General features: G+C 55.2%; 59 protein-coding genes, 4 tRNA genes and 1 pseudogene (1 of these 64 running past the window's edge). 49 read left to right on the top strand and 15 right to left on the bottom strand.

Annotated elements, in window-relative coordinates:
- The 3 genes from IP76_RS14695 to prfB all read left to right on the top strand — a co-directional run.
- Positions 1-229, top strand: the final stretch of a protein-coding gene (locus IP76_RS14695; RefSeq protein WP_245281475.1) for an N-acetylmuramoyl-L-alanine amidase. The gene continues 929 nt to the left of window position 1, outside the view; the window shows 229 of its 1,158 coding nt (coding positions 930-1,158); the start codon falls outside the window, past its left edge; its stop codon occupies positions 227-229.
- Between the two features lie 256 nt (positions 230-485).
- Complete coding sequence (locus IP76_RS14690; protein ID WP_054158985.1) at positions 486-2,939, top strand: penicillin-binding protein 1A; 2,454 nt, start codon at positions 486-488, stop codon at positions 2,937-2,939.
- Between the two features lie 106 nt (positions 2,940-3,045).
- Positions 3,046-4,174, top strand: a protein-coding gene (prfB, locus tag IP76_RS14685) for a peptide chain release factor 2 (RefSeq protein WP_197278353.1) whose coding sequence is annotated in 2 segments (ribosomal slippage) — positions 3,046-3,114 and positions 3,116-4,174 — 1,128 coding nt in all. Because the reading frame shifts where the segments join, the coding sequence is not laid out codon by codon here.
- 113 nt (positions 4,175-4,287) lie between these two features.
- Here prfB and IP76_RS14680 read toward each other — a convergent pair.
- Positions 4,288-4,764, bottom strand: a complete 477-nt coding sequence (locus IP76_RS14680) for a hypothetical protein (RefSeq protein WP_054158983.1) — start codon at positions 4,762-4,764, stop codon at positions 4,288-4,290.
- Between the two features lie 22 nt (positions 4,765-4,786).
- A complete protein-coding gene (locus IP76_RS14675; RefSeq protein ID WP_054158982.1) occupies positions 4,787-5,560 on the bottom strand; it encodes an NAD kinase in 774 nt (257 codons plus the stop codon).
- Positions 5,561-5,753: 193 nt separating this feature from the next.
- Between IP76_RS14675 and IP76_RS14670 the strand changes: the two genes are divergently transcribed.
- The 5 genes from IP76_RS14670 to IP76_RS14645 all read left to right on the top strand — a co-directional run bounded on the left by IP76_RS14670 (position 5,754) and on the right by IP76_RS14645 (position 7,872).
- A tRNA-Thr gene (locus IP76_RS14670) sits at positions 5,754-5,829 on the top strand.
- A 679-nt stretch (positions 5,830-6,508) separates the two neighbouring features.
- Entirely contained in the window at positions 6,509-6,823 is a 315-nt protein-coding gene (locus tag IP76_RS14660; protein ID WP_054158980.1) for a hypothetical protein, read from the top strand.
- Positions 6,820-7,026 carry a hypothetical protein gene (locus IP76_RS14655; RefSeq protein WP_054158979.1) on the top strand — a complete coding sequence of 69 codons (207 nt, stop codon included), beginning with the start codon at positions 6,820-6,822 and terminating at the stop codon, positions 7,024-7,026. Before IP76_RS14660 ends, IP76_RS14655 begins: the two co-directional genes overlap by 4 nt.
- A 166-nt stretch (positions 7,027-7,192) precedes the next feature.
- Positions 7,193-7,507 (top strand): hypothetical protein, encoded by a 315-nt coding sequence (locus IP76_RS14650; protein ID WP_156318590.1) that lies wholly within the window; start codon positions 7,193-7,195, stop codon positions 7,505-7,507.
- Positions 7,504-7,872, top strand: a complete 369-nt coding sequence (locus tag IP76_RS14645) for a hypothetical protein (protein ID WP_054158977.1) — start codon at positions 7,504-7,506, stop codon at positions 7,870-7,872. Before IP76_RS14650 ends, IP76_RS14645 begins: the two co-directional genes overlap by 4 nt.
- Here the strand turns inward: IP76_RS14645 and IP76_RS14640 are convergent.
- Entirely contained in the window at positions 7,860-8,402 is a 543-nt protein-coding gene (locus IP76_RS14640; protein ID WP_054158976.1) for a hypothetical protein, read from the bottom strand. The genes IP76_RS14645 and IP76_RS14640 overlap by 13 nt on opposite strands.
- Before the next feature lie 162 nt (positions 8,403-8,564).
- Here IP76_RS14640 and IP76_RS14635 point away from each other — a divergent pair, with 162 nt between their 5' ends.
- The 10 genes from IP76_RS14635 (at position 8,565) to IP76_RS22845 (ending at position 23,081) form a co-directional block, all read left to right on the top strand.
- Positions 8,565-9,161, top strand: coding sequence for a hypothetical protein (locus IP76_RS14635; RefSeq protein ID WP_054158975.1), 597 nt, complete (start codon positions 8,565-8,567; stop codon positions 9,159-9,161).
- A gap of 436 nt (positions 9,162-9,597) precedes the next feature.
- A complete protein-coding gene (locus tag IP76_RS14625; protein ID WP_054158973.1) occupies positions 9,598-9,942 on the top strand; it encodes a hypothetical protein in 345 nt (114 codons plus the stop codon).
- A 776-nt stretch (positions 9,943-10,718) separates the two neighbouring features.
- Complete coding sequence (locus IP76_RS14615; protein ID WP_054158971.1) at positions 10,719-13,448, top strand: DNA methyltransferase; 2,730 nt, start codon at positions 10,719-10,721, stop codon at positions 13,446-13,448.
- A complete protein-coding gene (locus IP76_RS14610; RefSeq protein ID WP_054158970.1) occupies positions 13,445-14,023 on the top strand; it encodes a hypothetical protein in 579 nt (192 codons plus the stop codon). The genes IP76_RS14615 and IP76_RS14610 overlap by 4 nt, the downstream gene beginning before the upstream one ends.
- The gene (locus IP76_RS14605; RefSeq protein WP_054158969.1) at positions 14,020-14,889 is read left to right on the top strand and encodes a hypothetical protein; all 870 of its coding nucleotides are present in this window, start codon (positions 14,020-14,022) and stop codon (positions 14,887-14,889) included. The genes IP76_RS14610 and IP76_RS14605 overlap by 4 nt, the downstream gene beginning before the upstream one ends.
- Complete coding sequence (locus IP76_RS14600; RefSeq protein WP_054158968.1) at positions 14,879-16,930, top strand: DEAD/DEAH box helicase; 2,052 nt, start codon at positions 14,879-14,881, stop codon at positions 16,928-16,930. Before IP76_RS14605 ends, IP76_RS14600 begins: the two co-directional genes overlap by 11 nt.
- Entirely contained in the window at positions 16,923-18,140 is a 1,218-nt protein-coding gene (locus IP76_RS14595; protein ID WP_054158967.1) for a GIY-YIG nuclease family protein, read from the top strand. Before IP76_RS14600 ends, IP76_RS14595 begins: the two co-directional genes overlap by 8 nt.
- Positions 18,141-18,210: 70 nt before the next feature.
- Positions 18,211-19,566: a hypothetical protein gene (locus tag IP76_RS14590; protein WP_156318589.1), complete on the top strand. Its 1,356-nt coding sequence runs from the start codon at positions 18,211-18,213 to the stop codon at positions 19,564-19,566.
- Positions 19,567-20,090: 524 nt separating this feature from the next.
- Positions 20,091-22,634 (top strand): TIR domain-containing protein, encoded by a 2,544-nt coding sequence (locus IP76_RS14585; protein ID WP_054158965.1) that lies wholly within the window; start codon positions 20,091-20,093, stop codon positions 22,632-22,634.
- Positions 22,635-22,901: 267 nt separating this feature from the next.
- Positions 22,902-23,081, top strand: coding sequence for a transposase (locus tag IP76_RS22845; RefSeq protein WP_082352550.1), 180 nt, complete (start codon positions 22,902-22,904; stop codon positions 23,079-23,081).
- 76 nt (positions 23,082-23,157) lie between these two features.
- On the opposite strand, the gene IP76_RS14580 is transcribed toward IP76_RS22845, so the two are convergent.
- Positions 23,158-23,607: a hypothetical protein gene (locus IP76_RS14580; RefSeq protein WP_054158964.1), complete on the bottom strand. Its 450-nt coding sequence runs from the start codon at positions 23,605-23,607 to the stop codon at positions 23,158-23,160.
- An 86-nt stretch (positions 23,608-23,693) separates the two neighbouring features.
- Entirely contained in the window at positions 23,694-24,692 is a 999-nt protein-coding gene (locus tag IP76_RS14575; RefSeq protein WP_054158963.1) for a hypothetical protein, read from the bottom strand.
- 141 nt (positions 24,693-24,833) lie between these two features.
- Here IP76_RS14575 and IP76_RS14570 point away from each other — a divergent pair, with 141 nt between their 5' ends.
- Entirely contained in the window at positions 24,834-26,003 is a 1,170-nt protein-coding gene (locus tag IP76_RS14570; RefSeq protein ID WP_054158962.1) for a Shedu immune nuclease family protein, read from the top strand.
- Positions 26,004-26,040: 37 nt separating this feature from the next.
- Here IP76_RS14570 and IP76_RS14565 read toward each other — a convergent pair whose 3' ends face one another.
- The 4 genes and pseudogenes from IP76_RS14565 to IP76_RS23505 form a co-directional block, all read right to left on the bottom strand.
- Positions 26,041-26,562, bottom strand: coding sequence for a hypothetical protein (locus tag IP76_RS14565; RefSeq protein ID WP_054158961.1), 522 nt, complete (start codon positions 26,560-26,562; stop codon positions 26,041-26,043).
- Positions 26,563-26,593: 31 nt separating this feature from the next.
- Positions 26,594-27,070 (bottom strand): hypothetical protein, encoded by a 477-nt coding sequence (locus tag IP76_RS14560; protein ID WP_054158960.1) that lies wholly within the window; start codon positions 27,068-27,070, stop codon positions 26,594-26,596.
- A gap of 2 nt (positions 27,071-27,072) precedes the next feature.
- On the bottom strand, positions 27,073-27,549 hold the full coding sequence (locus IP76_RS23510; protein ID WP_245281474.1) for a GIY-YIG nuclease family protein: 477 nt from the start codon (positions 27,547-27,549) through the stop codon (positions 27,073-27,075).
- Between the two features lie 368 nt (positions 27,550-27,917).
- Positions 27,918-28,088, bottom strand: a pseudogene (locus IP76_RS23505) (ATP-dependent DNA ligase); the annotation flags it as partial.
- A gap of 363 nt (positions 28,089-28,451) precedes the next feature.
- Here IP76_RS23505 and IP76_RS14550 point away from each other — a divergent pair.
- From IP76_RS14550 to IP76_RS23640, 3 genes are all read left to right on the top strand, one after another.
- Positions 28,452-29,726 (top strand): hypothetical protein, encoded by a 1,275-nt coding sequence (locus IP76_RS14550; protein ID WP_156318588.1) that lies wholly within the window; start codon positions 28,452-28,454, stop codon positions 29,724-29,726.
- Between the two features lie 79 nt (positions 29,727-29,805).
- Positions 29,806-30,234, top strand: a complete 429-nt coding sequence (locus IP76_RS14545; protein WP_054158957.1) for a hypothetical protein — start codon at positions 29,806-29,808, stop codon at positions 30,232-30,234.
- Between the two features lie 125 nt (positions 30,235-30,359).
- A complete protein-coding gene (locus IP76_RS23640) occupies positions 30,360-30,482 on the top strand; it encodes a hypothetical protein (protein WP_306765488.1) in 123 nt (40 codons plus the stop codon).
- Positions 30,483-30,637: 155 nt separating this feature from the next.
- Here IP76_RS23640 and IP76_RS14540 read toward each other — a convergent pair whose 3' ends face one another.
- Positions 30,638-30,913 carry a hypothetical protein gene (locus tag IP76_RS14540; protein WP_156318587.1) on the bottom strand — a complete coding sequence of 92 codons (276 nt, stop codon included), beginning with the start codon at positions 30,911-30,913 and terminating at the stop codon, positions 30,638-30,640.
- 1,082 nt (positions 30,914-31,995) lie between these two features.
- Here IP76_RS14540 and IP76_RS14535 point away from each other — a divergent pair.
- The 9 genes from IP76_RS14535 to IP76_RS14495 all read left to right on the top strand — a co-directional run bounded on the left by IP76_RS14535 (position 31,996) and on the right by IP76_RS14495 (position 41,346).
- Positions 31,996-32,382: a hypothetical protein gene (locus IP76_RS14535; RefSeq protein WP_054158955.1), complete on the top strand. Its 387-nt coding sequence runs from the start codon at positions 31,996-31,998 to the stop codon at positions 32,380-32,382.
- A gap of 117 nt (positions 32,383-32,499) precedes the next feature.
- Positions 32,500-33,018, top strand: coding sequence for a hypothetical protein (locus IP76_RS14530; protein ID WP_156318586.1), 519 nt, complete (start codon positions 32,500-32,502; stop codon positions 33,016-33,018).
- Entirely contained in the window at positions 33,015-33,218 is a 204-nt protein-coding gene (locus IP76_RS14525) for a hypothetical protein (RefSeq protein WP_054158953.1), read from the top strand. The genes IP76_RS14530 and IP76_RS14525 overlap by 4 nt, the downstream gene beginning before the upstream one ends.
- A gap of 374 nt (positions 33,219-33,592) precedes the next feature.
- Positions 33,593-35,476 carry a DEAD/DEAH box helicase gene (locus IP76_RS14515; RefSeq protein WP_054158951.1) on the top strand — a complete coding sequence of 628 codons (1,884 nt, stop codon included), beginning with the start codon at positions 33,593-33,595 and terminating at the stop codon, positions 35,474-35,476.
- Between the two features lie 213 nt (positions 35,477-35,689).
- Positions 35,690-35,980, top strand: coding sequence for a hypothetical protein (locus tag IP76_RS14510; RefSeq protein ID WP_054158950.1), 291 nt, complete (start codon positions 35,690-35,692; stop codon positions 35,978-35,980).
- A gap of 138 nt (positions 35,981-36,118) precedes the next feature.
- Positions 36,119-36,277 (top strand): hypothetical protein, encoded by a 159-nt coding sequence (locus tag IP76_RS23130; RefSeq protein WP_156318585.1) that lies wholly within the window; start codon positions 36,119-36,121, stop codon positions 36,275-36,277.
- Positions 36,278-36,587: 310 nt separating this feature from the next.
- Entirely contained in the window at positions 36,588-40,079 is a 3,492-nt protein-coding gene (locus IP76_RS14505; protein WP_054159103.1) for an AAA domain-containing protein, read from the top strand.
- A 90-nt stretch (positions 40,080-40,169) separates the two neighbouring features.
- On the top strand, positions 40,170-40,721 hold the full coding sequence (locus IP76_RS14500; RefSeq protein ID WP_054158949.1) for an AlpA family transcriptional regulator: 552 nt from the start codon (positions 40,170-40,172) through the stop codon (positions 40,719-40,721).
- A gap of 139 nt (positions 40,722-40,860) precedes the next feature.
- Positions 40,861-41,346, top strand: coding sequence for a hypothetical protein (locus tag IP76_RS14495; protein ID WP_054158948.1), 486 nt, complete (start codon positions 40,861-40,863; stop codon positions 41,344-41,346).
- Positions 41,347-41,629: 283 nt separating this feature from the next.
- Here the strand turns inward: IP76_RS14495 and IP76_RS14490 are convergent, their stop codons facing one another.
- Complete coding sequence (locus IP76_RS14490; RefSeq protein ID WP_054158947.1) at positions 41,630-42,061, bottom strand: hypothetical protein; 432 nt, start codon at positions 42,059-42,061, stop codon at positions 41,630-41,632.
- Between the two features lie 202 nt (positions 42,062-42,263).
- Here IP76_RS14490 and IP76_RS14485 point away from each other — a divergent pair, with 202 nt between their 5' ends.
- The 12 genes from IP76_RS14485 (at position 42,264) to IP76_RS14430 (ending at position 50,018) form a co-directional block, all read left to right on the top strand.
- Positions 42,264-42,560, top strand: a complete 297-nt coding sequence (locus IP76_RS14485) for a hypothetical protein (protein ID WP_054158946.1) — start codon at positions 42,264-42,266, stop codon at positions 42,558-42,560.
- 149 nt (positions 42,561-42,709) lie between these two features.
- Entirely contained in the window at positions 42,710-42,937 is a 228-nt protein-coding gene (locus IP76_RS14480; protein ID WP_054158945.1) for a hypothetical protein, read from the top strand.
- 299 nt (positions 42,938-43,236) lie between these two features.
- Positions 43,237-44,868 (top strand): hypothetical protein, encoded by a 1,632-nt coding sequence (locus IP76_RS14475; protein ID WP_156318584.1) that lies wholly within the window; start codon positions 43,237-43,239, stop codon positions 44,866-44,868.
- A complete protein-coding gene (locus IP76_RS14470) occupies positions 44,865-45,821 on the top strand; it encodes a hypothetical protein (RefSeq protein WP_054158943.1) in 957 nt (318 codons plus the stop codon). The genes IP76_RS14475 and IP76_RS14470 overlap by 4 nt, the downstream gene beginning before the upstream one ends.
- A gap of 189 nt (positions 45,822-46,010) precedes the next feature.
- Positions 46,011-46,553, top strand: a complete 543-nt coding sequence (locus IP76_RS14465) for a hypothetical protein (RefSeq protein WP_054158942.1) — start codon at positions 46,011-46,013, stop codon at positions 46,551-46,553.
- On the top strand, positions 46,550-46,972 hold the full coding sequence (locus IP76_RS14460; RefSeq protein ID WP_054158941.1) for a hypothetical protein: 423 nt from the start codon (positions 46,550-46,552) through the stop codon (positions 46,970-46,972). Before IP76_RS14465 ends, IP76_RS14460 begins: the two co-directional genes overlap by 4 nt.
- On the top strand, positions 46,969-47,352 hold the full coding sequence (locus IP76_RS14455; protein WP_054158940.1) for a hypothetical protein: 384 nt from the start codon (positions 46,969-46,971) through the stop codon (positions 47,350-47,352). Before IP76_RS14460 ends, IP76_RS14455 begins: the two co-directional genes overlap by 4 nt.
- Entirely contained in the window at positions 47,345-48,172 is an 828-nt protein-coding gene (locus tag IP76_RS14450; protein ID WP_054158939.1) for a hypothetical protein, read from the top strand. The genes IP76_RS14455 and IP76_RS14450 overlap by 8 nt, the downstream gene beginning before the upstream one ends.
- Positions 48,162-48,638: a hypothetical protein gene (locus tag IP76_RS14445; protein WP_054158938.1), complete on the top strand. Its 477-nt coding sequence runs from the start codon at positions 48,162-48,164 to the stop codon at positions 48,636-48,638. Before IP76_RS14450 ends, IP76_RS14445 begins: the two co-directional genes overlap by 11 nt.
- A gap of 5 nt (positions 48,639-48,643) precedes the next feature.
- On the top strand, positions 48,644-48,997 hold the full coding sequence (locus tag IP76_RS14440; protein WP_197278352.1) for a hypothetical protein: 354 nt from the start codon (positions 48,644-48,646) through the stop codon (positions 48,995-48,997).
- On the top strand, positions 48,994-49,614 hold the full coding sequence (locus IP76_RS14435; RefSeq protein ID WP_054158936.1) for a hypothetical protein: 621 nt from the start codon (positions 48,994-48,996) through the stop codon (positions 49,612-49,614). The genes IP76_RS14440 and IP76_RS14435 overlap by 4 nt, the downstream gene beginning before the upstream one ends.
- Positions 49,611-50,018 carry a hypothetical protein gene (locus tag IP76_RS14430; RefSeq protein WP_054158935.1) on the top strand — a complete coding sequence of 136 codons (408 nt, stop codon included), beginning with the start codon at positions 49,611-49,613 and terminating at the stop codon, positions 50,016-50,018. The genes IP76_RS14435 and IP76_RS14430 overlap by 4 nt, the downstream gene beginning before the upstream one ends.
- Here IP76_RS14430 and IP76_RS14425 read toward each other — a convergent pair.
- Positions 50,011-50,340, bottom strand: coding sequence for a hypothetical protein (locus IP76_RS14425; protein ID WP_156318583.1), 330 nt, complete (start codon positions 50,338-50,340; stop codon positions 50,011-50,013). The two genes, IP76_RS14430 and IP76_RS14425, sit on opposite strands and share 8 nt — an antisense overlap.
- Positions 50,341-50,734: 394 nt before the next feature.
- Positions 50,735-52,195, bottom strand: a complete 1,461-nt coding sequence (locus IP76_RS14420) for a tyrosine-type recombinase/integrase (RefSeq protein ID WP_054158933.1) — start codon at positions 52,193-52,195, stop codon at positions 50,735-50,737.
- A gap of 216 nt (positions 52,196-52,411) precedes the next feature.
- On the opposite strand from IP76_RS14420, the gene IP76_RS23125 reads away from it, so the two are divergent.
- Positions 52,412-52,482, top strand: a tRNA-OTHER gene (locus IP76_RS23125).
- A gap of 424 nt (positions 52,483-52,906) precedes the next feature.
- On the opposite strand, the gene IP76_RS14415 is transcribed toward IP76_RS23125, so the two are convergent.
- Positions 52,907-53,101: a hypothetical protein gene (locus IP76_RS14415; RefSeq protein WP_054158932.1), complete on the bottom strand. Its 195-nt coding sequence runs from the start codon at positions 53,099-53,101 to the stop codon at positions 52,907-52,909.
- A gap of 232 nt (positions 53,102-53,333) precedes the next feature.
- Here IP76_RS14415 and IP76_RS23500 point away from each other — a divergent pair, with 232 nt between their 5' ends.
- Positions 53,334-53,612: a hypothetical protein gene (locus IP76_RS23500; RefSeq protein ID WP_245281473.1), complete on the top strand. Its 279-nt coding sequence runs from the start codon at positions 53,334-53,336 to the stop codon at positions 53,610-53,612.
- Between the two features lie 12 nt (positions 53,613-53,624).
- The gene (locus IP76_RS23495; RefSeq protein WP_245281472.1) at positions 53,625-53,822 is read left to right on the top strand and encodes a hypothetical protein; all 198 of its coding nucleotides are present in this window, start codon (positions 53,625-53,627) and stop codon (positions 53,820-53,822) included.
- 356 nt (positions 53,823-54,178) lie between these two features.
- Here the strand turns inward: IP76_RS23495 and rlmB are convergent, their stop codons facing one another.
- Positions 54,179-55,060, bottom strand: coding sequence for a 23S rRNA (guanosine(2251)-2'-O)-methyltransferase RlmB (gene rlmB / locus IP76_RS14405; RefSeq protein ID WP_054158931.1), 882 nt, complete (start codon positions 55,058-55,060; stop codon positions 54,179-54,181).
- 218 nt (positions 55,061-55,278) lie between these two features.
- Between rlmB and IP76_RS14400 the strand changes: the two genes are divergently transcribed.
- The 3 genes from IP76_RS14400 to IP76_RS14390 all read left to right on the top strand — a co-directional run bounded on the left by IP76_RS14400 (position 55,279) and on the right by IP76_RS14390 (position 56,103).
- Positions 55,279-55,363: transfer RNA gene (locus IP76_RS14400), tRNA-Tyr, on the top strand.
- Positions 55,364-55,384: 21 nt separating this feature from the next.
- Positions 55,385-55,458, top strand: a tRNA-Gly gene (locus IP76_RS14395).
- A gap of 231 nt (positions 55,459-55,689) precedes the next feature.
- Positions 55,690-56,103 (top strand): hypothetical protein, encoded by a 414-nt coding sequence (locus IP76_RS14390; protein ID WP_054158930.1) that lies wholly within the window; start codon positions 55,690-55,692, stop codon positions 56,101-56,103.
- Positions 56,104-56,285: the final 182 nt, after the last annotated feature.

Below are 56,285 nucleotides of genomic sequence, written 5' to 3'. Positions count from 1 at the left end.
CCAGTCCTTCGAGGGGCAGATCTCGCTCATCAACAATCCCCACCGCCATGCGGGTTTCCGCGTGCTGCAGGCCCCGGATGTGCCGTCCATTCTGCTCGAGCTTGGATTCCTCTCCAATAAGGAGGACGAGAAACTGCTGCTCGATGACAAGTGGCGGGACAAGGTCGCCGACCTCCTCGTCGAGGCCATCCGGCGCTATCGGGCGCCACTGATGGTCAACGGCGGTTGATCCACATGTCCAGCCAGCTGTGGACTGCGGCGCGCCTTCCGGTGCTTCGCTTTGCCGCTTGGCCGGAACGCCCTATTTTCCTCACATTGTGACCGCACCCCGTTTCCTCGAACCCTGATGGCGGCCAGCGGTGAATCGCAAGCTCGTCCGGCGCTTTGACCGTCTTGTCATCCATGGCGCGACGTGCAAAACGCCACGGGATGTGCAAAGCTGATGGCGGCGCGCTGTACCTGAAGTCGGACCCGGTAGCGGAAACATGATCAGACTGATTGGATATCTCTTCGGATTGGCATCCGTTCTGGCACTGTGCGTGGCGGCAGCCGTTGCCGTCTATCTGCACGGCGTCAGCCGCGACTTGCCGGACTTCGAGGTGTTGGCGAGTTACGAACCGCCAGTGACCACGCGTATCCATGCCGGCAACGGCGCGCTGATGGCGGAATATGCCCGCGAACGCCGCCTGTTCCTTCCAATTCAGGCCATCCCCGACCGGGTGAAGGCTGCCTTCCTTTCGGCTGAAGACAAGAATTTCTACAACCACCCCGGCGTCGACATTACCGGCCTTGGTCGCGCTATTCTGGTCAACCTGCAGAATTTCGGCTCCGGCCGCCGCCCGGTCGGTGCGTCGACGATCACCCAGCAGGTGGCGAAGAACTTTCTTCTGAGCGCCGACCAGACCATGGACCGCAAGGTCAAGGAAGCCATTCTCTCCTTCCGTATCGAGCAGGCCTATTCGAAGGACAAGATCCTTGAGCTCTATCTGAATGAGATTTTCTTCGGACTGAATTCCTATGGTATCGCCAGTGCGGCGCTGACTTATTTTGACAAGTCGGTCACCGAACTGACGATCGCCGAAACGGCCTATCTCGCCTCCCTACCCAAGGGGCCGGCCAATTATCATCCGTTCCGCCGCGAGGCAGCAGCGCTTGAGCGCCGCAACTGGGTTATCGACCGAATGGTGGAAAACGGTTTCGTCGCGCGCGACGAAGGGGAAGAGGCCAAGAAGCAGCCACTCGGCGTCAATCTTCGCCGCACCGGTTCCTATCTTTTTGCGTCCGATTACTTCTCCGAGGAAGTCCGTCGTCAGCTGATCGAGCGCTACGGCGACGAGGCTCTCTACGAGGGTGGCCTGTCCGTGCGCACCTCGCTTGATCCTGACATGCAGAAGGCCGCCCGGTCTGCACTGCAGTCCGCGCTGCTGACCTACGACCAGCGCCGCGGTTTCCGCGGCCCGGTGAAGAAGATCCCGATGGATGGCGATTGGGGTGTTCCGCTTGCCGACGTTCCGGCTCTGTCCGATGTGCCGGAATGGAAGGTCGCGGTCGTGCTCGACGCTTCCTCCGATGGCGTTGATATTGGCTTGCAGCCTGCCAAGGAAGCCGGGGGCAGGGTGCTTGGAGACCGGGAGCGGGCGCGTATCGCGCCAAAGGACATGGAATGGGCCTATCGCTCTGCCGATCCGGATCGCAAGTCCGCCAAGTCGCCTGAAGGCGTTCTGTCTGCTGGTGATGTCGTCTATGTGCAGCAAGTGGAAGAGGGCAGCAACCGCTATCGCCTACGCCAGCTCCCCCGTGTTCAGGGCGGCATTGTTGCGATGGACCCACATACGGGGCGCGTTCTGGCCGTAGCCGGCGGCTTCTCCTATGCCCAGTCGGAGTTCAACCGTGCGACGCAGGCGATGCGCCAGCCGGGCTCTTCGTTCAAGCCGTTCGTCTATGCCGCAGCACTCGATACCGGCTATACGCCGGCCTCCGTCATCCTCGATGCGCCGGTCGAGTTCGTCGCCGGTGGCGAGGTCTGGCGTCCGCAGAACTATGGTGGCGGCTCGGCCGGTCCCCAGACGCTGCGCATGGGGATCGAAAAGTCGCGAAACCTCATGACGGTGCGCCTTGCCAACGACATGGGCATGAACCTCGTTGCCGAATATGCCGAGCGCTTCGGTGTCTATGACAAGATGAACCCGGTGCTATCGATGTCGCTGGGCTCCGGCGAAACGACGGTGCTGCGCATGGTCTCGGCCTATGCCGTCTTTGCCAATGGTGGCAAGCAGATCAAGCCGACCCTCATCGACCGTATCCAGGACCGCCACGGCAAGACCATCTTCCGCCATGAAGACCAGATCTGCCAGACCTGCAATGCCGATCGTTTTGCCGGACAGGAAGAGCCTGTTGTCGTTGACAACCGTGACCAGGTTCTCGACCCGATGACCGCCTACCAGATTACCTCGATGATGGAAGGTGTCATCACGCGTGGAACGGCAGCCGGCAAGATCAAGCTCGACCGCCCGGTCGCAGGCAAGACCGGTACCTCGAATGACGAGAAGGACGCGTGGTTCGTCGGCTATACGCCGGATCTGGTTGCCGGCGTCTATATCGGCTTCGATACACCGGCCCCGCTTGGCCGTGGCTCGACCGGTGGTTCGCTGGCCGCCCCGATCTTCAACGATTTCATGCAGAAGGCGACGGCCAACACGCCTCCTGGGAAGTTCTTCGTACCGGAAGGCATGAGCTTCATCGCCGTCAACCGTACGACGGGCATGTTCGCGCTCGAAGGCGAACCGGATACGATCATCGAAGCCTTCAAGCCCGGCACCGGTCCGGCCGATACGCTCTCGGTCATCGGCATGGACGGCTATGCGCCGCCGGAAGAAATCCTGCGCGAATCGCCCCAGGCGAACCAGGCCGTGACCTCGGGATCCGGCGGCCTCTTCTGATCCTTCGAGACCTCTCGCGATGACCCGGCCCTTTACATCAGGGCCGGGCGCAACTATGCGAGGGCCAGATTTTTTCACCAGCTGCCACGAGGTTGAGACCGGACGCATGCGCAACGAAATCGAGAACGTAGTCGACGAAATCAAGCAGGCCATAAGCCTGCTGAGGAGGCATCTTTGACTGGGATCAGGCGATAAGACGACTGGACTGGTTGAACAACAAGGCAGAGGATCCCAACCTCTGGAATGATGCCCAGGAAGCCCAGAAGCTGATGCGCGAGCGCCAGCAGCTGGATGATAGCATTGCAGGCGTCAAGCGTCTCGAACAGGCGATGAAGGACAACATCGAGCTGATCGAGATGGGCGAGGAAGAGGGCGACGAATCGGTCATCAAGGATGCCGAGGACCAGCTCAAGGCACTCAAGACCGAAGCTGCACGGCGTCAGGTCGAGGCCATGCTGTCTGGCGAAGCCGATGGCAATGACACCTATGTCGAAGTCCATTCCGGCGCCGGCGGCACGGAGAGCCAGGACTGGGCGAACATGCTTCTGCGCATGTATACCCGCTGGGCCGAGCGCTCGGGCTTCAAGGTGGAAGTGCTGGAAGTGCACGATGGCGAAGAAGCCGGCATCAAGTCTGCGACCATTCTGGTCAAGGGCCACAATGCTTATGGTTGGATGAAAACGGAATCGGGCGTTCACCGCTTGGTCCGCATATCGCCCTACGATTCGAATGCGCGCCGCCACACGTCCTTTTCGTCGATCTGGGTTTACCCAGTGGTCGACGACTCGATCCAGATCGAGATCAACGAAAGCGACTGCCGCATCGACACCTATCGTTCGTCCGGTGCGGGTGGTCAGCACGTCAACACCACAGACTCGGCCGTGCGTATCACGCATATTCCAACCGGTATCGCAGTTGCCTGCCAGCAGGAACGCTCGCAGCACAAGAACCGCGCCAAGGCTTGGGATATGTTGCGCGCCCGCCTTTACGAAGTCGAGCTGAAGAAGCGTGAAGAGGCAGCCAATGCCGAAGCCGCCTCCAAGACGGATATCGGTTGGGGCCATCAGATCCGCTCTTACGTTCTGCAGCCGTACCAGCTGGTGAAGGACCTGCGCACCGGTGTTGAAAGCACCGATCCGGACAGCGTTTTGAACGGCGAACTGAACGAGTTCATGGAGGCCGCCCTTGCTCACCGGATCAGCGGCAAGGCATCGGAAGTCGCAGACATCGACTGAAGGGCAGAGAAACTGGGTTATGGATGAAGAGAAGGCGGGGTGCCGAGGCGCCCCGCCTTTTTTTCTTTTGTTTCGATCGGCTATCAGCGAAAGCTGTCAGAAGAGCAGGTGGGTCAATTGCTCGCCCGCTCGACCCTGATGTCTCCGAGATCGTCGATCAGCACTGTCCATTCCTCGACGCGCTCGCTCTGCGGATCGGTCCTCAGATAGACGGTGGCAAAAAAGCCGGGCGTTCCCGCGACGCCAGTCATGCTTTCGGGCTGGATGCCGGTGACATAAGGCCGGATCGCGGTGAATTCTTCCAGTTCCACGCTCTCGACGAGTTTCGGGCCGGCCTCACCCGCGCTGACCATCTGCAAAAAGACCCGCGCCGTGCGATCTGGCTGGCGAATGGCGACCAGCTTGTAGTAACCGCTGCCCGTCGCTGTCGTGCCAACGCCGGCAAGCGGTAAGCCTTCGGGGCCTGCCTGCCAGAAGCCGCCGCTGACCACGAAGGTGGCTGTCACCGGCAATTGGTCGATATCCTCGGCTATGGACACCGGGGCGGACATCAACAGCACAAGGGCGGCAGCGGAAAGGACGCGTCGCATCGAAAACCTCAAACTTGAAACCTCAGCCGGAAAACTGTTCGGCGATGATCCGATCGGACCAGGAGCGTCCCGGATCCGACAGAATGCGGGCGGTCGTCTCCTCGGATTGGGCAATTTCGACCCGCAGCACAGACTTGACCTCGTTATGATCCGCGACCGCGTTCACCGGTCGTTTCTCCGGCTCCAGCACTTCGAGCACAACGGTCACCTTATCGGGCAGGAGGGCGCCACGCCAACGCCGGGGCCTGAATGCGCTGACAGGCGTCAATGCCAGCAGCGGCGCCTCAAGCGGCAGGATCGGGCCATGGGCCGAAAGGTTGTAGGCCGTCGAACCGACTGGAGTTGCCACCATAAGCCCGTCGCAGATCAGTTCTTCCAGCCGCACGCGCCCGTCGATCAGCACCCGGATCTTGGCTGCCTGATAGGACTGCCGCAAGAGAGAGACTTCGTTGATGGCGAGGGCGAAGGAGATCGACCCGTCAGCATTGGTTGTCGTCATCTTCAGCGGGTGGAATTCGTTTTCCACTGCTGCACCGATTCGCTCATGCAACTGTTCGACGGAAAAATCATTCATCAGAAAACCAACTGATCCACGATTCATGCCGTAAATCAGCTTGCCGCTGTTCATCGTGTCATGCAGGACCTGCAGCATGAAGCCGTCTCCGCCCAGCGCGACGATCACATCGGCATCGGTCGGGGTCGTGTCACCATAGAGGCGAATCAGGGCCTCTCTCGAAGCCTGAGCCTCTTCGGTGCCAGAGGCGATGAAGGAAAGCGACCGGAAGGTGCGAGACATGGCTGGCCCTGTTGACGATTGGCGTCAGTCGTACATGACAACAGACAGCAACGACAAGCCGTTAGGCGGCAATTCAGTTCGGCGGGAAAATTGAGCCTGAAATGCATTGCGGCGCATCATTCACCATTTGTGCTAACCTTGGCCTGATTTTTTGCTTTACGGCAGAAAGTTTTCCGCATACACACCCCGCATTGCCCTTGTAGCTCAGTTGGTAGAGCACCTGATTTGTAATCAGGGGGTCGCGGGTTCGAACCCTGCCGGGGGCACCACATTCTAATATCCTGAAACTATTGGTCTTTTTAGCTAATTCCGTTGACGGGATTTAGCCGTTTTCAGGCGTTTCGATCACAGATTGATCACCGGATTGAAAAACTAGCGATTCTCAGCGTTCGTCAACGAGTTTTGATCACGCGTTCGTGATTGATAGTCCACGATATATAAATGGTCATCCGGGCTTGACCATTTCATTGATTCGGAACAAATGAGGAACGAATTCCTGGTTTCGGAGGCTGTGATGAAACATCGTCGGGGTGTCGATCTCCTGCCGGATGTCTCAGATGCAGGCCAGCTGATCTATACGACGCTCGAAATGCTGCCTGAATTCTACGCGCTCGGCTGCCGATGCCGGGCATGCGGGCACAAGGCGATGGTAGATCGATGGGAGATCGCGAGGAAGTACGGTAAGGGTGTTTACATCGGCAGCTTGGGCTCGCGCTTGAGCTGCTCAAAGTGTGGCGCACGCGGAAACTCGCAGTGGCTCGTAGGGAAGCTTCCGAGAGATTGATATGCCCCCTGAGACATATCCAGAAACAAATATGCCATTAGTGACATAATCTAACGCAGCCTAAATCAGTATATTCTCACCCTGTTTTAAATCATCATAGGTTGCCGTAGACTCCCCATTCAGTTGACCGGTCGATGTGTGCTGAAGGCGGAAGGAGTGTTGACATGACGGACACCAAGCCTGCCATGATCACCACGCTGATTGAAAACTGGAAGCTCCATTCGGCTGAAGCGAAGCAGCGATTGAGGCTGCAGTATGTGCCGTTTCAGCCGACGCCGGAAATGATTGACCGGGTCGAAGCCTTTCTCCACATGTCCGAAGACGAACAGCAGCAGGTGATCGAGGCCTGTGACTCGGATGATGCGGAGCTTTGGATATCGGTTCTGACCGCTCGCGCAATCTATGAAGAGCGTCAGAACAAAGGCGACGGCTCAATCACAGAAGAACGTGTCGCGCGATATCCGGAGCGCTATCCATGACCGATCTCCCCGACACTCACCCTCTAGTCCTTTACTCGCGCGGTCAGATCAGCCGTCACGTTGCCATAGGCCGGATGAAATTCAGAGATTATGCGACGCTGCTCGTAGCCCTCGGCGAAGCTGATCTACCGATGCCCATGCCGTCGGATGCGCAAATCCAAAGCGAGGTTGATACCTTTCGGAAGCTGATGCGCTCAACGTAGTGTTACAGATCGGGGGCAACCCGATATCTTCTGCCCCGATCCGCCACAAGCCTTTGAAAAGGTACCGAAAAATCGACATCTCCCTAAAGGTTTAGTGTTGACATTAACGGACGTTACCAGACTGGTACCGGATCATCTGAGCAGTAAACGAAAGCAGGAGATGTCGATGAGCCAGCGTAGCGTAGGATGCCCCGCGACTTCGGTCGCAGTTCAAACCGGAGCCATTTTTTCCGTGCTAGCTGCTGGTGCTGTGTCTGCCCACATGCAGGGCGTAGCAGCCGCCAGGGCAGCTCGTGAGGAGTATGCATCTCGGGTCCTCGCTCAGCAGCTCGATGATGCTGTAGCCGCGTGTCACGAATGGGCCGATCACGCAAAGAAGCTGGCGAACGAGAATGAACGGTTGATCGCCGAAAACGCGCGCCTGCGCGAAGTCGCTGAGCAGCGCCGGGGCGTCATCCAACGCATGCGGTCGGCAGCATGAGCACAGAACTTTTGTTGACGCCGCAGCAGGCCATTCAGCGCTGGCTCGTGCAAGGTCTGGATTATGATGATGTTCTGCCGTTTACCGGATTTCGATCTCTCTACGCCTTGTACGAAGCTTATTTGGAAGACCAGGAAAACTGGAGAGCGGTCAACAGAGACATGGATATGACTGCTGGCGATATGGAACGCGAAGACGACATCCGCGAAGTCTGGGACACTTTCGGGGACTACTTGCGCGAGAACCTGTATCCGGCGGAATATGACGAAGAGGTTCAGCGACTGATACCGCTCATCAAAAAGAGGCAGCAAGCTCAACGCGTCGCTGCCTCCAAAAACTTCGGTCGGCGTCGTCAGTGCAGTTGACGCGGCTGGTGCTCTGCATCGGCAAAACGAAAACGGTGAATCCTGTCCGAGATATCGATGCTCGGACGGGATTTCTTTTTCATACTATGTGAAGGCACTGACGGGACGCCCAGGATTGCATCCTCGATCCCAGCCAGCGCAGCGTTGACCTTATGCTCGGACTTTTCCGCTGCCAGGATTTCAAGCTGCTCATCCGTCAGCCTGATCTCCAGCCAGTCGATCTGATCGTCGGTGAGCCCTGATAAGGGGATCGTATCGCGCTGCTCTGGAAGTGCCGCAGCCCAGGCCTGCACCTTGCGGGCCGGTGTCGACAGCATTGCGTCTATAGCCCTCTGCTGATTGCGAACCGTATCTCTCACGATCTCGACCTCGTCGGTGTCTGGTAAATCGAGCTGCTTGGGCGGCATCACAGTCGGCGATCCGCCGAATCCCAGAAGGCCCCAGCTGTTCCGCCAGCACCATTCCGCGCCGTTCCAGAGGCCTTTAGCGAGGTTGGCCATCGCCATCACTATCGCCATCAAAAATCTCATCGTCGTCTCCCTGTTATGTCATGTGGAGACAATCGCTTGTGGCTAAGCTATCGACAAAGAGGGGCAAGCGCGGTCTCCTAAAATTCGCTTGTACGGCCCACTTGCGCCGACAAGGAAATTGCCAAAGAATTATTCCATGAGCACAGCTTACCAGAGACACGCATGGCGAAATTGCAGAAGCTTACGAAGAGGGAGATAAAGGAGCGAACCGAATACTACGTTGACAGGTTGGGAGATCGTAGCGGCCGACGTGCTATTGGAGCCCGCGTTTTGGGGGTGTCGCTACAATACGTTGAAGCATGGTGCGATCCTTCGGAACCCGATGTGATACCAGCCGACAAGCTGATGCAGCTCGTGATAGAAGCGCATTTTCGCGAGCTGTACATCATAGACTATGGGAAAATCATCGATATCTATGACGACTGCGAGGTGCTGATCGGTAGCGCAAACAATGCTGAGATAGCTTCTTTCCTAGCCGACACACATTGCGGCAGGATCGTCATGAGACCCCGAGAGGTGCGGTGGCCGACGCCGGAAATTAAGATGTCGGAAGAACAGCTGTTGCGGTCCAGGCTTCGGAAAGTCGTTGCGTCCGGCAAGGTCGACATCAAACAAATTTGCCGCGAACTGAATTGTGATGAATACGCACTTATCGACATGCAGAGCGAAATGGCGCTCTTCAAGTTTAGCAGGATGCCTGAGCGCACACACGTTGAAGTGCTCGAAAGCTATGTGTGGGCTAAGGAACGGGCCGCATGAAAAAGCCACTCCCACTCACAGGTTCGTCCTTGGTCAGCGCAGTTGATCCCGAGTTGAAGAAGTTTCGTCTGGCGCTCCGGAAACAACTGCTGAAAGTCGCGCAGACGCACCCTGTCGCGCACACGAGGGCGCTTTTTCAGGCCATGGCAGACGGTAGCGTACTGCCTCAATTCACGGCCGACCAGAAACCGGAAACTAGTGTCGTCCCACCCGCACCTGCTGAGTTTATGCAAGCGACTCCACTCACGCGCGTGGCACCATCCAGCCAAGGTTTGATAAGTCTAAACGCTCCGGAGAAATGAAACAAAATTACTTAAGAATAAATTTTTTCAGAGGCTTAGGGAAAAAATGCACTTCGGCATTTTGCCGACCCCTTAGCAGGGTGGGGTCCGTCTTCTACCTATCTGCGGTGAGTAACGCGTCAAACAGGTAGATCATGAACAAATCCACACAAACCAACCCGATGATCATCGATATGATCAAAGGAGACGTCCACGTTGAGCTGACCCTCTGGCCCCTGTTGCTAGTCAGGATCGTCGCAGCTGACGATGTGGGTCTCTACGAAATCAATCTTTTTAGGATCGCTGAGCCCTTTGTAGCCGTCTCGGAAACTTGCCATCAGTTTGCAGAGGAGCTTCTTCGAGAAGGTAAATCTGGCGTTGTTGTCGAGGCACTGATGGAGCTGAAGGCACTTACTGGTACAGGCCGGATGTTCCCGATTCCAGAACTGAAAGCGGCAGGCTGGACAATCCCGGAATCTCGCCGACTGGAGGCTGCATAATGTGGTCGCTCCAGCAATCAACTGATGTCGATGGCACCATCAACAAGCTGACGTTGTCGTTCCGTTTCCTCGGATGCCACACTGGCGCTGGTCGGTTTTTCCGGCAAGGTGACGGTTTCTTTCTGCTTGAAATTAGCGACCGTTGGGGGAGCTATGTCTGTCCTTGCCGATACCGCCTCGACGAAATTGATACATACGAAAAGGCGTCAGCGATCTGTACGGCCGCTGCAGAGGTGGAGTGCGCAAAAGATGAGACATGAGGTTAAGCTAAAGCGTGCGCTGTCAGCTACAAGATTTGCGAATTACCCCGATACTGCAAGACGTGTAGTCTCGACCCTCCCGCCTGAGCTTCTAGCAGATTTAACCAGTCGCCAAATCGGTATCGTTTTGGATGCTCTTTTTTCAGCTCATCAACGGGGCCAAGAGTTTGCCTGCCGCGCGATCATTGATGAAGGTGCCGTCTGGGACAGTTGTGCAGGCTCTCTCCGAGAACTAGAGCCAAGGAAAGTCATGTGATAGCCCAGCCTGGGTCCTGACAAATCAGCTGGGAAGTCCGGGGTGACCGCCCTCGGGCTTTCCTTTGCTCTTGGCGGACTTTGGTGCACCATTCAACGCGATGCTCCGTGAAACGAAGTCACTGAAATTCCCAAACGTTCAGCAATTTTTGTGGTCACTCTCGATAGTCGGGTGACACGTTCGGTTATCGCTACTAATCCTTGTCCAAGCCGGTCGTGCACGTGAATGTCGCGGGCTTCAGATGCAGTGGGAGTGAAACCTTGAACGCCGTAGAGATCGAAGAAGCCATATCGGCTCTCGCCGAGCAGCCGTTTGACGCAGACGAATTTCCGTTCGCGTTCCTTCAGGCGTTCGGCGCGAAGGAGACGACGCTTCGACGGCTGCGCAGTGGTGAAACCAACAAGACCGATCTGGGCGGCGTTCTACAGACCAGCAATATCCACATCGCCGTTGCGCCCGAGGGGGCGGTGACTGAAACGCTCGGCAAACTCAAAGCCAGCCCGGCGACAACACGCGCCAAGGCGAAGTTCGTGCTCGCCACTGACGGCAACGAATTCCAGGCGGAAGACCTGAACACGGGCGAGGTCGTTGTTTGCAAGTATCCGGACTTCCCGGATCATTTCGGTGTGTTCCTGCCGCTTGCTGGCATTTCCACCGTTAAGCAAATCCGCGAAAGCGCCTTCGACATCAAGGCGACAGGGCGACTGAACCGACTCTATATCGAGCTTTTGAAAGACAATCCGGAGTGGAGTTCTGCTGCCCGCCGCCATGATATGAACCATTTCATGGCCCGCCTGATCTTCAGCTTCTTTGCCGAAGATACCGATATCTTCCTGAAGGATGATCTTTTCACCGCGACCATCGAGAAGATGAGCGACAAGGACAGCTCGAACACCCATGAGGTGATCAGCGAGATTTTTCGCGCGATGAACATCAAAAGGGAAGATCGCGTTAGCGCAGGCATCGCCCGGTGGGCAAATGACTTTCCCTATGTGAACGGCGGCCTATTCTCCGGCAGCACAGAAGTTCCACGGTTTTCCAAGATCGCCCGCTCCTACCTGCTGCATGTAGGCAAGCTCGATTGGAAAAAGATCAACCCCGACATTTTCGGGTCGATGATCCAGGCGGTGGCCGATGATGAAGAGCGCGGCGCGCTCGGCATGCACTACACCAGCGTGCCGAATATCTTGAAGGTCCTCAATCCGCTGTTTTTGGATGATCTGCGCGAACAGCTTGAAGAAGCGGGAGACAATGCCCGCAAGCTCCTCAACCTGCGTAACCGCATGGCGCGCATTCGCGTTTTTGATCCGGCCTGCGGCTCGGGTAATTTCCTTGTTATCGCCTATAAGGAAATGCGCTCTATAGAAGCAGAGATCAACAAACGGCGCGGTGAATCTGATCTGCGCACTGAAATCCCTCTGACCAATTTTCGGGGGATCGAATTGCGCGACTTCCCAGCGGAGATTGCGCGTTTGGCGCTGATCATCGCTGAATATCAATGTGATGTGCTTTATCGTGGCCAGAAGGAGGCTCTAGCTGATTTTCTGCCGCTCGATGCCATGAACTGGATCACGTGCGGGAATGCTTTGCGCGTCGATTGGTTGAGCATCTGCCCTCCTACTGGGGTGGGGGTGCAACACCACGCCGACGACCTTTTCATGTCGCCCGTCAACCAGGCGCAGATCGACTTCGCGAACGAGGGCGGAGAAACCTATTTGTGCGGTAACCCGCCATACTTAGGTGGAAAGAGCCAATCAGTTGCGCAGAAGGAGGAGTTGGCGAGTGCATTTGGAAGTAATGTAAAGATCGGCGAACTAGACTACGTTTCAGGATGGCTCCTAAAAGGGTCAGAATACATATGTAAGTGCGATGGTTCTGCAGCGTTCGTTGTAACGAATTCCGTCAATCAAGGCGCTCAAGTTCATCAACTATGGCCCAAAATATTTGAACTCGGAGTTGAGTTGTCCTTCGCGCACAAGGATTTTAGATGGAACAATAATGCTTCAAACAATGCTGCGGTAATTTGCTCTATTGTTGGCCTTTCTAAACGTTCTAAAAGGCCGAAAAAAATTTATTTCGATGGGCTGGCCCGCGTGGTTGCTTCAATTGGACCATACCTTGTTCCCGACAACGATACGATTGTTAATCAGTCCTTGTCGCCAATTTCTGATCTTAAGCCAATCATTACGGGAAACAGCCCTTACGACGGCGGCAATCTGCTGCTCTCCTCTGAGGAGGCGTATGGATTGACGGAGGCTTATCCGCACGCATCACGCCTCATCAAAAAGCTTTATGGGTCAAGGGACTTCCTGAGTGGCGAACAACGTTATTGTCTCTGGATCAAAGATTCTGAGCTATCGATGGCCATGAACATCCCTGTTGTCCGAGAGCGGATCGAAAGAGTTCGGCAATTTCGGCAAAGTGGTGGTCAAGTTGCAAAGGGCTTGGCTTCTAGACCGCACCAGTTCCGCTACACTCACGAAGCAAAATCACACTTGATTATTTTACCACGCGTTTCATCAGAACGCCGACAATATATACCTTTCGGATTTCTACAGAAAGGCTGCATTGTCTCTGACTCAGCTCAGGCGATTTATGATGCCGAGCTTTGGCATCTATCTTTAGTTCTGAGTCTTCTGCACATGGCATGGGTAAGAACGATGGCAGGTCGATTGAAGACGGATATTAGGTATTCCTCAGCGCTATGCTATAATACGTTTCCGGTTCCAACCCTTACTGAGAAGAATAAATCTGATTTGACCCGATGTGCCGAGGACATCCTTCTTACTCGTGAGGAGCATTTCCCCGCAACTATCGCTGATCTTTACGATCCCGAAAAAATGCCCGACGGCTTGCGCGCCGCCCATGATCGCAACGACGAGATTTTGGAACGCATCTACATTGGTCGCAGATTTCGGAATGATACTGAACGCCTCGAAAAGCTCTTCGAGCTTTATACGAAAATGACCAAAACGAACGGGGCGGCATGATTGAAGCTTTCATAGGATTGGCTGGCGTTGTCGTCGGAAGCGCTATCACGATTTCCAAAGAGGTATGGACGTCCTGGCTTGCTCGTCGCCAAGATGGCTCCTACGCCGCCATTCGGCTGATCTGCATATTGGAACAGTATGCCGATAAGTGCGTCGACGTGGTTTATGATGACGGAACTTCAAACGGACGTCCGGCGAGACGCACTGAGAGCGGAGAAGAGTATTGCGAGGCGCAGGTTTCCACGCCCGATCCGCTTGATTTTCCCGAGGACATTGACTGGCGGAGCATGCCGGAGTCTCTGATGCATCGAATTCTTGCCTTGCCAAACAAGGCAAGAAGCACCGACAGACATGTTTCAGCCTCAAGCGAACACGCTTTCCCGCCTGACTACGAGGAGTTCTTCGGGCCGCGCCAGAAGGGATATGCTCAGCTTGGCTTAGATGCATTGCAAATCGCAGATGATCTGCGCCAACATTTCCGGATATCCGTGAGAAGCCGCGCCGAACTCAACACTGATTGGGACCCGAAGGCGTTCCTGCGTGAAAAAGCTTCAGCGACCCTGGAGGCCGCATGAGCAATGAGTTTCACAGTTTCACACTCGGCGCTGCCGCCGAAGTTGTCGGTGCTTTCGTAACGAAGCATAACGACATTGATCGCCTAATCTTTTCATGGGGATTAGATGGAGACACTGCGACCGGCTATGTCGCCGATAAAATTCTATTAGTTGCAAAACTATGTGCAGCCGAAAATCCTGTTGTTCGTACTGAAAATGGTGAGGTGCCACTTGAACGCGCTTTCATCGAGTTGGCGTTAAGCGCTCCGCCAATAACAAAGGAAAAGGCGTGCTGGAAGAAACTGGTTGCGGGTTTACGTTTTGACGGATTCGAAGTTGATGAAGAGGTGGACACGGAAGAGGCGACGCGCCCATGGATGCGCCAATCAGTCTCCTCCAAGCCCGTATTGAGAAGAATGCTTCCTGAAGACATGCCAGGTCTCGACTTCAGAGAGGCGGAAAATGAGCTTGAGGCCCTTTTACGCAAATATGGGATGTCGACCGCACGGCAACATTTGCAAAACGCAATAAACATTTTTTCTCAGAGCAAGTGGACGCCTGCTAACGCAGAGATCAGGAACTTCTTTGAAGAATGCCTGCTCCAGATAGCAGTGACTTTTGGCTACGACGGGGAAGTTGGAGCCTCTAGCCGGACCTTTCTTGGGAGGCTTACTCCGCCATTTCTGCTCTATGATTATCGAGAGTGGGGAGAGGGCAGGGATCGAGATTATTTCGTTCCCGCATTGATGAACAGGTTGTCGATGCAGGGGAGCCATCCTGGACTGTCGGAAGAAGATGACTGCGCCTTTCGACTTCAAGTTGCGCTTGTTACGGCACGGTTATTTTTAAGGAGATTTGATAGAAGGATCAGCAAAGATGGCAAATGATGACACGAAACACGTCCCATCCGTTTCCGTCACCTACGCGCAGAATGGTAATTCAACCAAGCCGAACGAGCGTGGCATGCGGCCCATGCAGGAGGCGGTGTACGAGAAGCGGGGCGAGCAATATTTGCTGATCAAATCGCCTCCCGCATCAGGCAAGAGCCGGGCGCTGATGTTCGTCGCGCTGGACAAGCTCAACAATCAGGGCTGCAAGCAGGCGATTGTCGTTGTGCCGGAAAAATCCATCGGTTCCAGCTTCGCCGACGAGGCGCTGTCGAAGCATGGTTTCTATTGGGATTGGCATGTTTCCCCGAAATGGAACCTTTGCAATGCGCCCGGCGCAGACGGCGGCAAGGTCAATTCGGTCAAAGCCTTTCTGGAGAGTGACGACAAGGTTCTGGTCTGCACCCATGCCACCTTTCGCTTCGCCGTCGATAAATTCGGCATCGAGGTTTTCGATGACAGGCTGATCGCGGTAGATGAGTTTCACCACGTTTCCGCCAATCCTGACAACAAGCTTGGTTCGCATCTTGGCCAGCTCATCGGGCGCGGCAAGACGCATATCGTTGCCATGACCGGCTCTTATTTCCGGGGCGACGCCGAGCCCGTGCTGATGCCCGAGGACGAAACCAAGTTCGAGCCTGTTACCTACACTTACTATCAGCAGCTCAACGGCTACAAATATCTGAAGTCACTCGACATCGGCTACTTCTTCTACGCTGGAGCCTATTCGGACGACATTTTGAAAGTGCTCGATCCGGATGAAAAAACCATCATTCATATCCCGTCTGTCAATTCACGCGAGAGCACCAAGGACAAGATCAGGGAAGTCGAGCATATCATTGAAGAGCTGGGTAGCTGGCAGGGCTCCGATCCAGCAACCGGCTTTCAACTGGTGTCGCGGCCTGATGGCCGCATCCTGAAAATCGCCGATCTGGTTGATCCCGATCATCAGGCGACAATCCAGGCCAGCCTCCGTTCGCCCGAAATGAAAACCAACCGCGATTATGTGGACATCATCATCGCCCTTGGGATGGCCAAAGAGGGCTTTGACTGGATTTGGTGTGAGCACGCTCTGACAGTTGGCTATCGCTCCAGCCTGACGGAGGTAGTTCAGATTATTGGCCGCGCGACACGTGATGCCCCAGCCAAAACCCGCGCGCGTTTCACCAATCTCATAGCCGAACCGGATGCTTCCGAGCAGGCCGTGACGGAAGCCATCAACGATACGCTAAAAGCTATTGCAGCCAGCCTCCTCATGGAGCAGGTGCTCGCTCCCCGTTTCAATTTCACGCCGAAGCGCCCGGAAAGTGAGCCGACGCCCGGCTTTGATTATGGCGAGGGCGGTTATGATCCGAACAAATGCAATGTCGGTTTCAATGAACAAAGCGGTAAGTTCCAGATCGAGATCAAGGGCCTTGCTGAGCCGAAAAGCAAAGAGGCGCAGCGCATTTGCCAGGAAGACCTGAACGAGGTCATCACGGCTTTCGTTCAGGACAAGAGGTCAATTGAACGGGGCCTGTTCGATGAAGAACTGGTGCCGGAAGAGCTGACCCAGGTGCGCCTTGGCAAGATCATCAGAGATAAATATCCGGAACTGGACGATGAGGATCAGGAGGCCGTGCGCCAGCATGCCATTGCAGCACTGAACCTGACCCAGCAGGCGAAAGCGGCGCTGAACCCAGATGGGGAAGCTCCGAAGTCCGGCAATACAGCCTTGCTTGACGGCATACGGAAGATTGCCATGGATGTGCGAGAACTTGATATTGACCTGATCGACCGCATCAATCCCTTCGGTGAAGCATACGCCATACTCGCCAAGACGATGAACGAGGAGAGCCTCAAGCAAGTCGCTGCCGTCATTTCCGGGAAGAATGTCAAATTGACACCAGAGGAGGCTCGCGATCTTGCGCGCCGGGCCGTCAAATTCAAGCAGGAACGCGGGCGTTTGCCGTCTATCACCGCCGCCGATGCGTGGGAACGAAAGATGGCGGAAGGCATAGCATTTTTGGCACGCATGAAGGCGGAAGCCGCAAATGGCTGATTTCACCGATGAAGATGATGCTCTGCTTGCTGAGTTAGGGGTTGAGGTCGAAACCAAGAAGGCTGGTAGCCGCACGCCGCGTGAAGAGCGGATTATCGCAGGCTTTGAGGAAATTCAGCGCTTTGTCGAAGAACATGGCCGCGCACCACGCCACGGCGAAGACCGCGACATTTTCGAGCGGCTTTATGCTGTCCGGCTGGATCGTATCCGTTCTCTGGAAGAATGCCGCGAGCTGGTCGAACCTCTTGATCATCAAGGCTTGCTTGGCGATGAGAATGCTGCCGCTCAGCCCGATATCGACGAGATGGACGATGATGCGCTGTTGGCCGAACTCGGTATCGAGGCGGAAGCGCCAGAGATTACGACTCTGAAGCATGTTCGCTCAACGGCAGAAAAACGGGCCGCCGAGGAGATTGCCAACCGTGAACGCTGCGAGGATTTCGAGAAGTTCAAGCCACTGTTCGACCAGGTCCAGGCCGATCTGAAAAGCGGGGTGCGCACGACACGGAAATTCGTCAAGGACGCAGGTTTCCTGAAAGCCGAAATCACGGCAGGCCAGTTTTTCATTCTGGGCGGGCAGATTGCCTATGTCGCGGAAATGGGCGAATCAATTAAGGCACCCAATGGTGAGACAGACGCCCGGTTGCGGGTGATCTATTCCAACGGGACGGAAAGCAATCTGCTGCTGCGGTCACTTCAGCGCGCCCTCTACAAGGACGAAGCGGGTCGCCGTGTCACAGAGCCGAGCGCCGGGCCGCTATTTGCCGAGCAAACCGATGAGGATGATACCGCCAGCGGAACGATCTATGTTCTGCGCAGCAAATCGAACCATCCTCTCGTGGCCGAGAACCGCGACATTGTGCACAAAATCGGAGTGACCAGCGGCAGCGTCGAAAAGCGCATTGCCAATGCTAGGGTTGATGCCACTTTCCTCCTGGCGGACGTCGAGATCGTCGCGACATACGAGCTTTTCAACATCAACCGGACCAAACTCGAAAACCTCATCCACCGAGTCTTTGGTGCCGCTCGGCTCGATATGGAGATCAAGGATCGGTTCGGGAAGCCAATCATTCCACGCGAGTGGTTTCTGGTGCCGTTGTTCGCGATTGATGAAGCTGTCGAACGTATTCGGGATGGCTCGATCTCTCGCTATCGCTATCGGCCGGATCAGGCTGCATTGGTCTCCGTCTCCGATAACGATCTCAAATAGATGAAACTGCAAGATGGGCAGAGTGGGCGCTCGGCTCGCGCGTTGTGCGTCAGTTTTAGGGGGTAGTGCCATGAATAGACCGGTTGCTGCAACACTCGCGACCCTGGCAGCACTAGTCTGTTTTCTTGCTGACGGTGCCTATGCGGCGACCATAACGAAGTCCACCAGCAAGGAATGCCTTATCAGTCTTGATGGAGAGATTGTTGTCGGTGACCTAAAACGGCTGGAGGATGTGGCCGCCACTCATTTGACGGGCGGGGACGGTGAAAGCACTGCCAAGGACACGATGTGCCTCAATAGCCCTGGTGGGAACCTGGCAGAAGGCACAGCGTTGGCAGAGTTCATCTTTGAAAAGGGGATCGGAACGGTCATCGAGGATGACGCTGAATGCTATTCGATCTGCGCCATCATGTTCATGATGGGGATGGCGACCGGTCCCGAAGTAAAGTTCATCAACAGAAAGCTGCACGTGAACGGCGTGCTCGGCTTTCACCGGCCCTACCTTGCGATCAACTCCGACGAGATGGTCAGTGTGCGAGCTTTTGCGGTAGTCCACGACCTCGCAATTGAGAACGTGATCAAGATAATGATCCTGGCAAACAACTTGTCCCCATGGAGCAACAGCTCGATGATGCGGGCGGACCTCATCCAGGCAATGCTCACTCATGTGGGAAACGATTTCTTCGTCATCGACACGATAGAGAAGGCAGGCCGCTTCGAAGTTGAATTGATGGGGCTGCCGGACAATAAGGGGCTCACTGCGGAACAAGCATACTACGCCTGTGAGAACGCGTTTCACTGGCAGGTCGGCCTTCAGGAAGAGCCCGCCGACTACGACAGATACCAAGAGAGTATGTCAAAATACAACGGAGGTGCTCGGGTCAGTCGCTTGGTCGAGGATGCGGATGGTCTGAAGCTGTATATGGTTGAAAGCGCTGATGCGGGCTATTCGGAGGCGAATTGCTTGATCGGCCTGAAGGGGGAGGCAATCCTCGGATGCGGCATCAACGAGGCCTACAACGTTCAGATTGGCCAAGGGAGATGCACGGTGGACGACTTCGAAGAACGCAGCGTCTATCTCACCAAGATGGCAATGTTCAAGCCAACGACACGCTTGAAGGATGTCGGCATGGTAAAGCCGACAACGACGGTCGGACCAGACATCTCAACCGTCACGTGCTCGATAATCCAGGCGAACGGAAAGAAGGAAGTGGAGCCTTGTCAGCGGTCTGCCTTTAAAGGCGATCCGGCGCTCGGGACGTCGGATCGCATTGAGTTCGTCTGGCCCACTGGAAACAAGACCGTCCTTACTCGTGGAGCCAGTGGAATCCTCATCAATGGCAAACCTGCCGGAGCGGCTAGCGGTAACGAAGGCGAGAGGTGCCTGATGAACCTGAGCAGCGGCAACAAGTTTTGCTTCAGGTAACAAGTGCATACAGATGGTGCGGTCTGCTTGTCGCACCTATCAAGTATGGCGTCGAAAGTATGGAAATCCGTGCAAACCGAAAGCCATAAGAAGCTAAAAGGCTTTCGCTTCCAACGCCTCATATGCGTTTTTCCAGGCTCTGATGTCCAATAAGATTCATTATTGGACCCTAGGCAACCGATCTTTGGAGGTCACTCATACTGCTGGCCTCCACGCTGTTGAGGAAACTTCGCGTCTACAAGAGCCGTACGAAATCCGTGGACGACGAGGGAATCCGACGAATGGTTTCGACAGGTGTCAGCAAGGCCGAGGTTGCTCGCCATTTCAAGGTAACCCGTATGGCCGGTGATGCCGGTTACCGCGCCTTGTCATAACGCGCCTTTCGTCGAGATGGCCGAGGTGCAAGTCGAGCTTATTTCAGCTGAGTTGAACTCGACACAAATTCGGCTATCAGTAATTCAGTTGAATCATGAATTTGTCCTTCGCTGATACATTCAGCGCTGACCTCCGGGAACGAGATAGGCATGTATCCCATATTTCTTTCGGTAAGCTCTTCGGACGAGAGGTTTGCGCGAGCGGTTTGGAATGATCTACCGTCTGATTGGGCCTATCTCTATTCGGCGTCCGGTGTAGAAGGTGCCGAAATGTGGGACGAGATTTCGCGGCAGGAGCTGCCAGCCGCAAAGTATCTCATAATATTTTGGTCAAAGGACTACGTCAAAGCCCAGGGTTGCATTCGTGAGCTGAGGCAAGCTGCTGAACTTCTTGCCGGTGGAACGCTTGAAACGCTCATATTGCGTCTTGATGATTTCCCAATTGTCTGGACCGATGTTCTGACCGATGATTTGAAGCCGATATTTTCTGACCTCTCCAGATTTCTTGCTGTTAGAACATCGCGAGAAAACATTCCTGTAACCGATGCAATCCATCTGGTTCAGCGTTTCATTGAACCCGCTATGAATTCCGCTCATCCCATGTTTCCCCGCGATGACGTCTTGGAGCCCCTGCGTGCAGCAGCAAAAAAAGAGCGGTTCAAATATTTCCCTGCGATGTGGATTTCAGGTTTCCCTGGAGTAGGCCGGACAACCCTTGTAGATCAGCTCAACAAGTCGTTGACTCCCAACGGTCGGCCCGTGAACATCGATATAAATGCCGCCTCCCTTCCACAACAAATCTGCTTAAAACTTGAGAGTATCGGACTAGGGGCAGACATTACTCGACTGGAAGAAGTTAGAGGCTCTGAAGAGGCTTTAACTCCGCCAGGGGTGGCCGCTAGGATCGACAAAATATTTCAGTCTGGGAACTATGTAGTCCTCAGACACGACAATATCCTGCAAAATAATGTGGATTTGCCAGAGTGGTTTGATGACGTAATTTTGGCGCTGGAGGCCAGCGCTAGACCGAAGCTGTTTGTTATCTCACAAATTCCGCTTTCCATTGAGCGCAGGAAAAAGTGCTTAGGACAGCTTGCTGAGCAGCGTGTTCCGGGTTTTTCGAATTATGAAGTCACCTCCTACACTGAGACATTGCTGGCACATTTCGATGCGCAACCCGAGAGATGGACTCCTAAAGCGGTAGATGATCTTATCGAAGCAGCGCAAGGAAACATTGGGCTACTTGTGACGCTTGCACAGGCCGCTAGCTCAGTGATTGATCTCGGCGAAGTAGATGAGCTTGTCGCTCACGCGAAAAGTAAGGCACTTCAATCGATTGCGTATTATGTGGATTGGGCTTTTGCTAGCCTACAAAGCGACATACATTGCCAGCGATTGCTCCTCTTTCTCAACGACGTCAGTCCTTGTGATCAACGTGACCTCACAAGCCTTTTTGCAGACGCCGGTGTATCGATTCTGCATATCATCTCGAAATGTATGAAGCTTGGCTTCGTTGAGAGGGACAATACAGGCCTTTACAGACTTACGCCGTTTTTATCAGGGCGGTTGGCTCGACATCTAGTGCGATCTGACTTGGTTGAATGGCGACGCTCCGTAATCGAGAAGTTTGCAAAATCTCCTATTGAGCTGGACACTCCGGAGAACGATTACATCAGGATCGAGGCGCGTATCCAAGCGTCTCTGTGGAGTGGTAAAGACGAGTTGCCAGCTCTTGTAGAAAAATTCATTTCGGCGTCTCACTGGTTTCAGGCAGGTGTCAGGCTTTACCATGCCCGACAACATGCCGCTGCGCATCGTTTGCTGAAAAAAGCATACGCGATGAGGGACACTTTCTCCCGAGAATCGAGAGTTGAGCTTCTTCGCTATTTCGGTCTGGCTGCAATTCGGACTGGAAATGCTGCAGATGTTAAAACTTGCATTACCCTGCTCAACGGTGACCGGAATAGCCGCGAAATTGCACCTTACTTGGAGGCATTCAGTTTCGAAAATGATCGTAAATACCTTGAGGCAAAAGGAAAATACGAAGAAGCCCTTCGCCTGAACGAAGGCAAAGGCAATAGGCTGGAGAGGATTTACCGACCTTTAATCAAGTGCATACTGCTCACGAAGCATCCCGATTTTCACTTGGCTAGAGACTACGCCATCGCATGGGGTAAGGTAAAACAAACAGTATTCACGAAGCACTCTCTTTGCCGCGTATATTTGCTTTGGCTGCATCAAGGCCATTCTTCGACGAGAGGAGTTCCTCACGATCTAAGGAAGCAATATGACGATGCGTTACTCGATCTGTTTGAGCACCCTGGTGGAATGGGGGCTTATCATGAGGTTTTGGCCGAGGCGGACGAACTTGATGGAAAGCTCAGTGAAGCCGTTCAGCAGCTTGAAACAGCAATTGGTTTCGATGATCGTTTTGAAGTTAGGTTAAAGCGTTGGCAGATCATGTCTAAGGACAAGGACATGGCAGGAAGAGCGTTGGTTGAACTTGAAGCCCTAAAAGGTGATCCAAGTAAAGCCACGCTTCGAGAAACACATCTGAAGAGCTTGGTTGAGATTTTTGTGACTGCTATGGGCAATGATCATTATAGCCCGCAGCGTCTGAATAAATTCGCGTCACCCCTCCCAGGTCGAGAAATTGCTGCAATCGTCAGCCGCTTAAAGCGTAAGCACACGTGATGAGACGGTCGAAACTGCCATGTGCCACAGGAGTTCTAGAAGATTGAAGCCGTGACAGCCGCTGTTGCGGCTGATGATTTATTTGTTCGCCTACAACAGTGTCGCTGGCCCGCGCGCTTTTCTACTTTGGGTCGGCATCGCAGGGATTTTCGGATCATTGCTATCTGCAGCGCTGGCTACGGTGTAACCGGTGGTCTGCCCCCACATTGCTCGCTATCGCCTGATCTGTGATCGACATTCCATGGATGAGCGACAAGGAGCTTCTCGATGGAGTCTACGTTGGAGGTTCTCACAACGCGACGGAGCAGGCGTGTGGCGCATCGCCAATGGCCTGATGAGGTGAAGGCACGGATCGTTTCGGAGAGCTTGCGACCAGGCGCGACGGTGAATGAAGTAGCGGAGCGCTACGGGCTGAAGGCCAACCACCTGTCATCAAAGTCTTCGTAACACGGGTTCTGGCACGGGAAATCATTCTCCTCGCATCTCATCATCATAAGGCACACCTATTCCATGCAGTAGGGTTTCAAGCAGGTGCAGCCAAGTCTGCCTCAGCCACCACACCGAACCGATGCCAAGCCTCACGGAACTCGGGGCGATCATAAGCCGTCGGCTGCAGCCACATCGACACTTTGCCATTGATAGTCTTCGCAGGGTCACTGCGATGGCACAGGGCTTTGACTTCTTCGAGCGTCATGATGTAGCAGACTGGCGCATCGGTTTTCGCTTTGATGGTAATGATCCACCAATCAGACCTAAGATTGTCCAGACTACCACCGAGGCCAACCGGGTCTCTCTTGGCCAGCCCTTTGCTCTGGACCCCGAAGAAAACAGTCTCTGCATCGTTCGCGCAATACAGATCACTGCCCTTCGAATTGCGGGCCGTCATCAGGACGTTCCACCCGCGCCTCGACAACTGCCAAGCCGCGTAATGCAATGCTGCGTTGCCGGTCACCTGGGAACTTTTCACATCCATTAGAACGTGCTCCTGCTCGGCTTATAAGCGGCATCCGTTGCTCCTTCCGCCGCAACAACCTACAGAGTTCTGAATGCCGGTAAGCATCAGGTTCGTAGAAGTCGGACTATTTCGCCCAGTAAGACATCAAGGCTCTGCCGGAAGTCCACCTGGGTCGGCGTTGGGAGTATCTCTCTTCGACGGATGTGCGTGTGAAGCGCACCGTCAGCGATGTGACGGAGCCCTGTGTGAAGATGCTGGAACGATCCTCCGATAGATCGAGAAGACGCTTGACTTGCTACCTGTGAAAAGTTGGCCTGCCCGAAAATGGGCGGAACGTGATCCACAATCGCCCTTGAAAGCATGCCAACCGATATCAGATTACCGGCTTCCCAAGCGCTGTTGATCTCGCCGCACATTCTGATTAGACGTCTGAGGTCGAATTCCCCATCTGGAATTGCTCGTAACTCTGCCATCCGCTCGCTGTCCACGAACTCCCTCCGTTCCTGACGTTGCGCTGGGAGTGGTTCGGTCACGGATAGCCGGTCCCAGCCCGCTTTGGTCAAGCGATAGCAATCATCGGGCACGAACTGTATCAGACCAGACTGTGCTGCTTCGTCTATCAGGTCACCCGCACTATCTTCAGAGGCAGCACCCATGAGGGAGCTAACATCGAAAGCTGAAAACTCCAGGGCTGCGAGATGGTCTTCACCGGCTTGCTCTGCCATCCAGCGCAGAAGGTTGTCGATCTGCTGGTTTAGCGACGGCAGCTTTTGCGCCACCATTTCATCAATCAGAGCAGAGTCGATCTCCAGCCATGCTTCCTCGGTCGAGTGCGTGCGAATATAATGACTTACCTTTGCAACAATAAGCTCGATGACTGCCCCGTTTGGCTGGGTGCGGCCTTTCAGGAGGGCGACAGCTGTGCCCGTTATAAGATAAGGCCCGCAGCGGCCGCAGCGATATTGCCGGATATCGCCGTTACTGCCGATCTCGGCAGCGCCGCCGCATACAACGCAGGACCTCATCATTTTTACCTCGATTTGCTCGGAAGCATTGATGCAGAAGCTTTTCGTTCTCGCAATCGGCAGGAAGCCGCTTCCCACAGGCGTTTGAACGGTTCGGGTAGCCAGGCTTCGGGAAGCGCATCCGGGACACAGTTGGCAACGGATGGATAAATAGCCAACTGCCGCTATAAATCTCGAAAATCTGCTAGAAATTGCTCGTGTGAAACGTGAGCGCCGTTCATGAGCAGCGAAGAAGAGATTTTCCTTAATTCCCGGCCCGACAAGACCTACGCAAGCCCGGCCTTCACTGACTACACGGGTCGGAAGCTTCGCATCGCCAACAAATATATCGATGGCGGTCCCGGCTACCAGTTTGCCAACGTCAAAGAGGAGCTTGTTCTTCGACAAACCGATGCTGGGCGCTTCCAAATCAAGGCGACCTTTCTGGAGGACGACCGCGCTTTCCAGACGGTGACTATCCAAAAGTTCACATCGAAGGGCAATGCCAAGGAGTATTTCTCCTTTGGGGTAGACGAGATGAGGGCTCTGCTGAAGTTCATCTCGAACATCCAGAAGATTCATTTTCCGGATGACGGTCGCTTGAACATCCGGGACAGCGACCTCGAAGAACTTCTCCTAGAGCCGGACCAGCTTCGTCGGGTCGCAGCCGACAACCAACAGCTTCTGGCCGCTATTGCCCGGAATGAGATAACGACTGAGGACGTCGTGGCCCTCTCATACCGGAAAAAGCAGCTTTCGATTTTTGAGCGATTGCTTACCGATGCGGACTATTTTGACGAGTGTGTCGCCCATCATGGAAGGGGGCCAGAAGGGCTGTGGCAGCGCTTCATGGAGAAGAACCATTGGATTTTGGGCTACTCCCTGAGCCTGATCAATTTTGGCCCTCTGGACGAGCGGAAATTAGAACAGACGGTCCGTGGCCATGACATCGACGGTCCGGGCAAACGCGTGGACGCGCTCCTTCGATCACGGGCCGCGCTCACTACCTCGGCTTTCGTTGAACTGAAACATCATCGCACCGACTTGGTCGCTCCAGATCAGTACCGGTCGGGTATCTGGGCTCCCTCAAAGGAGCTTTCGGGTGCAGTTGCGCAGGTCCAAGGAACAGTCGCCGCCGCCATGGACCGTTGGGGCGCGGCAGTCCGCCTGACCGATGGCGATGGCGAACCGACCGGGGAAACGATCTACACTACGGAGCCGCGTTCCTTTGTCATTTGTGGCCGTCTGAGCGAGTTCGAAGGCGAGAATGGGGTGAATGAGCGGAAGTTTGCCAGCTTCGAACGTTTCAGGCGGAATTTGCTCCGGCCTGAAATTATAACATTCGATGAGCTGTACGAGCGGGCACGTCTCATCGTCGCTGCGAACGATTCATCGGAAAAGAGGGTCTAAGTACGCTCGCGCCTACCGAGCGGCGTTATCGTAGGCCTCATCGTGGAAGGATTTCGGCTATCTGCTCAGCCTGAAGACCGGGCTTACTGTGCAACCAGATTTCGATGCGCCCTTGAACGGGGCGCTCTGCCGCAAGTTTCTGGACTAAATCCAGGTCAATTTCCTCGCCGTAGAACAGATAGATCGCTCGCTCATAGCCCACCTCGATAAGGAATTGATCCAAGGTCGCCAAATCCTTCCTGATGCCAGAAGAAGACGCTAGTGATGACTTGACCTCTATGATCGCATGATTGTTGTCCATGTTCCCGGGCTCATGGATCAGGAAATCCGGAACAACGGCGCTCCCAATGTTTGCCATTATGATTTCGTGGCCGCGCTTTGGAATTTCACCGGTCAAAAAGACGTTTGTTTCGGGCCATCGGGCGCGCATCTGATGGTACAGCTCGTAGCAATAAACGCGCTCGTATAGCGCTGGCTCACGCCCCGCGACTGGCAGTTGAAAATACTCAGGACCAATCGCTGCTGCGGACGATCTGATTATTTCATCCAGTTGCTCCATGCCTACAATCTCCAATGAAACCCAGGGTCGACTATGGTACTGCCCGCAGCTGCTCGGTAACATCGAGAACATTCGGAACATACCAAATCACATCCTTCAGCATGAATTTGTGGCTGTTCGTGTGGCTTATGTAGACCGATTTCTCCTTCACAACGACGGCCGGGATCAAAGCGGCACGCACGATGTTGTAGTCATCGTCGAAAAGCACAGCAGCGAGGACGTCAAAACCCTCCAGGTCGCGGATGGCGGAAAGCTGCCGGGACTTGTTCCGTTGATGCATCCGCCTTCCCTTGATCTGGTAACGGACGCCACCGGCGTCTACGGCGTCGAGCCCTTTCACCGAGTTCGACGCCTGATCCCAGCCAAAAGCAGTGCAGAAAAGGTACTCAGCGAGATCGCCCGTCGGATTGTTGGCGCTGCGGAGAACATTTCTATTGCGCAACTCCTCCATGATCGATGCGTGCATTTTCAGCAGCTCGGCCGTCGTTTTCTGTTCGAAATCTTCCATCGTCAGTTCCGGTTCAGACCGAATTCGCGGCTCATCAGTTTGTCTTTCCATGTCCCTTCGAGGAATAAAAGGTCGGCAATGGTTGCAGCGTTGCCGACCGTCTCCAGAATAGAGACCTGGTAATCGCTGGGATCGCGGCTTTTGAGAGCCACGTTGCCACCATGGCCGGTCGCGAAATACTCACGCCATCGGCCAAGGAAACCGCCAGCGCCGGAGGCCATTCCGACATATTGCTCACGCGTCCGAGGGCAAGTCAGCAGGTAGATGCCTCGGGTAGAGGTAAGTGCGACCGACCAGCTCGACGGCAGGGTCTCGATCTCGGAAAGTTTCAGGATCAAAGTCGAGAAGCCCGGAAACTCCGGCTCCCCAAAGGTTCGCGTCAGCTCGACGATGGGTTTGCTGACGGTATCTCCGCGCTGAATCCAAGCTCGGAAACCGTCGCCCCACTCGATCCAGAGTCGTCCGGCATACTCTGCCAACTCGGGTCTCTGCTCCAGGCGATAAAAGTTGCAGCTCCCTGCCAACTCAGGCTCACCATGGACCGGATGTGGGCGATCTTGTGGAAGGGGTCCGACCAGCTCAGCAGCATACAATCCGACGAACAAGGTCTGCCTTTCCGGGACCCCCACGAACGAGGCCCATAGGGGTGCCCGGAGTTTAGCAGCGTCACCGTAGCCTTGCGTTGTCTGGTAATCCTCGAAGCGAGGACGATTGTCGCGCCAAAGCGCGTAGGGTGACGGATGACCTGGGTATCGATTATCTTGATGCCGAAGGAGACGAACTGACGCGCGGTCGATCCCAACCAGGTCCAAGAGGTTTCCAAAGGTCAACATGGTCGGACGCAGGCCTATAAATGATCGAGACGAAACACATCCGCATTGTCTTGAATTTCGCGCAACCCCTTGTAGACCGCGTGGCGCAGTTTTCCATCGGAAGTCCACGCCCTATATTCAATCTCGGCAATCAATGTGGGTTGTACCCAGGTCACATCACTCTTCCTGTCGTACGCAACAGGGGGCGAGTTCTCATACCCAGAGTTCCGTAGGCAAAGGCGGTCCAGAACCCTGGGCTGAGTTGCGAAACCGTTCCCCTCCAGCTTCCTCTTTCTTCGACGCGGACCGCGAAACTCCGGTGAGGCACGCCTTTGCGTTTCCGATAGAGTAGCGATCCTTGCGACCGGAGCGGGCGAGCAATGCCGAAATCTGATAGCGGACTGTCCGCCTTGGCGCGCCGTCACGTACCATGGTCTTCACCGAACCCTGAGCGATCTTTCAGATCACGACTAATGACGTTAGGACCTGGGCGGTGTACCAACGCGATCAGCAGCGCGCTTGAGTTGCTTTGAACCCTATGCAACTAATTCCGAGCAATGGGGGATAGGATGAAATACGCGGCAAATCTCGGTTTCGGCATCATCGCCGTTTTTAGCAGTCACGTCGCAACTCAGGCTTTAGAGTTTCACCCTGCACCTCTGGATAACGGCTCCACGGTCATATTAGTGAAGGGTGAATTCCGTTTTGACGATCAAGTTGCCGACCTAGAAAAGGCGGTGCAAGCCGTTGACGCTAAAGTCGTGACATTTGATAGCGGAGGAGGCAACGTCGATGCAGCTCTCAGGCTTGGTCGAGCTATCCGTTCGATGGGGCTGTCCACCGTCCAGTTACGCTCGCTGGAGTGCTCTTCCGCTTGTGCGCTTGCATTCCTCGGTGGTGTTACAAGGTCGGCGGAGCCAGGGTCTATTGGAGTTCACAGGACCTCGTTCGCCGGTGATACAGTAATTGACGGACATGAGGCAGCTGCAGCCGTTCAGGCGCTGACCGCTGAAATCATGACATATATAATCGAAATGGGGGTCGATCCCCGTCTTTTGCAATTGAGCCTTTCCACGGGTAGCGACGACATGCGCTATCTCACCGGCAAGGAAATGCAGGAATACGCAATCGTCAACGATACTGGAACCGGGGTCGTCATCGGCAACATGTCGAAACCTGATGTTACGGTGAAGCCTACTCTGCCGACACCGACATCGGTACCGGTCTCGGAAACTGCCGAACCAAACCCAGTCACGCAAACTACCGAAGATCGAGCCCGCAAGTTCGTTGCTGAGTATCATGCCGCATGGTCGAAACCGAACAGTTTGGCCATCAACTTCATGAGGAGTGCTTACGCCCCGGAGGTGACGTTCTACGGCGCGGACGTGTCACAGGCGGACGTCATGAAGGAAAAGATTGCGTTCGCCGAGCGCTGGCCCGAGCGCGCATACAGCGTTGTGCATGGCTCGGAGAGTGTCACGTGCAATGACAGGTGCGAAGTCGCAGGTACCGTGGAGTGGTTCGCAAGGAGTCTGGCAAGAGGGAAGACGTCGTCTGGCTCCGCCCGATTTGAACTGGAGTGGGACCCAGTAACAGGCCGGATCGTTAAAGAAACCGGGAAGGTAATAGCGACCGATAAGGGTGAGAAGTCCCCCAAAAGACTAATCAGCCAGTGGCGCGATCAGAATGGGGCGTGCCGAGGTGGCTCAGGTGACGAGGACGAAACCTGGCGAGCATGCGACCGTCGAGAGGTGATCGATGCAAAGCTGCGAGCGGTTGCGTGGTGCTACGGACGCGAGGGGGAGTACGGGTACCAAATGAATTGGCATATCTGCGGGCAGTGATCGGTGTGCGCGTGGCGTGGGTTGGCGGTCATGGGATGTTACGCTTATCGGTGTATGGTCTCGATGGAGAGTTGACCACATGAGAGCGACGAGAAACGCGTTTCTCACTTTGTCCGCATTGATCCCGGTCCAAGCCGTTGCTGGGGGCTTCGTGGAAAACTACGCCGCGTGGAGAAAAGCCCCAGCTGACGTTCAGGCCGTCTATCTACAAGGGGTGGTAGATGGCTGGCTCCAAATTGACCAGAAGAGCGATGCAGACAACCTGAAGGCGCGGCGTGCAGGGATACGGTCGTGCTTTGAAAAGCATAGCTTTGACACACCTGTTGCCCTGGAGTTGGTGAATGGCCACTACAAGGCTCATGCGGTCGATTGGAAATATGCCCCCGCTGTCGTCCTCTACTTCGCTGTTAACGGCATGTGTTTGCCGGAGATCAACGAGGAACGGTCCAAGCTGGGCCTACCCGCCCTCGTTCGCATTCCGGCACAGATAAGCAAAGACGGCCCCTGAGCCTGCTACAGATGAACGGTGGCAAGGCAGCAAAGTCGAAAGTAAGGCAATCTGCCGCCGCGTGACGGGAGCCTATGCATGCGCTAAAATTGTCGCTGGGTATCAGCGCGGGGGAGGGCTATGCCATGGGCTTGTCGTTCGCAGATGTGATCACCGGCGTCGTTGCGATCCCTGCGTTTCTGATTGCAGGTCTGACGATCTACTGTCTTGTGATCCTCGTGAAAGAGTTGATCGGTAATCGCCGCTGAAGGCCAGCAGCGCCAGTCGGCTTCATTCCCGTCGACATCATGGGCTGGAACTGCGTCGGGCTGGGCAGTTGGGGCAGGTTCAAGCGGCCAACACGCGCCCGTCTGCTGAATTTCACCTGAGTGCCGCTGCCCGAAGACGGCTCTCCTCCAGAAGCCTACGAGAGACGCCGGTCGCTCGAAGCTCCGAGACTGACCATCCGCCTCAATGTCATCCCGATCTCTGCAAGCGTCCCCAAAGCCAATGCCGCCGCCGCCATGTACATCCCCTTGTCTATCATCGGCCCGGTCCTGATCGGCGGCGGCGTGTCACCGTTTGGCAGAGGTGCTTGTTCGATGATTCCGGAGGCATACCCAAAGCCGCCTATGACGTTCAGAATACCGACAGCGAAGACCAAATACGCGACGATACGTGCAGTGCGCATGAAGAACATCGAGACCCCCATTGATGGCCCACCAGATGCGGGAGGCCTTACAGTTTAAGAACGAGGATCATGGAGGAGCTAACTTGACGCGTCACGTACTGATGTCGCCTCGCGACACTTCATCAACAGGGGACGCGGGAGAGATGGCGCTGCTTTGACGTCTCGCTTGTTCGCGCGGCGAACTAAAGACACCGGAGCGCCACGCTCACTGCCATCGTAATTGGCCACCAGCAAGGGCGGACGGCGGAGCTGGTTTCTAGACGCACGATAGGTAAGAAGCCGAGGCCAAGCCATTGCAAAGTGCTGATCTGCCAAAAGTAACGGGCCAAGAGCCGCAATTGGGAGCATCAGGCGGTGGGGACGTGTTGTGAGTCACCTCGGACCCAGTTCGGGTTTGGCCCGCTTGCATGAGGCTGCCAGTGCAGGACCATAACGAGCGCAACACCTACCGCATATTCAGCGCACGATGGACGAGGATGAGGTCTGGACGCCGATGTTTGCGCGCCATAGTCGACATCTTGTTATAAAAATTAACTATAAAAACAGATGCGCAGAACGAAATTACAGTTGATTAGCCGCGATCTCTAAGGAGTTGCGCGCCTTAATCATCGAAACAGCTTAAGACATTGAAGTATATGGATTAATCTCTGTCAATGAAGGATTCTCAAAGGAATTCTGAGCAAAAAGAGCCCGTGATTTCTCAAGGATTATCCTAGAGCATTGTTTTCACTGGCAAAAGTTCAATTTTCGTTTCTTCCGAGATTTGCCTCCGCAAGGAATTACGCAAGGAAACACGCTCGAAATTTAAATCCATTTTACCGGAGAATTTTTCGGAAAAATCCTTTTTTCGTCAATGTCTTAACGGAAGGGTGCCCTGTTGCAATTCCGGTCCGGTTATACGAAGTTAGGTGGGCAAGAGCGAGGCCGCTGGGACGACCGTCGGCAGAGGCCTCACACTTGACGCGGACAACCTGGTCAACGTCTGCGACCGTGAACGACCAACGACAACTAGGTGGAAATGCAACCTGCCAAAACGGCGGGAGCGCAGAAGCTATGGCTGATGCACACCTGCAACTTTACAGAGGTATGTAATGAGTAACGAAGTGACTGAACTGAAAGCATCGACGATCCCCGAAGCCGAGCTGAACTGGACAAAATTGACTGTTGAGCGAGACGATGAACCCGCTCTTACGTTCACTGGTGTTCAGATCGCATCGGCACGTAGTTTCGGAGATCGCGGCCATCCCGATTTTTCAGGTTCGACCGGACGATGGACCGTCCTCAAGCTGTACCGCACGAAGGGCGGCAAGCTTGTGGGAGCGCGCATCGAACGTACCCAATGGCAGGGTGAGCAGGACCAGTATGAAGCTATCGTATGTGAGACTGAGCTGGAGATAGTCGAATTCTTCGGCCACGGTCCGCTGGCGAAGGAACTCTACTCGGAAGCCGAAATCAATACGGCGGTTGACGTGGCCTAAGCCGCGACCAATCCGGCCGCGCTTGCGGTCTGAAAACACCCCAAAAACACAGCAAATCGCAAAGCTTCCGTTTGCCAACGGCGGCGGAGCTTTGCCCAAAATTTAGAAAGGACTCTCATGAGAGACATTTGTTTGAACCCGATGTTCCGGCAAATCGCCACGAAGTTCGAAGAACTTCTCAATGGTGCCGCGCCCGAGACAATCACGGGATCGACCACCGTTCGGGCCGCCACCGGGCTGATCGCAGGTATCGGCCTCAACAATGTTACCTTCGCGGACGAAGACGCCTGGTCACTGCTTGACGAGGTGCAGAAGCGGACGGTCGTTCATTTCCGTCCCGTCTCAAAATACGCAGCATGGCTAGAGCGCGACCTTGCGGACAGGAGGCTGCGCGAAGAAGCCGAAACCGAGCAGCAGCGCTCCTTTCGCCGTCGCATAGAATGGCAGAGCGAGATGACATACGGCCTCGAAATTGGGCTGAAGGCCCCCCTGGCAGAGGCCCTCTCGGTACTGGCAAAGCGTTCCTCCATTGATGCGCTGAAAGCCTTCGCTGGAGACGATGAGGAAGCTTGCCGGATGGCTTGGGCTCTTCAGGAACTGGGCTCTGCTTTGGGGGAGATGGGGCTCAAGCCATGATGCTCAACGAAAGATCGCATGAAGCCAAAGACTTTGAAAAATTCTTCGCGCGCTGGCGGGCGGATCGCTTAGCCAAGCTGGTCGCTGGGCAACCGCCGGAATTCTGGACGGCTGTCGGAAAACGGCTTGAAGACTCTTCTGACGGGACGATCACCACGGACGAATTGATTGGGTTGTTGCATCGGGAGGGCGCGGACTGATGTTCATTCAGCTTTCGGGTAATGACCGATCTATCCGCCACGACAGCGTTTCCCTTGAGATTGGGCTGTGCGTCGGCGCTGTTGCACGCGGCACATCCATTCATGACCTTCAATGCTCGTCTACCATTCAGATGGCCGTAGCTTTCGTAGTCGGTACAAGGGTTTGGCGGCGCAGTTGGAGTGACGAAGAAATCTGGCAGAGGCCCGATAGATGGCAACGTCTCGCGGTCTTTGACCATGGGGTCCATCCAGAGTTCAGAGCCATAGCAGTTGATGACACTTTCGGCGTTTGATCGATTGACATCAACGATTTTGCCCCTGAACATTTTTGTATCGCAGTCGCCCCACGGAATTCGGGGGCCGGAGTTATCAGCATGAAATTGGAGAAGGACGGAACGCGCGGCTGGAAAGCCGTCACGGAGTACAGCGACATTGTCAGTCGCGAACGGGTAAAGAAGGCAGGTTTTCGGTGGGACAAAGTTCGGAAGATATGGACTTCGCAAAGCGCTACGGTCGTCCAGACTTTGATCTCCAGCCTCGATTCAGAAAATGTGCAAATTGAAAACTGGCTCGTGGAGTCTGTCGAGCTGGCAGCAGCGCAAGAGCGAGCGAGACGGGATGCCGCCATCGCAGGTTCTCGTGCGACCGATGCAAGCGTAAACATCCCGGCACCTGCCGGTCTGGAATACCTGCCATATCAAAGGGCCGGTGTCGTCTTCCTGCGCGACTGTCTCGCGAACGGTGGTGGCGCGCTGCTTGCCGATGAAATGGGCCTTGGCAAGACCATCCAGGTCATCGGATACATGAACATGCTGCTGGCTGAAACCGGTCGGGAGCGAATGCGGGTCTTGATCATTGCACCAAAGATCGCGCTTTTGAACTGGCGGGCAGAGCTTGAGAAGTGGCTGATAAGGCCGCACTCTATCGCGATCTGGTCGACAAGTTCGCAACCTGACGCCGATATCGTCATCACCAACTACGATATCGTGGCGAAGCTTAAATCGCAGCTTGCCGATCCAGCAAAGCGCTGGGACCTACTAGCTTGCGATGAGAGCCATGCGCTCAAGGATCAAAAGGCACAGCGAACTAGGGCAGTGCTTGGCTCGAAATCGGAGATGCCGATCCCCGCACACCGTCGGATTTTCGTGACTGGCACACCAATACTAAATCGACCGATTGAGCTTTTTTCGATCCTGAAAAGCTGCGGCGTCGATTTCGCGATTAACTATTTCGATTACGCCCGACGATATTGCGGTGGTCATTCCACCCGGTTCGGCTTTGACGCTACCGGGGCTTCAAATCTAGATGAATTGCAGGAGTACCTGCGGTCAAGCGTGATGGTGCGGCGGCTGAAATCAGATGTTCTGACCGAGCTTCCCGCAAAGCGCCGCCAAGTTGTCACCGTCGATCCGTCCGGGTTTGTCGAGCTTCGCAAAGCCGTCCGTGAGGAGGAGAGGGCGCTTAAAGAGCATGAGAGGACAGAGGTTGCCGCCCGCGCCGCGATAGCTCGTGCTGAAAAGCTGAATGACAAGGCCGCGTATGACGCTGCCGTGAAGTCACTAAACGCTGTTCAGTTTTCGAACCTCGCGGCAGTGGCCGACTTCCGTCAACGGACGGCATTGGCCAAAGCACCGTTCGTTGTTGATGCCGTGACTGAAATCCTTGGGTCTGTTCCGGATGCCGTCCTTGTGTTCGCGCACCATAAGGAGGTCGTGGCCCGTCTTGTCGATGGTATGCGTGCAGCGGGACACGAGCCTGCAATCATAACCGGCGAGACCTCCATGGAAGACCGCCAGCAGGCGCAGGACGATATCCAGCACGGCCGTAAGCGGGTCTTCATCGGCTCGATCCAGGCATGCGGTGTCGCTATCACATTGACGGCTGCAAGCACGGTGGTCTTTGCCGAACTCGATTGGACACCAGGCCGCATGGTGCAGGCAGAAGACCGTGCTCATCGCATTGGGCAACGAAACGCGGTTCTGGTGCAATATCATGTCGTTGACGGTTCAATTGACGCTCAAATGCTTCAGCAATCATGGTCGAAGGCCTTTGACGCGGCGCAAGCTTTGGACGATGCTCAGGAAGTATCCGTTTCAGCAATTGGTGAGGACACTCGTCGAATTGTCATTGAGGTGCCGCCGCTCGATCCCATCGGGCTGGCTGGTGAGCCGGATGATGATCCACGAGCGACGGCTTACACGGAGACCACGGTGGGTCACGCGCCCAATCGTCCGAATGACCGCCGTCCCCAATCATAAGGCGAAATTCAGATGCAGTCGGCGTTAATTCACAAGCTTCCGAGCCATTAACGTCAAAACCTGATCCTAAAATCCGGAACGACAAGGCTAACACGCGCGATGGTCGGCGAAGCTTTGCCGTTTTGAGACAGGACGGAAACTGGTGAGGGGGGGCGGGTTCCGACCACCTCCATTGTTTGGAAGAGCCATGAAAACTGGAAAGAAGCGAACACTATGATCGATACGGCTGTTCGGCATGAGGAATACCAGTCCATGCGAAACGATCATGTCTGTAGGGATGTCGCGCGCCATCTCGGCGAGGTCATTCGCGGCAAGCCTTTGCGCCAGCTCTCATGTGAGACCTCAGTGAAGCTGGCCGTCGCATTTGTTGTCGGCGTACGATTCTGGAATACGCGCTGGGCGACGGATGCTGAGGCGTGGCAAAGGCTCGACTTTACACATCGCGTGGCTGTTCTCGATTACGGTCTTCACCACACGTTCGGCGATCTGCCAATTGATGGTTGATAGCGTAGGACCGCCTTGAGTGCCTGCCGTGCCGATAATCGGCTTTGGGAGGCGTTGGAGTTTGCTCATCGGGAATGTTTCGCCCGCATCGGCACGCTGGGGCGAAAGCGTACCAGCCACCACTTGGATCGCAGTGAAATGACGTTGCTTGAAGCCTCGCGCGAGCTGAAGGTGCCACCGAATGGTCTGAGCAAGCTCATGCGCAAACTTAGTCTGCTGCCAGACGTCAAATGGAATGGCGACGCGCTTTCCATCGACGCGGCGACGTTCCAGGCGTTGAAGGCCGCCGTCTATTGAGTGCTGAGTCACTCGCGTGGCCGACCCTTGTGTCTGGGGTTCGAGGTTTCTTTGAGTAAGCATTGAATAGGGCTCCGCCGATAAGGCTCGCGGGATTTCCGTTGTAACGGCCTGCCTTTCCAGCTCGGATTGTTGAAGTTGCATATGTCTCTTCGGTTGTCTGCATCAGAGATGCGGTCATACAAACACGTCGTGCTGTGTTTGCCTATCTTCCTGTAAAAACTGTTGAATTTTTAGCTACGTCGCCAGATAGTGCTTCCCGAATGCAAATCACCGGCTGCAAATCGTGTAGTCGGTCATGGAAGCCGAAATGCCAAAGAGACCCTATCTGAACAAGCTGATCGACGAACTGGAGAACCTGTTCGATCAAAACCCCTCGGATGCCTCTTTGGTCTCGGCCATCCTCAAGGAACTTGAGCATCGGTCGACCCAGCGCGCGAAACAGCTGAAGGAACGGATTGAAGCCGCTCGGGGTAGGCAGGCATTTACACCCACCGTTAAGCGCGCACCACGGTCAGCTGAGACGGCACCCGATCCGCTTCCGGCACCAGCCTCAGTTGCGCCATCACGTCCAGCAATTGCTGTTGAGGCACCAATCCAGCCCATAAAGCAGAACAAGCCGAGGCCGCCAGTAACGAACAGGCCGGAAAATGCCCTTCGTGCTTGGACGGCGCTAGAGGTGCTTTCACCTTCGACCTTCCGCCGCGACACCGATCTGGTTGGCGCTGACAAGAGCCTTCTTGCTAAATTCAGCAAAGACGGCGTTCCGTGGGAACCGGAAGAGAAATCCCGGCCAGGCAAAAGGCTTTTCTACGAAGTGTACATCGGCACCATTGAAATGGCCCCGGCGGTTGAGGCCCTTCTCAATGTCTACGCCGACAAGCGCGCCGAAAAGCCAAGCGTAAGAGGGGAAAGTCCCGTCGCGACGGTAATCGTCGATCACATCGGGCGGCCGCTGGAAGAGGAAACCAGTGCCACCATTTCTAGCTTTGCCTGGGGTGTTCCTGTTGCTTTGCAGGGAGACCTTAAGCGGTTGGCTGATTGGTCGCAGCAACATGGGACCCTGCTGAAAGAATTTCGACAGCAGCTCATTTCAAGGGACGAGGACGATCAGATCGTCCCCCTGACCAGAAGACATATTGAACGCCTGTACGATTTTCTGGTCGGCAAGCTTAATTTGCAGAGGCTGGAGACAAAGAGGCCGTACTTTGCGGTTCGTCGCTTTGAATATTATAGGAGCAAGACACCACCTGAGCCTAGCTTGCTCAATTCGTTCTTCCTTGAGGACCTGGCCACCGCCAGTTCACTCGCCAGTCAGTCCAGGCTCCCCGGCGCGTTGCGGCACTATCTAGGAGACGCACGCCCCAACCATCGGATCGACTTGCTGAACGACACGAACGGTTTGAAGGACCTGCTGCAACCCGCGTTGACACCACAAGGTAGATGGCCTTCCAAAGGCCGTTTCCCTCTGGCTCTTCTTCAGCAGGCCGCAGTTAATGCAACGAACTCGCAGAGACTGTCGACTGGTGTCCTGGCCGTGAACGGACCACCGGGAACCGGGAAGACGACACTCCTGCGGGATGTTGTCACTGCACGCCTCGTCGACCGTGCGATTGTCATGTGCCGTTACAAAAATCCGGCAGATGCCTTCAAGCCGACGAGGGAGACATTCACGAGAGGTGGTGCAAAGATCACCCTTCACCAGCTCGACGAGCAGCTCAAGGGCTTCGAGATGGTGGTAACGTCGTCCAACAACAAGGCGGTCGAGAACGTCAGCGCTGAGCTTCCAGATATCCAAGCGATTGCAGCCGATGCACCGGGGCTGAGATACTTCAAGACGATCTCCGACAACGTTCTGCAACGCGAAACCTGGGGCTTGGTCGCTGCTGTCCTTGGCAACTCATCGAACCGGTATCAGTTCTATCAAAGCTTCTGGAAGGACGAGGAGCGGGGTTTATCGACTTACCTGAACCACGCGTGCGGCATCCCCCAGTATGTGTCGGAGCCGCAGGGCGAGGGCGTACCGCCAAAACAAAGGTTGAGGAAGATTGTCGACCTTGAGAACCCGCCTTCGAACGGCCGTGAAGCCTTGGCGCGCTGGGAAAAGGCGCAGACGGCTTTCATGGTTGCGATCCGCGCTTTCAACGAGCGGCAGTTCTACCTGCAGAAGCTATATGAGAACATGCTCCTTGCTCCCAAGTTGAGTGCGGCGCTTGGTGAAGCAAAGGAGAGCCTGATCGCAGAGACGCAGCAAATGGAGAGCCTTCGCACGCAGGCTGAGGCGGCTCAAGCAGGCTTGGATTCGCCTTCGAAGACGCTGACTTCGTATCAGGGGCAGCGTGAAAGGGCCGTCACCCAACGGCCCGGTTTCCTCGCACGCCTGTTCCGGACATCCACGTACGGAGAATGGCAAGACCAAATCTCGTTCCTGGACAAAGCGATTGCAGAGACCGAGGAAGCTGTTCGGGTTCTGACGGCCAAGGCGAACAATCTGCGACAGCAGGTCGAGGTGTCTCAGCGACGACTGACTGAAACAGAAACGAAGATCGCCCGGGTCGAGGCTGAGCTTCGGCAGGTGAATGAAGCCATAGCGAAAGAACGTCGCAATTTGTCGGCTCCTATCCCGGACGACAGCTTCTTCCAAGGCCGTCACGAGGACATTCAGAAGGGTAGCGTCTGGTTCGACAAGACATCCACGCGGATGAGGGATGACGTGTTCGAGGCAGCCGTCCTGCTGCATAGGGCGTTCATTGACGCTGCAGCCGCCCCGTTGAGACAGAACCTCTCGATCTTCGTCGAGTCATTCGGAACCAGGTCTCTGGGCTCGGCGCAGAAGGATGCGCTGATCCCTGATCTATGGTCATCGTTCTTCCTGGTGGTTCCGGTGGTTTCCACCACGTTCGCTTCCGTCAATCGGATGTTCAGCAGGCTGAAGCCTGAAACTCTCGGCTGGCTGCTGGTCGATGAGGCCGGGCAGGCGCTGCCGCAGGCTGCAGTCGGTGCAATGATGCGAGCGAAGAGAACGGTGGTCGTTGGTGACCCGCTGCAGATCGAGCCGGTTGTGACGCTGCCAAGCAGCCTGACTGAAGAGATATGCGGACAATTCGGATTGGACCCGCTTAGGTTCAACGCCCCTGAGGCATCGACGCAAACCCTTGCGGACGCCGCCAGCACTTACAGCGCCCGCTTCCCTAGCGGCAGTGGTTATCGCGATGTCGGAGCGCCGCTGCTGGTTCACCGTCGATGCAATAGCCCGATGTTCGAGGTGTCGAATGAGATCGCGTACTCCAATCTGATGGTTCAAGCGAAGTCAGCAACACCTGACAATGCCGTGCTCGGACATTCGAAGTGGTTTGATGTCGTCTCGCAATCTGGCCAGACGGACAAGTGGTATCCGGACGAAGGGGCCGTGCTGATTGATAAGCTCAGCCAACTGCGGCGGGGCGGTGTGGACCCTGATATCTACGTCGTCACGCCGTTTGTCGTCGTCCAGGACAATCTGCGCAAAGAGATATTAGCAAGCGGAGTGCTGCGCGATTGGGCGAAGGAACCCAAGGCTTGGGTCGATCAGAGAGTTGGGACGGTGCATACGGTCCAGGGACGTGAGGCGGAGATTGTGTTCTTTGTCCTCGGAGCGCAGGCACCCTCCCAGCGTGGGGCACGTGCATGGGCGGGTGGCAACCCCAACTTGGTCAACGTCGCCGTCACCCGGGCGAAAACGTCGATCTACTTGATCGGCAACAGAGAGGCTTGGAAATCGGCGGGGCACTTCTCGGCTCTGTATAGATATCTGCCGACGTAGAGCGCTAAAGCCGCCGCACCTGAAATCAACTTTTGACAACTTGTCAGAAGTGCGCATATGATCCTCTGACAAGTTGTCAGAGGATCAGTCATGAATGCGATCACCATAGATGCCGTCGCCGAAATTCTCGACCTGAGCAAGAGCCGGATCGAGCAGTGGATTTCCCGTGGCCAGTTCAAGCCTCGGGCATTTCAGGGGCAGGGCAAGAAGCGCGAGTGGGATATCGGCGAAGTCATTCGTCTCGCGGTGTTCGCGAAACTGGCTGAGGATGTCAGCCTCAAACCCACTGAGGCACGGCCGACCCACACAGAAGAAGCTCGCAATGCTGCGGCCGAGGAAGCCGGAAGAATGACCCAGTATGGCGTCCACGGCTTCAAAGACAATGGGGCGTTCTTCGTCTGCTACAAGACGGACCCGGATTTCGGCTGGTGGCACGAGATCGTTCGGAAAAGCGATCTCGCAACATTCCTGACCAGCGGATGTGAAATCCCGAAGGTGCTGATGCCAGGCTATAGCGACGAAGTCATTCGCCAAAACTCAGAGCCGAACAAAGGACCCGCTGCTGTGGCGGTAGTTATTGATCTGGACGCCATTGAGCAGCTGGTGCGGGAAAGGTGGCCAGCTGCCTTGTCATCATCGTAAGTTTTAAGGGGCTAGCGGGCGTGGACTTGGCTGCCGAGAGGGGAGTGCAAAATGCGGAACATTTTAGCGAATGCATTGACGCATACTAAAAACTTCTCTGGTCGATTATCGAGCGTGCAAGGCTAGGTGGAGGCAGAGCATGGCTAATGCAGTCCCTATTGTTGACTACGGCAACAGCTATCCTGGTTCGAAAGCCACTGTCAGGGAGATCATTGACCTAGCTGACTCCTACTATGACGCCGCCAAGGTTCTGTTTGATAATAGCAGCAAGAAGATGGTACCTTTTTCGTCTGCCCCGGCTCGCATGGCAGCCATTCACGCCATCGAGCTGTACATAAATGCCTTTCTCCGACACGAAGGATCGGCCCCCGAAGATGTTCGAAAACGGATGCATGATCTCGCCGAGCCGAACCTGGTCAGAAAGCTGAAGCTGAGGAAGAGAACGGCTGAACATCTGGAGGCGATGACGGCGAGACGCGAGTATTTGATCGCGCGCTACGCACCTGAGCGAGTGACTGATCACACTCAGCTGAATCGATTGTATGCAACCCTCGACGAAGTCATGAAAAAAGTCGGCCAACATGTTGGGCTGCCGACCCGCCCTGCGGCTACCCTGCGGAGCTGATTGCCACTCGGGCCAGGGTCAACTCCAAGCGTAGAACGGGTTACGGACAACGCGGTCGATGCGCAGCGACGCCACGTTGTTGCCCATCTTGGGACCGCTTTTGGGAAAGTCCTTGCCGTTCGCCAACCGCGCATGATCTTCGTCCTGCGACGCCAGCCAGTGCACGGCTTAGCGAGCGCGGACGAATGACTGGATATCGTCACACTGTTTCATTCGCAAAATCAGATTCAATTCGGGATATTTTCGATCCAAAGGTATGGAGTAATGGGGAGAGTGCTACGATTCAGTCATTTCCGTCCTCCTCCAATACGACCTCGTCAGTCGGGTCAAAGTAACCGTCATTGTGGTGCTCCGGATCGGGTTCCTCGTCCATGAAAGAAGCATCTTCTGGCGGTCTGCCAAGCTCCCAGCGACGTCGCTGCGCAGCCGAGGCCCCAGGATGACTGGTCAACATGTGAAGGTAGTAGAGGCGAGCCTCAGCGCGCCTGGAGCCCTCTTGCGTGCAATAGCCCGCAGAACGCAGAGCCTCAGCTACCATGGTCATGAAAGGCCCATAGTGGCCACGGCTCTCGAAGTACCGATCCACGAAGCTCGCAAACGCCGTCGCAAGCACAGTGTCGATATCGTCGGTCTCCGGCAACCCCCTCTGCCTCAATCCAGCCCGCCAGCGAGCGGTCCTGGCCGCCCCTGCCGTGACATACTCAATCGCACCCATGCGCGTCTCCCGTCACACTGTAACAACAACACCGTCACAGTGAGATCGGGCGATGCAAGGTGCCAACGCTAAAATGCATTTTATTGATTTGTTTTACAGCGGATTTTCCATGCCGTTAGCCGAAGAAGGTCAGCAGAATCAACGTCTTTGACAAAGCTGACATGATGGAAGCTAATGGACGCCCCGAAATTGGAGCAGTGGAATGACGCAGATCGAGACTTTCGCCGTTGAGTTTGGAAATCGGCAGCAAGATATCGCCGAGGCAGCTGAACGTATCGGTATTTCCCGGCAGGGCGCTTTCATTTTGGCAACATACCAGGGCATTATACGTGATGGCGACATCGACGAAGAGAACGCAAAAACGGCCCGTGAAATGCTGCTTGAGCTGGCGGATAAAATCTCCGATCAAGGCGTGTCCGCGTCGGAACGTCAGGAAACGGCCGAGCTGGTGAGGTACATTGCGCAATTCACGCTGGAGCGTCCTGTGCCGTCGCAATGACCTTGTCGTTTGGCTACTCCGTCGACAGCTGTTTTGATCTTGATGGGGTATCCACCGGGTCCGAGAAATACCGCTGCAGACCGGTCAAGATCGTCTCAGAGCCAGGCGCATTAGACGCCTGCTTCAGAAGGTGCAGGTGTCCGGAGAGCATGAAGGTGAAGCGCTTTTCGGCGTATGATGAGATGTTGGTTCTTGTCGACAGGGTGGAGCATACCGAAGTGACTGACGATGATCGCAAGGCGATTGCAAATACCCTGCCGCATCTGGCGCAGCTCACTGCTCTGGCTCCACTCCCGTTGAGTGACGGAATTGGCTTCCTGAGAACTCTTGAAGCAGCTCTGCTGCCACGGAAAATTCAGACAGCCCCTACAGCCTAACCGTTTCCGTCACTCTGTATTAGGGAAGTGTCAACATAAGCGACAAGCGGTAACGCTGAACATATTCGGCCTTTGTCAACGTTGTTTAAATCCCAGATTTACCAACTTTTAGAGAGGGCTAATATTATTTAAATCCCAGATTTCTCAACATTTAGTTGACTGAAATTGAATAAATCCGACAACGATATTTGATGGGATTTGATGGCCAAATCCATATTGAAATAGAGGTTGGATTTAAACCTTGATTTACGTTTCGGCCGACGGAAACAATCTCTGTATCGAATACAGAGACGCATACAGTGAAATTCCAACCCAACAATCACGGCAGCCTGGTTAAACTCGCAGACCGCAAGCCGTCTGCATTCTCCGAAGTAGCACCTGAGAGCCCACGTCCTCCCGAGATGCTGACCGGCGTATCTTTCGACGGCCCATCGCTTTCAGTTGTGGACTCTGTCGTTCATGAAATCCTGATCTCCCATGCTTACGAAGTCGACCGTGAAATGCGCGCCGACCGTTATGCGATTGATCTCGCCGCGTTGACGCGATTTGCAGGACCAAACATCCGGAAAGATGACATACTAAGGAGCCTCGAAAAACTGCGTCAGACCACGATTTCGTTTGGCGATTCTGGGCATCCAGACCGTCGCTACAAGGGTGTTCAGATGGTCGTTTCTTGGGAAGAGCTGACCCGGTCTACGGCTCTGATCGGATACATGTTCGCCCCTCCGATCAAAGCTCTGATGCGCACTATGCCGTCGTATGCGTACCTTGAGCTTGCGGCTCTCGGTAACGGAAACATGCACCTCAAGCACAGCCCTGCACTCTATAAACACCTAGCATTACAGAGCACGAAGAAGCGTTGGCAGCCTGGCGAGGACAACGAAATCTATATCCGGTTTTCTCCTCAAGAGCTGGCCGAAATCATCCAATTTCCCGGACACGACGATCCGGAAAAACTGAACGTCGGGAAGCTGACCAAGTTCGTAAGAGGGTCCCTTGATGACCTTTCATCCGTCAGTCGGTTCAAAACCTCAGTGAAAATTGTCCCTGAGAAAGGCCGTGGACGTCGCATTAACTCGATCTGCTACACTCTTCGTCTCAAAGCCCCGGACTTCAGGCACGTTCGTCTCCGTCTGGATTACAAGGCTAAGCAGCAGTTCAGGATGGGCGGAGCGGATGATCCAAAATACATCGTCCGCAGTGATCTTTGGGACCGTGCGTTTAAAGTTTTTAAGCTAGCCGGACACACATCTAATAGCTACTTCAAGTTGTGGCTTGTGGCGCTGCAGGAGGCTCTCAGCGGCAAAGCTTTGACGCCTGGCTATGAGACCAGGGGATATCGCGGAGACGCTCTGCTGGCTGCCATAGAGGACCGTGGCACTGCTTTCGCGGCATGGGGTCTTTTCGAAGAAGAGGCAGATGATGCTGATCTCGTGGCCCATCTCGCTATTCGATCAAATGCTCCACTCGCAATCCAGACTGAAGCTGAAGCAGCCAGGCGAAATCGAATGGGTAAAGGCTGGAAGACGACAACACTTAAAAAGCGCGCTGCAGCTTATGTTGAGAGTGCTAAACCGGGCAGAACGCCAGAAGACGAACTTGCAGATTATCTCGCCTCAAAGGCCGCCAAAGAGGAAGCACAGCGCATTGAAGCTGAAATGGCCGTGGCATGGGAAGAACTGCCACCGGCTCCGGCACAGCAGACACAGAAGCCCGTATCTACTGTCTACGTGCTTTCTGATGAAGTGACGGCCGACGAGTTCACAACTGAAATCGGATTTCTTCTTTCTGAGATGTCCGGCGATGAGCAGCGCATCCTCCGGTTCGAAGGCTCTTTGACCGCCGTCCACAAGGTGTCCGCCACGCCAGCTCAGTGGGCCAGTTTTGAGAGTGATATCCAGCCTTACCTAGCGACCGGAGATGCAGCATGAGAAAGCCAGAGCCACGCATCCAAGAAGCATTGGTCATCAAATTCAAAGGCGTCCGTTCAGGCGAAGTTTATCGCCTGATCATTGACGATTTTTTGTCGAAGGCCTCCAACTGGTCCGGAAACGCGACGTGCGTTCCGGTGTTTCAGTTGTCATTTATCCGACCCGGCGAGTACGAGGACGTCGTCTGGGCTGACACCTTCATCCCGAATAATACTGCCGGTATTGAGGAACTGCTGCTTTCCATGGATGAGATGGAAAGTATCCAGCACCGTCGCAATTTCCAGCCAAATGCAAAGCCTAAGCCAAAGAAGGTGAAGCAGAAAAAGTCAGAGGGGCCATTTTCTGCCAGGGGCTTCGACCTCAGCAAGTACAGGTCAGCTCTTCACCCGTTCTTCGACAACGAGATACTCCATGCCGAAAGCGATCTGATGCGACAGCTGATGAAGGGATACCCCTTCCAGACCATGACGCCGATTCAGAATTCACGTTGGATCGAAATGGAGATCATTGGTCGTATGAGAGATCGTTTTCCGACGATTTATGATCTGGACATAGTGCTCGGCGGCATTGTCAAAGAATGCCTCGCCATCATAGCGAAGCCAGAGATACAGAAGCACGGGAACTCGGACGACTTCATTCTGTGGCACTGTTTCACCTCAACACAGCCGCCGAACGTGGTGCTCTCATACCACGCAAGAATAAAGGGTCTGGATTGGATGATCAGGACCGGTAGGCTGCAAGAGTTCCGTAACCGTAAGTTTGTCGATCCAACGGACGACGAAGCTTCAGAAGACAAACTGTTTTACATAGATGGCACCGGACGGGGGGTGACGAGTGATCGGTGCCATCTTGATGATGAAATTGACGAGGAAGACTTTTTGGCTGCGACGGAGTCTGAATGCGAGGGCGAAGCCATGGCCTGCGGTACCGGCGCGTTAACCAATTTTGGCTAACCATATAACCCATTGAAAAGGTACCGCTTTACAATCGAGCGGTACCTGCTACCTTTCGCTCCATCGCCAACCGCTCAACTGGAGCAGCACACCATGAAGGCCTCCACGATAAACCTATGACGCAGCTGCGTTGTCATCGGCTTGCAGCCGGTGGTCGGGGTTTATCGTGTTTTAAAGGGACCTTCTTCAATGGCGTTCACCCAGCATTTATTTACCAGTGACTCCCATTTTGGCCATCAGCTGATGCTGAAATTTCGGCCGTTCTCGACCGTCGAGGAGATGGACGAACACCTTATCGAAATGTGGAATGCGGTCGTCCGACCGGACGATATCGTCTGGCATGTGGGCGATTTCTCCTGCCACGACGAGGCCCGTACCAAGCAGATTTTCAATCGCCTGCAGGGTCGGAAGAGGCTCATCCTGGGTAATCACGATGTCCACGGCGACGGATCAGTGCGTAAGTCACTGCGCGGATTGGCGTGGGACCAGCCGCCGACCCACTACGCCGAAGTCAAGCAGGCAGGCGAGCGCGTCATCTTGCACCACTACGCCATGCGCACGTGGTCGGCATCGGTGCATGGCTCTTGGCACCTTTATGGCCATTCGCACGGTCGCCTGCCTGCATACGGTCGGTCCCGGGACTGTGGAGTGGACTGCCCTGATACCGGTTATGGGCCGATGACTTTTCAAGCTCTGATGGCGGCGATGAGAGACGCGGAGGTGGTATCGTGAAACAGCATATTGTTGACCAGCTCATCGCAGACTACCCGCTCTACGCTGATCAGCGGCTGCTCGAACTGCCCGACGGCTGGCTCGGTGTCGTCTACGACCTCTTCCACGATCTGTATGATCTGCAGCTCCTATCGCCCATTCATGCCGACGGCGCGGAGCCGGTGAAATTTGTTGAAGTTTACTGGCGTCAGCTCCAGTGGCCGAGCCACGTTCTCTATGTCTATCCGGTCTTGGATGCCCAACATTGGACGCCTGAGATGTCTCACCGACTGGTGCAGGCTGTCAGCCGGTTCAACGAGCATGCACCGCGTAAATGCGAAGTCTGTGGACAACCATCGGCATCCATTCTGAAATATCAGGACGGTCGTCGGCAGCAGGCGCTTTGCCAAAAACACTTGGAAGAAAGGCGTTGGTCATGAGCCCTGACCAGATTGAGTTTCTGAAGGGTGAGTATCCGGATTTCTGGAATGAAAACCTGAAATCTCTGCCAGCTGGTCATTGGAATCTCATAGCGAGGCTCTTTCATCAGTGCGCTCTCATTGCAGCCGACAATGGCAGTACTGAGCCTTGGGTCGCACTACATTTTGAGCGCCTGGAAGACGGGCTTTTCCGTGCATATGCAGCGCCGCTGGTCGATTTCCAAAAGTGGACCGACGGCAGCGCTTTGGCACTGATCATTGCGCTCCAATTTTTCAACGAGCGTCAGCAATCCATCTGCGAAGTCTGTGGCCTACCGGGTGGTCGACACTGCATTTCGCCGGAATTCTGTGCCGGGAAAGTGGAGAAGTGGGATGCATAGCCAAGGTCTGATCGATGCGCAGCGGAAGGCGAAGCAGGCTGCTTCCCAACTGAATCTGAAGGTGGAGATCGAGGTAGAGGGCACGATGAAACAGGAAAAAATTGACCGCGTCCGTGCTGCAGCTCCTGATCTTTTTCACTCGTCCATAGCTTCTCTTCCGGACGGATGGACCGATATCATGACAACCTTTCTGCAGGATGTCTCCGACCTCGGCGAGGGCATGCTGACACCCGCAGAAGTCCGATTTGAGAGAAGCGCTAGCGGCGTCAAAGCCTTCATCTGTCCCAACCCGGATATGCAGTGGACAGAAGCCAAAGCCCTACAGCTGATCAATGCGCAGCGTCAACTGACCATCTCCAGTCAACATACCTGCGAAGACTGCGGAGCCGACGGCCATCTGGTGCCGCTGGGAGACCGTGTGCGCTTTGTCTTTTGCCAAAAGCATGAAGATAGAGCGCGTCAAAAGCTGACGGAACAGGTCCAGGCATTCGACGAGCGCATACGTTTCCGCAGCGAAACCTCGTTCCTTTTTCAGAAGCACTCTAATATCTGGCTCCACGTCTCAGATCACAACACGCCGATCCTACGCGAAGCTCTTTTGAACATCAAAACTATCGTCGAAGAGCGGGACCTGATCGGCAAAATTCACGTCACAAAAATCATCGATTCTGAAGGGCAGCTTTTTCTGTCGGTCAGGTATGACCCGCTTGTTGATGTGGCTACTCGTCTTGATGTCGATGACATCGTCCATCATGCACAGCGGCTCTCCGACGAAGCTTCACTGAAAGCGAACAGGGGAGTCTCCTGTGATGACGCATGATGAGTATGTAGCCTTCGTCCGCGAAAGATATTCCGACCTCTTCGACCCGAATAACACAGACCAGGATTGGCAGTATCTGATCACCGTCAACAAGGGATGGTGGCACCTGTTCTCCGATTTCTGCGAGCAGCTGGACGGTGTCCTCAAGCGCCATGACGAGATCGGCCGTTGGTACATCCGTCAGGTCAAGGAGAAATTCGGGGAGCTGCGTATCTACGTCCGACCGGCTCCATACGAGCGCCTGGATGTCGACGGCTTTTCGGAGTGGGTTGATGACATCTATACGACTGAGCCAACGCCGGTCTCTGAAATGATAGGAATCATCAAAGAACAGGTGATCGGCCGTGCTGCCCATAGCTGTGAAGAGTGCGGTGAGCCTGGAGAGATGCGCGTCGTGAACGGCTGGTACGGCGTCTGCTGTGACAAACATTACGCCGAGTGGATAGCGCGAAAGGCGGCTCGATAATGGTGATGACGAAGGAACAGATGGAGGAACGTCGTCGCCAGTTGGCGGTCTACGACGGCGACCTTGAGCATGCTCGACCAGGGTATAACGTTGGCGAAGGCTGGTATGCGATACTTGATGATTTAGTCCGCGAATTTGCTGAAATCGATGACCTCGGATTTTTGTCCGCTCATGAAAAATGGGGCCACTTGCGTGTCTCATATCTCTACAGCGGAGACCGAAAAGAAGACGTCGAAGTCATCGTCAAACATGCGGCCGACAGGTGTCTGGTGTCATGCTGGTATTGTGGTGAGCCTGGGCAGCTCAAACAAGAGCGATGGTGGCGTGTCCGCTGCGACGAGCATTGGAGCGCAACATGAACGACAATATCCCCTCAGAATTCAGAGCAAGCTTTTTCGCCGACCGTTCCCGTGACTGGATAGAACTTTTTCACAAGGTCCAGAAAGAGCACGAGATCGATATCAGGGCTTGGGCCGATGCCTTTCTCGATTTTCATCCGGTCGAACATCAGCGTACCGCCGAAGCGGTAAAGGCATGGTCTGACCTACTGCCGTGGTCACCTGATTACGAGGGCGAAGAGCAAGCACGTACGGCTGTCAGGATGTCGATTGCGATGCAGCTGGCACATGGCCGTGATAGGCACCTGACGCCCTTGCAGCTCTACCGGCTACAGCGTCCAACAGATACCGACGAGGTTACGTCTATGGACTTGGCAAAGCAAATCGAAATCGAATGCCGTCCATTTCTCGATCCCGATCTGCAGCTCGATGGCACAGATATGGAACTCGCCGAAATACGCCGGAAACTCCTCGCTGTCGATCAGGCAATAGGGCGGCACCACGAAGTCAGATTCAGGCTGCGCCGAAACGGTTATGAAGTCGCCATCGATACACAGCTGGCGTCGACGGTGGATGAAATAAAGCGGGATGCAATTGTCGCTGAGATCGAGATGATAATGCGAGGGGAGCAGCTGTGATACCAGATGGCGTCGCAAACGATGAACCGTTGGATTACACGCGAACGCTTGAGTTTCTGGCTCATCATCTTTTGGCACCTGGGTGCAGTGTTGTTCTGTCACCGCGTCAGTTCGACGTGCTCAAGGTTTATCTCGCCCACATTGATCGTCTCGTGCCGAATGCAAATTTTGCGCTGGAACAATGCATCGATCATCGCCCGTCAGGGTATTCCGTCTCATGGGATAACGATGGCACAGCCTACGAAGACGACTTAATCGACACCATCATGGAGGAGATGACTCAGTCGCTCGGCTTTCATGCGGGGTCGATCCTGCGTGAAGGCTATCTGATCGATATCGGCAAGATCGATCAGCAGATCGCGGACATCGTTCAAAGGGTCAAATCCCATCACGGGCTCAGTTGATCATCGGCTTCCAAGACGTCGGTTGCCGAAGCTCTTGCGGCACCTCTTTGCCGTCCAGCACCAGCCTCACCACCTCAGCCTGGCGCACTTCTTCGACCGGATCGGGCTCCGGCTTGTCGACATCGTACGCCCGTGTCAGCTCGTAAAATGTGCCGACGTAGTCGATACCGAGCGCCATCATTACATCGTCGCGGTCGACATCCGAAGAGGCGTAATAACGTTCAATCCAATCGATGATCACGCCGTCGCCGTGCTGGTCACGGATAGCTTGGATATCGGCTTTGTAGTCGTCCCGGATCATGTCTTCTCTGAATAATGACATAGGACAAAATTCCTTTTGCGGCCGCTGATCTGGCGCTGCACACTAGAAAAGCATTTGTGTGAGCATAGCATGGAGATGCGAGAGCCATGAATTTGGACGCTGGAAGAGACGCAAAAGCTGATCGATCTCGCGAAGTCGGGCAAAACGGCGAAAACATCTGTGCTGCCATGGAATGTAAACACTGCAGCATCGCATCCAGATGTGGTCGGATTGGGCTGGTCTATAACGGGCGAGGGGGGCGACGTGGCCACGGGCGTCGCATTTGTGATCAGTATAATGAGAGTCGATATTGGAGGTTTGCCTAAGCTATGAGGGTTCTGGAAACCTTGCATAGCTCCAGCGATTTCAATGTGTTCAGCAGTCCGGATGAACTAGAACCGGTACTACTGAAATCTCATTCGGCAGCGATCAGCTGCTCAGCCCCATGGCTCTCCGTGTATATCTTATATCCTTCCATCACGTATCGCTCCCACTCCACCAGGATCGCGTGTTTGACATCAAGGTATGCATTCAGGTCATAAACCGACGAGGCGACGTCGGCCCTGCCTTCGTTGGCGTGCGTGATTATCTTAATGTGGTCTTCTGTCAGTGGTTTGCCGCCGACTTCGAACTCATGCATCCGAGGCTTAAAGTGAGTGACAAGTGCTTTACGCAGGTCCTGGGTTGACGGAGAGATGTCCAGGCCGTGGAAAACCCCTCCTGGTAGACGCATTCTCTCCATAACCTTTGCCACCTGCCTACCGGACGTAGGTCCATCCTTCGCATCCTTAGCCGTGCGACGCCTGACCTTCGGGAAAAGGAATTTTGAGTCATAGTCCTTGAAATCTTCCAGAGACATCCGGACTAGGTCGGTTGCGACCTCTCCAAGCGGGAGGCTGCGCCACGTGTTTCCTTTGCCTCTAGTTTGCCAAACCAGACCATATTTTTCGTGAGGCTTGAACCGACCGCGCCTCGCGATCACAGCGGCTCTACGACGCTGCCCGGTCAGCGCTTGGAGGAGGATGGCATTTCGATGGATCGCATTCGGCTCGGAATCGAGAGCCCAGACAAAAGCACCTAGCTCAAGCTGGGTCATCGCTCTCAGGCCGTCGTCTTCCATCTCGTCATCGTCCTCGAAATCCTCTTCATCATTAGCGTCGTCATTTTCCTGGACGGACGACAGCTGGCTGGCGACATTCGTGTCCAAAGGAAAATCATCTTGCTTGTCGAAAAAATACTTCCAGGCTGACTTAATCGCAGCGACGGTGAGATCAGCCTGTCGCAGCCCTGTACCCTTCAATTCACCCGCTTCGCCTCTTTTGATGATGCTGTTTTTTATGCGGGATAAATCGCCTCCCGTGATCGAAACGATTGGTTTGTCCATGATGCCCCGGAAGTCCACCTCATACACCGATCCCGGGCACGCACCGAGGGCTGACTTATATCCGTCAACGGTACTCTTTGCTTTGTTCTTGTAGGCCCATTTGATAAATGCATCGCGGGCTTCCGGCCACTTCATGCCTATGCCATTGGCGACATCCTGCTCTGCCTTCGAGCGTTCGAGGTCCTTGTGTAATTTGAAATACTCGATGATGGCATCGATGCTGCGACCGGCCTTGTGCTCGGCGATGCATAGCGCAACCATCGTTCGCAGTTTTGGGATATCGTCCTTATCGTACAGCGAAACATCGCCCAGGCCTCTGTTCAAGGAATTGGTGCTGATCTTCCAGACTGCACCAGTCTTACCTGCGGAAATCACGAGGCCCGATTGGCCAGTGTCGCGGTAAATGCGGGGAGCGGGTTTTTTCCCGTCCTTTCGGGCATAGATAGCGGACACGCTCTTGAGCGTGTTGCCGTCGAAAAATGAACTAGACATCTGGAAACTCTGAACTTTTTGACTTCGATATAAATATGGTTGCCGAAAAATCAGGGGGTGTAAAGGTCAACGAATTTGGCGATGACGGCTGAACAAGACCAATCACAGATCAATCACCGCCAAATTTGTTGACGAGATGAGAAAAAATCTGCTCTACCTTTAAATGTGCTAACGTATTGAAATCACTAATCTGTTGACGAGATCAGAAAAACACTAGTCATTCGGCATGACAAAGCCTGTTATTTGTAATCAGGGGGTCGCGGGTTCGAACCCTGCCGGGGGCACCACTCTCCTTATTTTCGTGAAGTGTATCAATGCGTTGGTGCTTGTCATGCGGCGCCGCGACGTGCCGTATTTTCGCCGTGCGCATGATGGACCTGACGAGTTCTCTTCGCCGCCCTGTCGTTTTTGATGGAGATCACTCTGGTATGGGCGGAGGGATGGCATGGGGGTTCTGTTGCCCTGTCGGGACATGCGCGAACTGCGTCAGGCGGTTCGCGAAGCCGCTGTCACCTGTCCGACGCTCTCGTACTTCCCCTGTCGCGGCAGCCACCCGGTTCCGGCGTCTGATACTCCGGCCGGCGGCATGAATTGCGGGGAGACGGAGACGATTTTTTTTCGAGATCGGCCACATGGTGCCGATCCGCTATTCGGCGAGAGGATGACGACAACGGCATCCGGTTAAGCCCTCTTACTCAGGCCTTGATGTTTTCAGACGTAGCCGACGGCACCGATCTGAACCATGCGTTCGACACCGTAATCGCGCGCGTGATCCTTCGACCGCCGGTCTCTGCGGCGCTGGCTCGTAAGCTCGACCATCGGCATGCTGAGGGCGGCATCGGCAAACGTGCCGGTATCGGGCGTTTCAGGCGTCGGTTCGCGAAGCGTGCTGATAAGTGAAAACATGTCGGTCCTCCAGATCTCAAGGAAATGGCCAGATGGCGGTGATGTTCCGAGGCTAGGCAGAACATCTTGACCATCCGTTAACCATAGCGGGAAAAATGGCACGGGATGGGCCGAGGGGGACGTTTGTTTGGCCACGCCGGATCTCTGGTCTTGGTGCAGTGCGAAAAATGACAATTTACAAGTGTTCCGGATGAGCGCTTACTCGTGTCTTGGCACTTTGAGACGGAGTTTCATGATGATCTTCGCAATCACGCCTTTTACCCTCTTCCATGTCATACTCAGTCTCGTCGGCATCGTCGCCGGCGTCGTGGCCCTGCATGGATGGCTGCGCTCTGAGCTTCGGTCTGGTTGGAGCGCGCTTTTTCTCGGATCAACGGTGGCAACGGTCGTCACCGGATTTCTCTTCCCGTTCACCGTGGTCACACCCGCGATCGGCGTCGGGATCTTGACGAGTCTGCTGCTCGCCGCGGCCCTCTTCGCGCTTTATGCTCGCCGGCTCGCAGGCCATTGACGAGAGGTCTTCATGATCTGTTCGACGGCCTCGCTCTACCTCAACGTTTTTGTCCTTATGGCCCAGGCTGTCCTCAAGGTGCCTGCGCTCAATGCCCTCGCGCCCACCGGCTCCGAGCCACCCTTTCTGGTGGTGCAGGTCATCGTTCTCGCGGCTTTTCTGTGGTTGGGATACAGGGCTGTCCGAGGTTTCCGGCCAATGACGGCCTGACAAGCCTTGTCCACGCGGAGATCGCAGTGGCGCGTCGGCCCGGCGTGTGAAAATCCCTGAGGCAGATGGTAAGCTGCTTAGGTAGTTAGCTAACGAAAGTAGCTAAAAGCGCTGGGTGTGTTGGCGGTTTGCCCCCGGGACCAGGCAGCCCGGATTGGCCAAGCGTATTCTTGCGAGATCATTAAGCGGGGCAAATCCGCCCGCCCGCGCAGCTGGCCTATGAAGCTGCCTCAGTCGTCATTCCGGTGCGGTTTGTGGAAAGGGGCAGTCGGTGCTGCCAGGCCAGGCTTTGGCGCTTCGACGGGACAGCTGTCGTGGGCGAGCAGCGGTTCCGTCGAAGTCGGTGATGCGGCCGATCAGGCCTTGCGGGCGAGATGTTGGCGGGTGGCGTAGAGAGCGATCGCTGCGGCATTCGAAACGTTGAGCGACTTGATCGCGCCCGGCATGTCGAGGCGTGCAAGTGCCGAGACCGTTTCACGCGTCTTCTGCCTCAGGCCCTTGCCCTCGGAGCCGAGAACCAGCGCCACGCGACTGCCCTGCAGCATGTCTTCCATGGGGGCCGGTCCTTCCGAATCGAGGCCGATGGTGAAGAAGCCAAGATCGTGCAGCTCGCCGAGAGCGCCAGCAAGGTTTGTGACCTGAATGTAGGGAATCATTTCCAGCGCGCCGGAGGCTGATTTGGCCAATACACCTGATTCGGTCGGGCTGTGGCGTTGCGTCGTGATGACGGCGCCGGCGCCGAATGCGACCGCCGAACGCATGATCGCACCGACATTGTGCGGATCGGTCACTTGATCAAGGACGAGAAGCAGGGGGCTGTCCTTCAAGGCTTCCAGTCGACGCACGGGCAGGGGGCGCGTCTCCAGCATGACACCCTGATGGATTGCGTCGGGACCAAGCGCTTTGTCGAGATCCTGCGGCGTCACGGTCTCGAAGGGAATGCCGAGGTTTTCCACAGATGCGATTTCCAGCCGGACCAGCGCATTCTGGGTTGCGGAAAGCTTGATCAGCTTGCGCTCCGGATTGTCGAGCGCGGCACGCACCGTGTGCAGGCCGTACAGGAAGACCTGGTCGGGGGCGATAGGCGGTGGCGTCCAGTCGGCATTGCTCTTGCGCCGCGTCTGCGGGGCGGGTGTCGGGATTTCGCCGCGTTCGCGCTTTGCGTCGCGCACCTGTCGGCGCAGCGTCGCATAGTGAGTGTCACGGGCGGTTTTGTCTGTTTTGGGATCTTTTGCCATAGGCCCTTATAACGGGCGGGCTCGAATGGGCATAGAGGGTGCTGTGAATTGTCGGCGGGAAAGGCCGGCGCACAAGGGCTGATGTTTTTTTTGGAAATTTTCCGCAAACTTCGTGTTGACACGAGCCGGTTCGGCCGTCATATACCCGCCGCAGACCGAGGGGCGACGCCCACTGGTCGAGACTAAAAAGCTTGGTCGAACGATCCGGACGAAAGAATGGAGAGATGCCCGAGTGGTTAAAGGGGACGGACTGTAAATCCGTTGGCTCAGCCTACGTTGGTTCAAATCCAACTCTCTCCACCATTCGTCCTCGGATCGTGAAATGCGGGTATAGCTCAATGGTAGAGCAGCAGCCTTCCAAGCTGAATACACGGGTTCGATTCCCGTTACCCGCTCCAAATGTGACTTCCCACTCTCTTTGACATTTTGCGTTCTGCCGCGCTGATTGCTGTTTGCGATGGACCTTGCTGTCTGCAAGCTATGTCGGCTCTTGTGATCGCTGTCATAGAGTGATCCTGATCCCGCGCTCCGCTGCACACTTTCACCACTTTTCCCGCAATGACTGATCCGGCCATCGCCTCATGGAGACGGCTGTGATTTTCATCTCGAGTTCCGGGAGACCATGCGTCATGAATACGTCACCTAATCTCGCGTCATTCTGCGCCTATGCTCTCACCTTGTCAGCCGCTCTGGCGCCCCTGTCGGCATTGGCCGCGCCGCGGGATGCCGTGACCCGCGATGTACAGGGATATGCGATTGCCGTCTGTCTTGACCGGCAGGAGAATGAGGTTCTCAAGGAACAAGGCAATGGATGGGCCGCAATCATTGTCGAGCGGGGCAAAGGTGATATCGAGGACTGGGCGCCGCTCCGCAATGCGGTTGAAGCAGCCCTGGCGGAAGCGACGGTGCCCGTGGTCCGGGGCGACAGTGGGGAACATCCGATGCCGCTGTTCCAATGCGCCGAGCTTATCGATGATCCCATCGTGGCGGCTGAGATCGATGCGACCATAGCAAAGATGAAGCCTGCCTACGGCTCGCCATGACAAGCCCTTGGTAGCGCTGGAGAGCGCCAGAGATTTAACTCTTGCGCAATGCAGGCGAAAGCCTTAAACGGCGGGACCAAACCGGGTCGCCCGGGGAAACCTCTTTTCGTTCATAGGAAAGCATTCAAATGGCAAAGAGTAAGTTTGAGCGCAATAAGCCGCACGTCAACATCGGTACGATC

This window comes from Rhizobium sp. AAP43 (assembly GCF_001296045.1).
Taxonomy (GTDB): domain Bacteria; phylum Pseudomonadota; class Alphaproteobacteria; order Rhizobiales; family Rhizobiaceae; genus Allorhizobium.
This window is presented reverse-complemented; position numbering and strand designations above follow the sequence as displayed.

Coding starts and splice junctions, on each gene's coding strand:
- IP76_RS23500 (WP_245281473.1), top strand. CDS start 53,334: ATGATGATCTTCGCAATCACGCCTTTTACCCTCTTCCATGTCATACTC.
- IP76_RS14530 (WP_156318586.1), top strand. CDS start 32,500: ATGAGAGACATTTGTTTGAACCCGATGTTCCGGCAAATCGCCACGAAG.
- IP76_RS14490 (WP_054158947.1), bottom strand. CDS start 42,061: ATGGGTGCGATTGAGTATGTCACGGCAGGGGCGGCCAGGACCGCTCGC.
- IP76_RS14650 (WP_156318590.1), top strand. CDS start 7,193: ATGAGCCAGCGTAGCGTAGGATGCCCCGCGACTTCGGTCGCAGTTCAA.
- IP76_RS14675 (WP_054158982.1), bottom strand. CDS start 5,560: ATGTCTCGCACCTTCCGGTCGCTTTCCTTCATCGCCTCTGGCACCGAA.
- IP76_RS14600 (WP_054158968.1), top strand. CDS start 14,879: ATGGCAAATGATGACACGAAACACGTCCCATCCGTTTCCGTCACCTAC.
- IP76_RS14510 (WP_054158950.1), top strand. CDS start 35,690: ATGATCGATACGGCTGTTCGGCATGAGGAATACCAGTCCATGCGAAAC.
- IP76_RS14525 (WP_054158953.1), top strand. CDS start 33,015: ATGATGCTCAACGAAAGATCGCATGAAGCCAAAGACTTTGAAAAATTC.
- IP76_RS14470 (WP_054158943.1), top strand. CDS start 44,865: ATGAGAAAGCCAGAGCCACGCATCCAAGAAGCATTGGTCATCAAATTC.
- IP76_RS14465 (WP_054158942.1), top strand. CDS start 46,011: ATGGCGTTCACCCAGCATTTATTTACCAGTGACTCCCATTTTGGCCAT.
- IP76_RS23640 (WP_306765488.1), top strand. CDS start 30,360: ATGGGCTTGTCGTTCGCAGATGTGATCACCGGCGTCGTTGCGATCCCT.
- IP76_RS14435 (WP_054158936.1), top strand. CDS start 48,994: ATGAACGACAATATCCCCTCAGAATTCAGAGCAAGCTTTTTCGCCGAC.
- IP76_RS14415 (WP_054158932.1), bottom strand. CDS start 53,101: ATGTTTTCACTTATCAGCACGCTTCGCGAACCGACGCCTGAAACGCCC.
- IP76_RS14485 (WP_054158946.1), top strand. CDS start 42,264: ATGACGCAGATCGAGACTTTCGCCGTTGAGTTTGGAAATCGGCAGCAA.
- IP76_RS14495 (WP_054158948.1), top strand. CDS start 40,861: ATGGCTAATGCAGTCCCTATTGTTGACTACGGCAACAGCTATCCTGGT.
- IP76_RS14585 (WP_054158965.1), top strand. CDS start 20,091: ATGTATCCCATATTTCTTTCGGTAAGCTCTTCGGACGAGAGGTTTGCG.
- IP76_RS14580 (WP_054158964.1), bottom strand. CDS start 23,607: ATGGATGTGAAAAGTTCCCAGGTGACCGGCAACGCAGCATTGCATTAC.
- IP76_RS14680 (WP_054158983.1), bottom strand. CDS start 4,764: ATGCGACGCGTCCTTTCCGCTGCCGCCCTTGTGCTGTTGATGTCCGCC.
- IP76_RS14660 (WP_054158980.1), top strand. CDS start 6,509: ATGACGGACACCAAGCCTGCCATGATCACCACGCTGATTGAAAACTGG.
- IP76_RS23130 (WP_156318585.1), top strand. CDS start 36,119: ATGACGTTGCTTGAAGCCTCGCGCGAGCTGAAGGTGCCACCGAATGGT.
- IP76_RS14545 (WP_054158957.1), top strand. CDS start 29,806: ATGAGAGCGACGAGAAACGCGTTTCTCACTTTGTCCGCATTGATCCCG.
- IP76_RS14570 (WP_054158962.1), top strand. CDS start 24,834: ATGAGCAGCGAAGAAGAGATTTTCCTTAATTCCCGGCCCGACAAGACC.
- IP76_RS14515 (WP_054158951.1), top strand. CDS start 33,593: ATGAAATTGGAGAAGGACGGAACGCGCGGCTGGAAAGCCGTCACGGAG.
- IP76_RS14390 (WP_054158930.1), top strand. CDS start 55,690: ATGAATACGTCACCTAATCTCGCGTCATTCTGCGCCTATGCTCTCACC.
- IP76_RS14565 (WP_054158961.1), bottom strand. CDS start 26,562: ATGGAGCAACTGGATGAAATAATCAGATCGTCCGCAGCAGCGATTGGT.
- IP76_RS14540 (WP_156318587.1), bottom strand. CDS start 30,913: ATGTTCTTCATGCGCACTGCACGTATCGTCGCGTATTTGGTCTTCGCT.
- IP76_RS14610 (WP_054158970.1), top strand. CDS start 13,445: ATGATTGAAGCTTTCATAGGATTGGCTGGCGTTGTCGTCGGAAGCGCT.
- IP76_RS14420 (WP_054158933.1), bottom strand. CDS start 52,195: ATGTCTAGTTCATTTTTCGACGGCAACACGCTCAAGAGCGTGTCCGCT.
- IP76_RS14445 (WP_054158938.1), top strand. CDS start 48,162: ATGACGCATGATGAGTATGTAGCCTTCGTCCGCGAAAGATATTCCGAC.
- IP76_RS14505 (WP_054159103.1), top strand. CDS start 36,588: ATGCCAAAGAGACCCTATCTGAACAAGCTGATCGACGAACTGGAGAAC.
- IP76_RS14635 (WP_054158975.1), top strand. CDS start 8,565: ATGGCGAAATTGCAGAAGCTTACGAAGAGGGAGATAAAGGAGCGAACC.
- IP76_RS14605 (WP_054158969.1), top strand. CDS start 14,020: ATGAGCAATGAGTTTCACAGTTTCACACTCGGCGCTGCCGCCGAAGTT.
- IP76_RS14450 (WP_054158939.1), top strand. CDS start 47,345: ATGCATAGCCAAGGTCTGATCGATGCGCAGCGGAAGGCGAAGCAGGCT.
- IP76_RS22845 (WP_082352550.1), top strand. CDS start 22,902: ATGGAGTCTACGTTGGAGGTTCTCACAACGCGACGGAGCAGGCGTGTG.
- IP76_RS14535 (WP_054158955.1), top strand. CDS start 31,996: ATGAGTAACGAAGTGACTGAACTGAAAGCATCGACGATCCCCGAAGCC.
- IP76_RS14500 (WP_054158949.1), top strand. CDS start 40,170: ATGAATGCGATCACCATAGATGCCGTCGCCGAAATTCTCGACCTGAGC.
- IP76_RS14455 (WP_054158940.1), top strand. CDS start 46,969: ATGAGCCCTGACCAGATTGAGTTTCTGAAGGGTGAGTATCCGGATTTC.
- IP76_RS14480 (WP_054158945.1), top strand. CDS start 42,710: ATGAAGGTGAAGCGCTTTTCGGCGTATGATGAGATGTTGGTTCTTGTC.
- IP76_RS14645 (WP_054158977.1), top strand. CDS start 7,504: ATGAGCACAGAACTTTTGTTGACGCCGCAGCAGGCCATTCAGCGCTGG.
- IP76_RS14595 (WP_054158967.1), top strand. CDS start 16,923: ATGGCTGATTTCACCGATGAAGATGATGCTCTGCTTGCTGAGTTAGGG.
- IP76_RS14425 (WP_156318583.1), bottom strand. CDS start 50,340: ATGTCATTATTCAGAGAAGACATGATCCGGGACGACTACAAAGCCGAT.
- rlmB (WP_054158931.1), bottom strand. CDS start 55,060: ATGGCAAAAGATCCCAAAACAGACAAAACCGCCCGTGACACTCACTAT.
- IP76_RS14655 (WP_054158979.1), top strand. CDS start 6,820: ATGACCGATCTCCCCGACACTCACCCTCTAGTCCTTTACTCGCGCGGT.
- IP76_RS14640 (WP_054158976.1), bottom strand. CDS start 8,402: ATGAGATTTTTGATGGCGATAGTGATGGCGATGGCCAACCTCGCTAAA.
- IP76_RS23495 (WP_245281472.1), top strand. CDS start 53,625: ATGATCTGTTCGACGGCCTCGCTCTACCTCAACGTTTTTGTCCTTATG.
- IP76_RS14560 (WP_054158960.1), bottom strand. CDS start 27,070: ATGGAAGATTTCGAACAGAAAACGACGGCCGAGCTGCTGAAAATGCAC.
- IP76_RS14625 (WP_054158973.1), top strand. CDS start 9,598: ATGAACAAATCCACACAAACCAACCCGATGATCATCGATATGATCAAA.
- IP76_RS14690 (WP_054158985.1), top strand. CDS start 486: ATGATCAGACTGATTGGATATCTCTTCGGATTGGCATCCGTTCTGGCA.
- IP76_RS14440 (WP_197278352.1), top strand. CDS start 48,644: ATGACGAAGGAACAGATGGAGGAACGTCGTCGCCAGTTGGCGGTCTAC.
- IP76_RS14550 (WP_156318588.1), top strand. CDS start 28,452: ATGAAATACGCGGCAAATCTCGGTTTCGGCATCATCGCCGTTTTTAGC.
- IP76_RS14590 (WP_156318589.1), top strand. CDS start 18,211: ATGAATAGACCGGTTGCTGCAACACTCGCGACCCTGGCAGCACTAGTC.